At 63.5% G+C, this 56,265-nt stretch carries 56 protein-coding genes and 2 tRNA genes (2 of these 58 only partly in view); 38 read left to right on the plus strand and 20 right to left on the minus strand.

Going from position 1 to position 56,265, the window contains the following annotated elements; translation table 11 throughout:
• A protein-coding gene (locus J6497_RS00560; protein ID WP_225702279.1) for a Bug family tripartite tricarboxylate transporter substrate binding protein crosses the window boundary here: on the plus strand, window positions 1–773 show its 3' portion. 205 nt of this gene lie to the left of the window's left edge; the window shows 773 of its 978 coding nt (coding positions 206–978); its start codon lies beyond the left edge, outside the window; its stop codon occupies window positions 771–773.
• Between the two features lie 176 nt (window positions 774–949).
• Here J6497_RS00560 and J6497_RS00565 read toward each other — a convergent pair whose 3' ends face one another.
• Window positions 950–1,156 carry a hypothetical protein gene (locus tag J6497_RS00565; RefSeq protein ID WP_225702280.1) on the minus strand — a complete coding sequence of 69 codons (207 nt, stop codon included), beginning with the start codon at window positions 1,154–1,156 and terminating at the stop codon, window positions 950–952.
• Between the two features lie 151 nt (window positions 1,157–1,307).
• Here J6497_RS00565 and J6497_RS00570 point away from each other — a divergent pair, with 151 nt between their 5' ends.
• From J6497_RS00570 to J6497_RS00590, 5 genes are all read left to right on the plus strand, one after another.
• A complete protein-coding gene (locus J6497_RS00570) occupies window positions 1,308–1,817 on the plus strand; it encodes a copper chaperone PCu(A)C (RefSeq protein ID WP_225702281.1) in 510 nt (169 codons plus the stop codon).
• A gap of 108 nt (window positions 1,818–1,925) precedes the next feature.
• Window positions 1,926–3,713: a PQQ-dependent dehydrogenase, methanol/ethanol family gene (locus J6497_RS00575; RefSeq protein ID WP_225702282.1), complete on the plus strand. Its 1,788-nt coding sequence runs from the start codon at window positions 1,926–1,928 to the stop codon at window positions 3,711–3,713.
• Window positions 3,714–3,845: 132 nt separating this feature from the next.
• Complete coding sequence (locus J6497_RS00580) at window positions 3,846–4,346, plus strand: c-type cytochrome (protein ID WP_376708155.1); 501 nt, start codon at window positions 3,846–3,848, stop codon at window positions 4,344–4,346.
• A complete protein-coding gene (locus J6497_RS00585; protein WP_312010191.1) occupies window positions 4,343–4,990 on the plus strand; it encodes a hypothetical protein in 648 nt (215 codons plus the stop codon). Before J6497_RS00580 ends, J6497_RS00585 begins: the two co-directional genes overlap by 4 nt.
• Window positions 4,991–5,072: 82 nt before the next feature.
• Window positions 5,073–5,777: a hypothetical protein gene (locus J6497_RS00590; protein ID WP_225702284.1), complete on the plus strand. Its 705-nt coding sequence runs from the start codon at window positions 5,073–5,075 to the stop codon at window positions 5,775–5,777.
• A 65-nt stretch (window positions 5,778–5,842) separates the two neighbouring features.
• Here J6497_RS00590 and J6497_RS00595 read toward each other — a convergent pair whose 3' ends face one another.
• Window positions 5,843–6,160 (minus strand): hypothetical protein, encoded by a 318-nt coding sequence (locus J6497_RS00595; protein ID WP_225702285.1) that lies wholly within the window; start codon window positions 6,158–6,160, stop codon window positions 5,843–5,845.
• Window positions 6,161–6,671: 511 nt separating this feature from the next.
• Between J6497_RS00595 and J6497_RS00600 the strand changes: the two genes are divergently transcribed.
• Entirely contained in the window at window positions 6,672–8,282 is a 1,611-nt protein-coding gene (locus tag J6497_RS00600) for a calcium-binding protein (protein ID WP_225702286.1), read from the plus strand.
• Between the two features lie 788 nt (window positions 8,283–9,070).
• On the opposite strand, the gene J6497_RS00605 is transcribed toward J6497_RS00600, so the two are convergent.
• Entirely contained in the window at window positions 9,071–9,997 is a 927-nt protein-coding gene (locus J6497_RS00605) for a restriction endonuclease (protein ID WP_225702287.1), read from the minus strand.
• Between the two features lie 382 nt (window positions 9,998–10,379).
• Window positions 10,380–10,454: transfer RNA gene (locus J6497_RS00610), tRNA-Thr, on the minus strand.
• 555 nt (window positions 10,455–11,009) lie between these two features.
• On the opposite strand from J6497_RS00610, the gene J6497_RS00615 reads away from it, so the two are divergent.
• The 12 genes from J6497_RS00615 (at window position 11,010) to J6497_RS00670 (ending at window position 20,833) form a co-directional block, all read left to right on the plus strand.
• Complete coding sequence (locus J6497_RS00615) at window positions 11,010–12,710, plus strand: FAD-dependent oxidoreductase (protein WP_225702288.1); 1,701 nt, start codon at window positions 11,010–11,012, stop codon at window positions 12,708–12,710.
• A gap of 10 nt (window positions 12,711–12,720) precedes the next feature.
• A complete protein-coding gene (locus J6497_RS00620; protein ID WP_225702289.1) occupies window positions 12,721–13,029 on the plus strand; it encodes a UBP-type zinc finger domain-containing protein in 309 nt (102 codons plus the stop codon).
• Between the two features lie 199 nt (window positions 13,030–13,228).
• The gene (locus J6497_RS00625) at window positions 13,229–13,738 is read left to right on the plus strand and encodes a hypothetical protein (protein WP_225702290.1); all 510 of its coding nucleotides are present in this window, start codon (window positions 13,229–13,231) and stop codon (window positions 13,736–13,738) included.
• A 189-nt stretch (window positions 13,739–13,927) separates the two neighbouring features.
• The gene (locus J6497_RS00630) at window positions 13,928–14,752 is read left to right on the plus strand and encodes an alpha/beta fold hydrolase (protein WP_225702291.1); all 825 of its coding nucleotides are present in this window, start codon (window positions 13,928–13,930) and stop codon (window positions 14,750–14,752) included.
• A 175-nt stretch (window positions 14,753–14,927) separates the two neighbouring features.
• Window positions 14,928–16,217: a UDP-N-acetylglucosamine 1-carboxyvinyltransferase gene (gene murA / locus J6497_RS00635; RefSeq protein WP_225702292.1), complete on the plus strand. Its 1,290-nt coding sequence runs from the start codon at window positions 14,928–14,930 to the stop codon at window positions 16,215–16,217.
• Between the two features lie 194 nt (window positions 16,218–16,411).
• Window positions 16,412–16,852: a DUF2948 family protein gene (locus J6497_RS00640; RefSeq protein ID WP_225702293.1), complete on the plus strand. Its 441-nt coding sequence runs from the start codon at window positions 16,412–16,414 to the stop codon at window positions 16,850–16,852.
• A 140-nt stretch (window positions 16,853–16,992) separates the two neighbouring features.
• Complete coding sequence (gene hisD, locus J6497_RS00645) at window positions 16,993–18,288, plus strand: histidinol dehydrogenase (protein ID WP_225702294.1); 1,296 nt, start codon at window positions 16,993–16,995, stop codon at window positions 18,286–18,288.
• On the plus strand, window positions 18,285–18,788 hold the full coding sequence (locus J6497_RS00650) for a UPF0262 family protein (RefSeq protein WP_225702295.1): 504 nt from the start codon (window positions 18,285–18,287) through the stop codon (window positions 18,786–18,788). Before hisD ends, J6497_RS00650 begins: the two co-directional genes overlap by 4 nt.
• 35 nt (window positions 18,789–18,823) lie before the next feature.
• A complete protein-coding gene (locus J6497_RS00655; protein WP_225702296.1) occupies window positions 18,824–19,285 on the plus strand; it encodes an arsenate-mycothiol transferase ArsC in 462 nt (153 codons plus the stop codon).
• Between the two features lie 468 nt (window positions 19,286–19,753).
• Complete coding sequence (locus J6497_RS00660; protein ID WP_225702777.1) at window positions 19,754–20,386, plus strand: Maf-like protein; 633 nt, start codon at window positions 19,754–19,756, stop codon at window positions 20,384–20,386.
• 1 nt (window position 20,387) lies between these two features.
• The gene (gene yacG / locus J6497_RS00665) at window positions 20,388–20,594 is read left to right on the plus strand and encodes a DNA gyrase inhibitor YacG (protein WP_225702297.1); all 207 of its coding nucleotides are present in this window, start codon (window positions 20,388–20,390) and stop codon (window positions 20,592–20,594) included.
• Between the two features lie 163 nt (window positions 20,595–20,757).
• A tRNA-Phe gene (locus J6497_RS00670) sits at window positions 20,758–20,833 on the plus strand.
• A 76-nt stretch (window positions 20,834–20,909) separates the two neighbouring features.
• Here the strand turns inward: J6497_RS00670 and J6497_RS00675 are convergent.
• Window positions 20,910–21,332, minus strand: coding sequence for a CBS domain-containing protein (locus J6497_RS00675; RefSeq protein ID WP_225702298.1), 423 nt, complete (start codon window positions 21,330–21,332; stop codon window positions 20,910–20,912).
• A gap of 55 nt (window positions 21,333–21,387) precedes the next feature.
• Complete coding sequence (locus tag J6497_RS00680; RefSeq protein WP_225702299.1) at window positions 21,388–21,858, minus strand: aminoacyl-tRNA deacylase; 471 nt, start codon at window positions 21,856–21,858, stop codon at window positions 21,388–21,390.
• Between the two features lie 352 nt (window positions 21,859–22,210).
• Between J6497_RS00680 and J6497_RS00685 the strand changes: the two genes are divergently transcribed.
• Entirely contained in the window at window positions 22,211–22,765 is a 555-nt protein-coding gene (locus tag J6497_RS00685; protein WP_225702300.1) for an REP-associated tyrosine transposase, read from the plus strand.
• A gap of 156 nt (window positions 22,766–22,921) precedes the next feature.
• Here the strand turns inward: J6497_RS00685 and J6497_RS00690 are convergent, their stop codons facing one another.
• Window positions 22,922–23,953, minus strand: a complete 1,032-nt coding sequence (locus J6497_RS00690; RefSeq protein ID WP_225702301.1) for an alpha/beta fold hydrolase — start codon at window positions 23,951–23,953, stop codon at window positions 22,922–22,924.
• Window positions 23,954–25,097: 1,144 nt separating this feature from the next.
• Between J6497_RS00690 and J6497_RS00695 the strand changes: the two genes are divergently transcribed.
• Window positions 25,098–26,729, plus strand: coding sequence for a DUF1521 domain-containing protein (locus tag J6497_RS00695; protein WP_225702302.1), 1,632 nt, complete (start codon window positions 25,098–25,100; stop codon window positions 26,727–26,729).
• A gap of 76 nt (window positions 26,730–26,805) precedes the next feature.
• Window positions 26,806–27,390 (plus strand): hypothetical protein, encoded by a 585-nt coding sequence (locus J6497_RS00700; protein WP_225702303.1) that lies wholly within the window; start codon window positions 26,806–26,808, stop codon window positions 27,388–27,390.
• Between the two features lie 120 nt (window positions 27,391–27,510).
• Here J6497_RS00700 and J6497_RS00705 read toward each other — a convergent pair whose 3' ends face one another.
• Together J6497_RS00705 and J6497_RS00710 are read right to left on the minus strand one after the other, a co-directional pair.
• Entirely contained in the window at window positions 27,511–30,855 is a 3,345-nt protein-coding gene (locus J6497_RS00705; RefSeq protein WP_225702304.1) for a LysM peptidoglycan-binding domain-containing protein, read from the minus strand.
• A gap of 139 nt (window positions 30,856–30,994) precedes the next feature.
• Window positions 30,995–31,564 carry a hypothetical protein gene (locus tag J6497_RS00710; protein ID WP_225702305.1) on the minus strand — a complete coding sequence of 190 codons (570 nt, stop codon included), beginning with the start codon at window positions 31,562–31,564 and terminating at the stop codon, window positions 30,995–30,997.
• 74 nt (window positions 31,565–31,638) lie between these two features.
• On the opposite strand from J6497_RS00710, the gene J6497_RS00715 reads away from it, so the two are divergent.
• The 4 genes from J6497_RS00715 to J6497_RS00730 all read left to right on the plus strand — a co-directional run bounded on the left by J6497_RS00715 (window position 31,639) and on the right by J6497_RS00730 (window position 35,057).
• Complete coding sequence (locus tag J6497_RS00715; protein ID WP_225702306.1) at window positions 31,639–31,878, plus strand: hypothetical protein; 240 nt, start codon at window positions 31,639–31,641, stop codon at window positions 31,876–31,878.
• A 184-nt stretch (window positions 31,879–32,062) separates the two neighbouring features.
• A complete protein-coding gene (locus J6497_RS00720) occupies window positions 32,063–32,848 on the plus strand; it encodes a response regulator (RefSeq protein WP_225702307.1) in 786 nt (261 codons plus the stop codon).
• Between the two features lie 134 nt (window positions 32,849–32,982).
• Window positions 32,983–34,368 carry a type II and III secretion system protein family protein gene (locus tag J6497_RS00725; RefSeq protein ID WP_225702778.1) on the plus strand — a complete coding sequence of 462 codons (1,386 nt, stop codon included), beginning with the start codon at window positions 32,983–32,985 and terminating at the stop codon, window positions 34,366–34,368.
• Between the two features lie 14 nt (window positions 34,369–34,382).
• Window positions 34,383–35,057: a CpaD family pilus assembly lipoprotein gene (locus J6497_RS00730; protein ID WP_225702308.1), complete on the plus strand. Its 675-nt coding sequence runs from the start codon at window positions 34,383–34,385 to the stop codon at window positions 35,055–35,057.
• A gap of 2 nt (window positions 35,058–35,059) precedes the next feature.
• Here the strand turns inward: J6497_RS00730 and J6497_RS00735 are convergent, their stop codons facing one another.
• The 11 genes from J6497_RS00735 to J6497_RS00785 are packed head-to-tail and all read right to left on the minus strand — an operon-like array spanning window position 35,060 to window position 43,488.
• Window positions 35,060–36,106, minus strand: coding sequence for an EscU/YscU/HrcU family type III secretion system export apparatus switch protein (locus J6497_RS00735; RefSeq protein ID WP_225702309.1), 1,047 nt, complete (start codon window positions 36,104–36,106; stop codon window positions 35,060–35,062).
• Window positions 36,103–36,930, minus strand: coding sequence for a type III secretion system export apparatus subunit SctT (gene sctT / locus J6497_RS00740; RefSeq protein ID WP_225702310.1), 828 nt, complete (start codon window positions 36,928–36,930; stop codon window positions 36,103–36,105). Before sctT ends, J6497_RS00735 begins: the two co-directional genes overlap by 4 nt.
• A gap of 5 nt (window positions 36,931–36,935) precedes the next feature.
• Window positions 36,936–37,211: an EscS/YscS/HrcS family type III secretion system export apparatus protein gene (locus tag J6497_RS00745; protein WP_225702311.1), complete on the minus strand. Its 276-nt coding sequence runs from the start codon at window positions 37,209–37,211 to the stop codon at window positions 36,936–36,938.
• A gap of 16 nt (window positions 37,212–37,227) precedes the next feature.
• Window positions 37,228–37,887: a type III secretion system export apparatus subunit SctR gene (gene sctR, locus J6497_RS00750; RefSeq protein WP_225702312.1), complete on the minus strand. Its 660-nt coding sequence runs from the start codon at window positions 37,885–37,887 to the stop codon at window positions 37,228–37,230.
• On the minus strand, window positions 37,880–38,953 hold the full coding sequence (gene sctQ / locus J6497_RS00755; protein ID WP_225702313.1) for a type III secretion system cytoplasmic ring protein SctQ: 1,074 nt from the start codon (window positions 38,951–38,953) through the stop codon (window positions 37,880–37,882). The genes sctR and sctQ overlap by 8 nt, the downstream gene beginning before the upstream one ends.
• A complete protein-coding gene (locus J6497_RS00760; protein ID WP_225702314.1) occupies window positions 38,950–39,420 on the minus strand; it encodes a hypothetical protein in 471 nt (156 codons plus the stop codon). Before J6497_RS00760 ends, sctQ begins: the two co-directional genes overlap by 4 nt.
• 11 nt (window positions 39,421–39,431) lie before the next feature.
• Window positions 39,432–40,787, minus strand: coding sequence for a type III secretion system ATPase SctN (gene sctN / locus J6497_RS00765; RefSeq protein WP_225702315.1), 1,356 nt, complete (start codon window positions 40,785–40,787; stop codon window positions 39,432–39,434).
• A gap of 8 nt (window positions 40,788–40,795) precedes the next feature.
• The gene (gene sctL / locus J6497_RS00770) at window positions 40,796–41,437 is read right to left on the minus strand and encodes a type III secretion system stator protein SctL (RefSeq protein ID WP_225702316.1); all 642 of its coding nucleotides are present in this window, start codon (window positions 41,435–41,437) and stop codon (window positions 40,796–40,798) included.
• Window positions 41,437–42,042: a nodulation protein NolU gene (locus tag J6497_RS00775; RefSeq protein WP_225702317.1), complete on the minus strand. Its 606-nt coding sequence runs from the start codon at window positions 42,040–42,042 to the stop codon at window positions 41,437–41,439. Before J6497_RS00775 ends, sctL begins: the two co-directional genes overlap by 1 nt.
• An 18-nt stretch (window positions 42,043–42,060) precedes the next feature.
• A complete protein-coding gene (gene sctJ / locus J6497_RS00780) occupies window positions 42,061–42,945 on the minus strand; it encodes a type III secretion system inner membrane ring lipoprotein SctJ (protein ID WP_283844371.1) in 885 nt (294 codons plus the stop codon).
• 15 nt (window positions 42,946–42,960) lie between these two features.
• Window positions 42,961–43,488: a nodulation protein NolB gene (locus J6497_RS00785; RefSeq protein WP_225702318.1), complete on the minus strand. Its 528-nt coding sequence runs from the start codon at window positions 43,486–43,488 to the stop codon at window positions 42,961–42,963.
• Window positions 43,489–43,711: 223 nt separating this feature from the next.
• Here J6497_RS00785 and J6497_RS00790 point away from each other — a divergent pair, with 223 nt between their 5' ends.
• The 12 genes from J6497_RS00790 to J6497_RS00845 all read left to right on the plus strand — a co-directional run.
• Window positions 43,712–44,413, plus strand: a complete 702-nt coding sequence (locus tag J6497_RS00790; RefSeq protein ID WP_283844372.1) for a nodulation protein NolW — start codon at window positions 43,712–43,714, stop codon at window positions 44,411–44,413.
• A 152-nt stretch (window positions 44,414–44,565) separates the two neighbouring features.
• Window positions 44,566–44,784 carry a hypothetical protein gene (locus J6497_RS00795; RefSeq protein WP_225702319.1) on the plus strand — a complete coding sequence of 73 codons (219 nt, stop codon included), beginning with the start codon at window positions 44,566–44,568 and terminating at the stop codon, window positions 44,782–44,784.
• A gap of 126 nt (window positions 44,785–44,910) precedes the next feature.
• Window positions 44,911–45,123: a hypothetical protein gene (locus J6497_RS00800; RefSeq protein ID WP_225702320.1), complete on the plus strand. Its 213-nt coding sequence runs from the start codon at window positions 44,911–44,913 to the stop codon at window positions 45,121–45,123.
• Window positions 45,124–45,201: 78 nt separating this feature from the next.
• Window positions 45,202–46,137 carry a SctD/MshK family protein gene (locus J6497_RS00805; protein WP_225702321.1) on the plus strand — a complete coding sequence of 312 codons (936 nt, stop codon included), beginning with the start codon at window positions 45,202–45,204 and terminating at the stop codon, window positions 46,135–46,137.
• Window positions 46,138–46,148: 11 nt separating this feature from the next.
• The gene (locus tag J6497_RS00810; RefSeq protein WP_225702322.1) at window positions 46,149–46,682 is read left to right on the plus strand and encodes a hypothetical protein; all 534 of its coding nucleotides are present in this window, start codon (window positions 46,149–46,151) and stop codon (window positions 46,680–46,682) included.
• A 3-nt stretch (window positions 46,683–46,685) separates the two neighbouring features.
• Window positions 46,686–47,108, plus strand: coding sequence for a type III secretion apparatus assembly chaperone SctY (gene sctY / locus J6497_RS00815; RefSeq protein WP_225702323.1), 423 nt, complete (start codon window positions 46,686–46,688; stop codon window positions 47,106–47,108).
• On the plus strand, window positions 47,105–49,231 hold the full coding sequence (gene sctV, locus J6497_RS00820; RefSeq protein ID WP_225702324.1) for a type III secretion system export apparatus subunit SctV: 2,127 nt from the start codon (window positions 47,105–47,107) through the stop codon (window positions 49,229–49,231). Before sctY ends, sctV begins: the two co-directional genes overlap by 4 nt.
• Window positions 49,221–49,973, plus strand: a complete 753-nt coding sequence (locus J6497_RS00825) for a tetratricopeptide repeat protein (protein WP_225702325.1) — start codon at window positions 49,221–49,223, stop codon at window positions 49,971–49,973. Before sctV ends, J6497_RS00825 begins: the two co-directional genes overlap by 11 nt.
• Window positions 49,974–50,081: 108 nt before the next feature.
• Window positions 50,082–53,327 (plus strand): DUF4781 domain-containing protein, encoded by a 3,246-nt coding sequence (locus J6497_RS00830; RefSeq protein ID WP_225702326.1) that lies wholly within the window; start codon window positions 50,082–50,084, stop codon window positions 53,325–53,327.
• Window positions 53,328–53,329: 2 nt separating this feature from the next.
• The gene (locus tag J6497_RS00835; RefSeq protein WP_225702327.1) at window positions 53,330–53,722 is read left to right on the plus strand and encodes a hypothetical protein; all 393 of its coding nucleotides are present in this window, start codon (window positions 53,330–53,332) and stop codon (window positions 53,720–53,722) included.
• 366 nt (window positions 53,723–54,088) lie between these two features.
• Window positions 54,089–55,465: an HlyD family secretion protein gene (locus tag J6497_RS00840; RefSeq protein WP_225702328.1), complete on the plus strand. Its 1,377-nt coding sequence runs from the start codon at window positions 54,089–54,091 to the stop codon at window positions 55,463–55,465.
• A protein-coding gene (locus tag J6497_RS00845; RefSeq protein WP_225702329.1) for a glycosyltransferase crosses the window boundary here: on the plus strand, window positions 55,462–56,265 show its start. 1,143 nt of this gene lie beyond the right edge of the window; only the first 804 of its 1,947 coding nucleotides appear in the window; the start codon lies at window positions 55,462–55,464; its stop codon lies off the right edge, out of view. Before J6497_RS00840 ends, J6497_RS00845 begins: the two co-directional genes overlap by 4 nt.

Below are 56,265 nucleotides of genomic sequence, written 5' to 3' on the forward strand. Positions count from 1 at the left end.
AGAACAGGCCGGGCGCGGGCACACGGCTTGCCAACGAGGCGGTCGCGCGCGCCGCGCCGGATGGCTACACCTTCCTTTACGCCGCGGCGCCCTATGCGACGGCCGAGGCCCTGTTCGGGAAACTCGGTTATGAACGCAAAGACCTGCAGCCCGTGGCGATGGCGGTGATTGCGCCGATCTTCCTGATCATCAGCGCGGAGGCGCCGTTCAAGAACCTGCAGGAGCTGATCGCCTACGGCAAGTCGCAAGCGAACGGGCTGACCTTCGCCTCTCCAGGCGCCGGCTCCCAACCCCATCTGGCGGCCGAGCTGTTGTTTCGGGACGCGGGCGTGAAGGGCCTTAACGTTCCCTTCCGCGGCGATGCGATGTCCTACACGGAATTGCTGGCAGGCCGCGTCGATGCCACGTTGACCGCGATCAGCACCGCCTTGCCCTATATCCAAAGCGGCAAGTTCCGCGTGCTAGGCGTGGCTTCAGCCGACCGCAGTCAGATCTATCCGGAAGCTGCCACCTTGCGCGAGCAAGGCCTGCCCAACGTGATCGCCGCCGGCTGGTACGGCTTCATGGCGCCGGCTGCAACGCCGCGCTCGATCGTCGATCGTCTGCAGGACAAGATCGTCCGCATCCTCGCCGATCCCGTCGTGAGGCAAAAGCTGTTTGCCCAGGGGCTGGAAGTTCGCGGCAGCACGGCCGCGGAGTTCGGCGCGTTCATCGACGAGGAGACGCGCAAGTGGGGCCTGTTGATCCGCGATGCCGGTCTCAAAGGGGAATGAGGCTAGCTGCGTCGTTGCGCTAGTTGCGCACACGCTTCGCGTTTATCGCGAGCATCAACGCGTGCACACTTTTTCGGATCATAACGCTGTTGTCAGTCACGCCTGTTGCGCCGCAACCAAGTCTTCGAGTGATTGAAGCGAAGATTGATCGGCACGCGTGGCGCGCGTCGAGGCCATCACTGCCCGCTGGAATCTAATGTACCAGCGCGTCTGCATTTGGCTGGTTGATCACTCACGAACATCTGGCTCTCGCGCAGGCGCGACCACGCCTTGTCGCTGCGCGCATCGTTGGAATGAAATGCATTAGCCGCATCATTCATTGGAATCCTTTTCCAGGCATCGGTCCTCTCGTCGCCATATTTTGGGATGATTTGTTTTTGCAACGAGCGTAACGTCGCACGTTAAGAAAACAAAAATGATCTTGGGAGGAACGCGCCGATGAATCGGACGGAGCAGTTCGTTTGGGCGTCCATCACCTGTCAGGCGCGGCCGACGGGGCACTCGCAGGGTCACGCTCGCGCCGGGACATAGCCGATGATCGCCATAGCGACATCGGGAGGCGATGGCGCGGGTCTCGATCGCGGCAGCCGGATTGCGTCGTCCCGCAGCGCGGGACTGCTTGCGATTGGGCTGGTTGTCGTCGGAACCTGGCTGGCGCCTGAAGCCGCCGCAGCGGATGTTGCGCTGCAGGTGACCAACGCCCGCGTGCCCGCATCAGATGAGACCGGCATCAATCTCCCGCTTCTGATGACGATCAGGAACGATGCGACCGAAGCCGACGCGATCCTGCGCGTCCGCTGTCCGTTCGCGAACTTCTCCGAGAAGCATACGGTGGATCGCGGCGAAGGCGCGCCGGCGATGCGCGAGATCAAGTCGATCCCGATTCCGCAGAACAAGACCACCGAGCTCAAGCGCGATGGATACCACGTGATGCTGCTGCAGACGCGGCAGAAGCTTGTCGACGGCGAGAAATTCACTTGCGCCGTCGTTTTCCAAAAGGCCGGAACCAGAGAAACGGAGGTGGAGGTTTCCCGAACGCCCTGATCGCGACAGCGGGCAAGGTGAGCCCGCTGAATGAGGCTTCTCGACTGAGCGGTCCGGATGTGCCGGACGCCCGATCCAACATGAACTTGCCAAAGGAGGGCATTACTCATGGAGCGATTATCAGGTCACGCAACAATCACCAGGCGAGCGCGTCTGCTCGCCATAGCGGCCGCCACTGGCGGGATGCTGGCTGCACTGCCGGCCTTTGCCGCGGACGAGGTCAACCAGGAACGGCTGCTCAACGTCGACAAGGAGCCGGGCAACTGGCTTCATCATCACCAGAACTACTCCGCGCACCGGTTCTCCAGCCTCAAGGAGATCAACCGCGATACCGTGAAGAACCTGAAGGTCGCCTGGACCATGCATCTCGGCGGCATCGAGCCCGGCGGCATCTGGAGCCATGGCGGCCTGGAAGGCACGCCGATCGCCGAGAACGGCTTCCTCTACGTCACCGATGGATGGGGCTCAGTCTACAAGATCGACGCGCATGGCGGCCGCGGCCAGCTGGTTTGGAAGATGGATCCCAAGACTGACCGTGACTGGGCTGGTGCTGTCGCCTGCTGCGGCGTCGACAACCGCGGCGTCGCGTTGTGGGGCAATCTCGTCATCTCCCACACGCTTGATGGCCGGCTGATCGCGACCAACAAGGAGACCGGCCAGGTCGCCTGGCAGCGCACCGTCGCCGATCCCGACAAGGGCGAGGTCATCACCGGCGCGCCGCTGATCGTCAAAAACATGGCGATCACCGGGGTGGCCGGCGCGGAATACGGCATCCGCGGCTGGATCGCCGCGACCGATCTCACGACCCAGAAGGAACTCTGGCGCACACACACGATTCCAGGCAAGGGTGAAGCGGGCAGCGACACCTGGAAGGATAGCAACAACGCGGCTGCCTCCGGCGGCGGCTCGACCTGGGTGACCGGCAGCTACGATCCGGCAACCGACACCATCATCTGGGGCGTCGGCAATCCGGGACCGGATTGGGACAACGAGTATCGGCCGGGCGACAACCTCTATACCGACAGCTCGCTCGCCCTCGATGCCACGACCGGCAAGATCAAGTGGCACTATCAGCACACGCCGAACGACCCTTACGATTATGACAGCGTGGCGGAGAACGTGCTGGTCGATATCCCCGGACCCAGTGGACCGCGCAAGCTCGCCCTCGAGGCCGATCGCAACGGCTTCGCCTATGCGATCGATCGCACCACCGGCAAGTTCATCTGGGGCCTTCCGTTCGTCAAGAAGGTCACATGGACCAAGGGGCTCGACCCGGAGAGCGGCAAGCCGATCGAGTATGACGCGAACAAGCCTGTGCAGACTTACATTGCCTCGGTGACGCCAAGCCGCACCAACCTGGAAACCGACATCTGCCCCGGCAACATGGGCGGCAAGAACTGGCCGCCGACCGCCTACAATCCGGACCTGAAGCTCTGGTACATCCCGGTCATCGAGAGCTGCAACCGGATCAAGGTCGAGGTGATGACTCCCGACAAGCTGAAGCCGCGTGAGTTCTGGACCGGCGGCGGCCCAAGCCAGCCGTTCAAGATCACCGGCAGCGTCACCGCGATCGACGTCACCACCGGCAAGATCGCCGGCAAGATGGAAACGCCGTTCCCGAATCTGGGCGGCATTCTGGCGACTCCCGATCTCGTCTTCAGCGGCCAGCCCTCCGGCGAAGTGATGGCGCTTGATGCCAAGTCGCTGCAGAAGCTCTGGGAGTTCAACACCGGCGGCGGCGTCAACGCGCCACCGATGACCTTCACGGTCGATGGCAAGCAGTACCTCGCCATCCTCGTCGGCCTCGGCGGCGCCTGGGACAAGTGGTTCATCGATTCGACGCCCGAGCTGAAGAAGATCCAGCCGGGATCGATGCTCTACGTGTTCGCGCTCTGACCTCTAACCACGGAGGGCCCGGCAATGCCGGGCCCTCCCACTTCTTCAACAAGAGACGTCATGATGATCTTCAACGCATCCTCGGCGATCGCACGCATACTGCTGATGAGCGTCGTCGCCCTGATTCTTTCGATGCCAGCCGTTGCGTTCGGTCAGTCGGCGCAAGCGACAGCCTCAGATCCGACCAATGCCGGCAAGGCGGTGTTCAGCAAGGCCAATTGCATGGGGTGCCACAAGTGGCACGGCAATGGCGGCGGCGGCTACGGCGGCGATGCGCTGTCGCTGCGCAAGACTCAGCTGACTCGCGAGCAAATCATTGAGACCGTCAGTTGCGGGCGGCCCACCACAGGCATGCCGTTCTTCGTGCGCGGTGCTTATGATGAGGTGAAGTGCTACGGCATGAATCGCGCGGAGGCGGGGAGTCACATGCCGCCCGAGGCCGGAACGTTGCTGCGGCAGAAGGATATCGAGGCGGTCGCCGACTATGTGCTTGCGCATATCAAGGGCGCGGGCGAGCCGACTTATGCGGAATGCGTCGCCTTCTTCTCGAGCACGTCGCGCGTTTGCGACATCTACAAGACCCAGGCGCAGAAGCCGGACGATGCGACGACGAGCACGGGGAAGAGCCAGTGACGATCAGGCTGAGACTTTGTGGAATCCTTGCCGGCCTGCTCGCCTGGCAGGCCGTCGCCCTCGCCAACTCTCCGGTGAGGGCGGAGGAATTCGCCGGCAACGACCTGCGCGACATCCGCCTTGGCATGGCCGTGAACGAATTGGCAGAATCAGGCTATGTCGATTTCTACTGTGCGACGGACCCGCGGCACACCTTGACCGGCTGGAAGGAATGGCGCGATTGCCCCGCCGGCGCGAGCGGGGCGCGGGCGATCCGGTTTGGATATGATCCCATGACCAGCCGGGACGGCACGATGGTGGCGGGCCATCCGGCACTCCTGACCCTCTTGATCGACGATGGCGGGCATGTGGCGGGCCTCCTGATCGAGACCGATCCGAAGGCACGTCTCTACATCCGCAAGAAGGCGTTCCTGCTCGGGCTGCAGGCCAAGTCGCGCTATGGCGCCGACGGCTGGGCCTGCACCGAGGGCCAGCCTGATCAGGGAGACCAGCCAGTGGGCGGCGTCTACCTCAAGGAGCGCTGCACCAAGACCATCAGCGGCCGTTCACTCGTCGTCGAGCGCAATCTGTTCCGCCGGCCCGACCAGGACACCAAGAGCTTCGTCGACGAAACGCGGATCAGCATCCTGCGCGCCAAGAACTAGAGCCTGGAAAGCAAGATCGAGTTGCACGCGCGAGAGCCGAAGTTGACCAAGGCCGGTCTCGCCGATATCCAGACGACGTACCGTGGATTCGTTTCCTGGTGTCCGGCGGCTGGTGGTGGATGACGGGCAGGCCGTTCAACGGCGGTCTCGTCACGAAATGAGGTGTCGTGCAATTCCAATGGATGGCCACAATGACCTGCATCAGAGCCATGAGATCTTCGTCCACATCCGCATCATCGTCGGAATGATTCTGGGCATCAGCATTGCCCGGCTCGTCAGCGGCGTGACTCGATTTCTTCAACACCCCGGCAAGGAAAGGATCAACCTCCACCATGTTGGGTGGGCCATCTTCCTGTTCGTCGCCATCATCCACTTCTGGTGGTTCGAATTCGCGCTGTCCAGGATCGAGCGGTGGACGTTCGAGAGCTATTTTCTCATCATCTGCTACGCCGTGGTGTTCGTCATGCTGGCCGCAATGGTCTTTCCGGACAACATGGGCGAACATGACGGGCTGAAGGAGTATTTCTGGAATCGCCGGAAGGTATTCTACGTTCTCCTTTTGATCATGTTTTCAGTTGATATTCTCGACACGCTCCTGAAGGGAGCGAACTACTACAAGCAAATCTATGGCTGGTATTATCCGGTAAGGCAGAGCCTCCTGATTGGCGGGACAATAGGGGCGCTGCTTTCGGCTTCCCAGCGATACCACGTTGCGTTCGTCGCCTTTGCATTGGCATTCCAGATTATCTGGGTCGTCAGTCTGTTCGGCGTGCTAGGTCCGGCCTGAAGCAGCCGAAAGCGCGCGGCATGACGCATGCCGCTAGCCCCAATGGCGACATCCGGCGATTGAAATCAGGCGGATGCCGAATACGGCGTCCGCGCGATCCGGCCCTCCGCGGCAACGGTGAGTGACGTGCCGTCCGCGAAGGCGAGGGTTGCGGGGCTGTACGGTCCGAGCTGCAGCGTGATGCTATCGTCGCTACCCTCGAAGCTGATCGTCGCCACGGAGCCGGATATGCTCACACGGGTGTTGTCCGCGCTGAGGCTAGTTCCTGCAATCGCAGCAGGAAGGCCCTGTACCACAGGCGAAGTGCCGATGCTGGTCGAGGTGTTGGCCGGCGCGCTCCGCAGCGGGCACGGCTCGCCGGTAACGCTCCATGTTGCACGCAAGCGGGGAACCAAGTCCTCTGCAGGTAAGGAGATAAGCAGGAATCGCCCGCTCCGGTCGTGATCGTTCCGGATCCACTGCCATCCGGTTGCCCTCGCGTCATGCATTTAAATGTGATTAGACTTCATGCAACTTTTGATTTAATTTATTTATTGCCAGCTAATTTAAATCGGTCCGTTGTTTTTCATTCTGCAAGAGAGATTTCGGATGCTCAACTCAGAAGAGCCAGATCCAATGGTCGAAGCGAAAGCGGATTCTGATTGGCAGAATTTCCCGTTCGCCTGCGGAAAATTCGCGGTGATTGCACTTCGTCGGCGACGAAATCCGCAATGGCAAGCGCGACGCAGGCCGGCAATCGAGAGGCCGATGGCGCGCTGAAGACGCTGCCCCAATCCGCGCGCGGGCAGGGCGTAATACCACAATTTAATTCTTGTTTATTTCGCGCTTTGCGAAATCGGATTTTCGTCGCTCGGCCTTGATCGACATCGTTATCGGCGTACCAAGGAGGAAAACATGGCGAATACCAATCAGGTTAAAACCCTAACCGCACAGCAATTGATGGGAACTGACGGGTCTCTCGCAGATCCCCGGGCGTTGGATTGGCTCTCCCTCATAGATCCCATCAACAATTTAATCATTGGCACCAGACACGACGATGTCCTCAGCGCACAGGCTGACGGCGACATTGTCCTCGGCCTTGCCGGCGATGATCGCTTGAGTAGCGCATTCAACCGGACAGCATTGATCGGCGATCGCGGCGACGACGCTTTGACAACCGAGGTTGTTGTCCCGCAGGGCGATGGGCCTTCGCACGGACTTGCCATTCAGTTCGGCGGAGCAGGCAACGACCATCTTGATGCGACCGTGACTCTTCAGGGTGAGAGCGCGCCTCAGAGTACTGAGAAGACCGTAGATGTGCTCCTCGATGGCGGCAGCGGAAACGACACTATCAACGCCACGGCGAATGTGGCGTCTGCGGTCTTCGGGACCGTAACCGTCAGAACAGATGTGATCGGCGGGAGCGGCGACGATACCATTCATGCCGTTGCAGATGGCCGTAACGCTATCGGAAACAGCATCGCCATGAACACCGTCGACGGCGGATGCGGCGATGACCACATCACGGCTCACGCCGAAACGGAATTCCATGCGATCGGCGGCACAGCCAGCAACGTGCTTTTCGGTGGTAGCGGCAACGATGTCTTGGATGCGTCAGCTGAGGGGCGATCCAATTCCACCGATTTGGTGACAAATGAGCTTCACGGCGGCCGGGGCAACGACGTATTGCACGCCTTCAACCTGACGGACTCCAATACCAGCACGCCGGTTGGCATCAACCAGCTATGGGGCGATGACGGCAACGACACCCTCGAGGCGACGCATTCCACCGATGGCGAGAACGCCGTTACGGATGTCACGAACTACCTGGATGGCGGGAAAGGCAGTGATACCCTGATTGCGAACTCCACCGCGCTTGGCGGATTTGTTCGCGCACTCAACCAACTCGAGGGGGGCAGTGGAAGCGATAGCCTCACGGCACATCTCGACGCGGTGGCGCACGGTGGAATTGGTCCTGGGGGAGACCTCTACAATGTGGCGAATGTCCTGAATGGTGGGGCCGGAGATGACCAGCTCACCGCGTTTCTTTCGGCAACTCCCAATCCTGCGGTGACGGACAACTCCATTGCCGAGAACCGTCTGGATGGCGGCGCTGGAAACGATGTCCTGACGGCAACCGTTGCGCCAGGTTCGCTCGGATCGAGCTTCCTCAGTGGCGGTGCAGGCAATGATCAACTCACGGTCATTGGTGGGTCAGGCAATGTCCTTGATGGGGGCGATGGCAACGACACGCTCACGGGCGGCATCGGGAACGATAATATGCTCGGCGGCCGCGGCGCGGATACCTTCGTCTTTGCCGCCCAGAGCGGGCACGACACGGCCGATTTCCAGGCGGGGCGAGACAAGATCGACCTCACGGCCTTGGCCGCGAACAACATCCACGACTTTGACGATTTGAGTATCGACGTCAGCGGTGGAAATACCATGATTCACTTTGATGCCAGCAATGACCTTACCATCACGGGCGCTCAGAACCTCAGCGCAAGTGATTTTTGGTTCGCGTAGCTGACTGCCGCGGTTCGTTTTCGGAAACGGGCTGCGGCCATCGCGACACCTGCCTTTACCTCGATGAGCCGGCATCGTCGGCTCAATCGCGGCTGTTTTCGCCTGCTTTGCTACCGCTTGGAGGCGCGGCCCCAGGCTTGGGCGGTGCTGGGCTGCCCACGCTACCGGATGAACCGGTCCGGGCTCCAGGTTTGAGTGGCGGTGCGCTCCCGCCCACGGCACCTGTAGCAGCAGCCGGGTCTCCAGGTTTAGGCGGCGGTGGACTGCCCACACCCTGGGCAAAAACCTGAATTGGTGTGAGTGTGAGAGCTACGGCGATCAGGATGGAGAGCTTACTTTCTGACATTCGTTTCTCCCGATGGTGTCTCACGACAACCTTCGGGTCTGGTGCGAAGTTCCTTGTCGGCCCCGGCCAGCAAGGCCACGATTTCTTGTTCACAGTGTGAATTGCAGCACACCGCGCAAGCGCGAATCGCCGTAAACTTTACGCGCGTCCTTAGGCGCGTTTTTCTCCCTGACCTTGAGCCCGTCGCAAATGGCGGGCTTCCTTCGGTAGGGCGCGCAGATCACTGGCGCTCTCGCGCAGCTATGATCTCGAACGGCGCGTCTCGCTTTCTCGGACGGCTGGCATCTCGAACGACGCAGGTCGAATTTTGTGGTCCATCCGATAGCTGGCCCGTGCGAACTGGTTGATGCTGTGGGCCATCGCATCGATCGAGACACGGCCGCCTTCGATAGCATGGCTGATGGTCTCATCACGCTGATCCTTGGGACGCCCATCGGTAGATCTATGCCTCCTCGAAGAAATCTTCGTCCAAACGTCTGAACTCGATGGTTCGGCTTGTTCGGACGCCTATGCCGTGCTCGATCATCAAGTCGGCCAAGCTAGGGCCGTCAAGAAGCACGACCCGCTGCGAAAGATGCTTCACGAAGTCGCGCGCCTGAGCACTGAAGTTGGAAGTGGTAACAAAAACACCCTTGCTTGCGCCGAGCCCGACAAGGCTGCCAACAAAAGCTTGCACATCCGGCCGACCGACGGCATTTCCGGCCGCGTAGCGCTTTGCCTGAACGTAAACGCGATCGAGGCCTAGCCGATCTTCATTGATCACGCCGTCAACACCACCGTCTCCACTCCGGCCAAGCTGGGCGGCAGCGTTCTTGTGTGATCCGCCGTATCCCATGGCGACCAGGAGTTCGACGATTAATTGCTCGAAGAAGGCCGGACTGTTTTTCGCAACGCGATCCAGGAGATCGGCGCGAAGGGTGCTTTCAAGGGTCTGGTAGGCCGCCTCAACCTGCTCTTCAGGTGTTGTCCCAGAATCGAGCGAACCTCTTGCAGAAGTGCCCTCGGTTGTACTGGAGGCCGCACCACCCTCGTTTCGATAAAACTCTCGAAACTCTGGCTGCCTCATTAATACCGAAACGTCGATGCGAGGCAGATTTTCCGCGAGCAACTCGCGGCCGGCTTGAGTGATAGAAAACAGTCCTCTTCCGGGCGAGGCGAGGAAGCTGGCCTTGGTCAAATAGAACTTTGCCCAGTGGATACGGTTATGCAAAACCCGCTGCCGTCCGCTTGGCAGGAGCTTCTGCCGCTCCTCCTCTGTCAGGCCGAGCCTGTCCGCGATAAGATCAACGACATCAGCAACCCGCTGCTCCCCCTCGCTGGCAAGTTGAAGCACTGGCAACATTAGCGTCTGATAATCCGGGATTGCCATGGTAGCTGAATCTCAGTTTGGACGACATGTTGTAGGCTACCACGGGCTCAATTCAAAGTTCGCAACGTGCCCTCGCGGGAGGGCTGGGGGGACCTACAATGGGTCCAGCGGCTGAGGGTCCCAAAAGAGGAAGGCCCCGTTTCCGGGGCCCGACGTGTCAAATGGTTTCGCCGCGAGCCCTCATGCCGGCAAGCATCGGCTACTGTGCATGGGGTTGTTTTCGGTTTTTTTTCGTCGTGTGCCCGGATCACCTCGACCTTGCTCGACGGTGCACAAACGCTCCCGTGCGGAGCCGCTCACTGCCCCGCGCAACGCGCAAAAACAGTCGCAAGCCGCCAACTGCGCGGTGTGAGTCTCAACTTGGTTGATTCTGTTGGGCTGCTGGTGCTGCCGGACAGGATTGAACTGTCGACCTCTCCCTTACCAAGGGAGTGCTCTACCACTGAGCTACGGCAGCATGCCCGGGAATGAAGAATCGGCCCAATTGGCCCCAGCGGGCGCGGCGGTTCTTGCCACAAGCCCCCCTCCGGCGCAAGCGCGGGGACGGCGGGGGCTCCTAAAAACGCTTCGTCCGGTCGAAATTCGGCCAATTCGGGGCGCTTCGGTTCCATGGGCGTTCGGGAGTGCGACTTTGGCCGACTTGCCCCCGCCAACGCACCCAAGGCCGGGAGTCCACCTCCCCGATCGACCGGTGCATGGCCGCCCGCGCGTGGTCTATTGTCATTTGCCTATGGCAGGTTCGGAAGACGGGTCCAGCATGCAGGACGAGAAGGACAAGCAGGAGCGGCAGACCGCGGTCGCGTCGAATGAGTCAAGACAGCATCGCCTCAAGCTCGCGCTGCGCGAAAACCTCAAGCGGCGGAAATCACAGATGCGCGGGCGCAGCGGTCTTGCATCTTCCGAACCGGCTGAGGGCCGACTAGATGACGCAGGCGATGGCGAGCCGGATCGCTAGCAGGTCCAGTATGCTTCACATGTGGCTGCCGTGTCTGGTTGAGGGGGAGTAGCTGAGATGGCTGCAGAGACGATAGCGAATCCAGCGAGTCCGATCAGCGCGAGATCCCTCGCGTTTCCGCGGCATGAACAGACCTTTCCAACCCTGACCGAGCACGAGATCGAGCGCATGCGCCGGTTCGGCGAGGTCAGGCACTATAGCGACGGCGAAGCACTGTTCGAGACCGGCAAGCCGGGGCCGGGCATGTTCGTGGTGCTTTCGGGCACCGTCGCGATCACCCAGCGCGATGGCCTCGGCCATGTCACGCCGGTGATCGATCAGGGGCCGGGACAATTCCTGGCCGAGATTGCCCAGCTGTCCGGCCGGCCCGCGCTGGTCGATGGTCATGCGGAAGGCGACGTCGAGACGCTCTTGATCCCGCCGGACAGATTGCGGGCGCTGTTGGTGGCCGAGGCCGATCTCGGCGAGCGCATCATGCGCGCGCTGATCCTGCGCCGCGTCAACCTGATCCAAGGCGGCGTCGGCGGCCCCGTGCTGATCGGTCCCCCGTCGCTCGGCAAGATAGCGCAGCTACAGAATTTCCTGGCGCGCAACGGCCAGCCCTATCATGTCGTCGATCCTGACACTGACAAGGATGCGGCCGATCTGGTGGCGCGCTATTCGCCGACCCGCGCCGAACTGCCGCTGGTGGTCTGCCCCAGCGGCAACGTGCTGCGCAACCCGTCCGAGACCGCGCTTGCGATGGCGATGGGCATGATCGGCGACCACACCCATGACAAGCTCTATGATGTTGCCGTCGTCGGCAGCGGGCCGGCCGGGCTCGCCACCGCCGTCTATGCGGCGTCCGAAGGCCTGTCGGTCGCGGTGCTCGATTCGCGCGCCTTCGGCGGCCAGGCCGGCGCCAGCGCCCGCATCGAAAACTATCTGGGCTTTCCGACCGGCATTTCCGGCCAGGCACTCGCCGGACGCGCCTTCAACCAGGCGCAGAAATTCGGCGCGGAAATCCTGATCCCGGTCTCCATCAGATCGCTCGATTGCTCCAAGCAGGACGGCCTGTTCTCGCTCGCGACCGACTGCGGGCATACCTTGCGCGCAAGGTCGATCGTGGTGGCGAGCGGGGCGCGCTATCGCCGGCCGGGAATCGAAAATCTCGAGGCCTTCGAGGGCCGCGGCGTCTGGTACTGGGCCTCGCCGATCGAGGCCAAGCTGTGTGCCGGTCAGGACGTGGTGCTGGTCGGCGGCGGCAATTCCGCCGGCCAGGCCGCGGTGTTCCTGTCGGGCCATGTACGCAAGGTCTACATGATGATCCGCGGCGGCGGCCTGGGGGCCAGCATGTCGCGCTACCTGATCGAGCGCATCGAGGCGACGCCGAACATCGAATTGATGTTCAACACCGAGATCACAGCCCTCGAAGGCGGCGAGGATTCCACGCTGCAGCACGTGCGCTGGAAGAGCCGCCTGGCGCCGGAGGAGCACACGCTCGACGTCAACAATGTCTTCCTGTTCGTCGGCGCCGATCCCGCGACGAGGTGGCTTGAGGGCTGCGGCGTCAACGTCGACCGCGCAGGCTTCGTGCTGACCGGTCAGAACGGCGGGCGACAGGGACAATTACTCGAGACCACGGTGCCCGGCGTGTTCGCCGTCGGCGACGTCCGCTCCGGATCGGTCAAGCGCGTCGGCGGCGCGATCGGCGAGGGCGCCCAGGTCGTGGCGGCGTTGCACGGTTTCCTCGCCGACAACGCCAATTCCACGGCGTAGGAAACAGCGGATGTCCAAAGGCTGCAGCCATATCGCCGGCATTCAGACCGTCACGCCGAGCGCGCTCGGCTGCGAGGAATGCTTGAAGGGCGGCAGCCGGTGGCTGCATTTGCGCATCTGCCGCACCTGCGGACATGTCGGCTGCTGCGATGATTCCCCGAACAAGCATGCGACCGCGCATTTTCACGCGACCGGCCATCCGATCATCGAAGGCTATGATCCGCCGGAAGGCTGGGGCTGGTGCTACGTCGATCGCGTGCTGTTTGATCTCTCGCAGCGCAAGACGCCGCACAACGGCCCGATCCCGCGCTACTACTAGTTCGAATGCTTTGGCGACTGCTGTCATTTATGACAGGCATGCAAACAGTTTCAGCAGATCCGATACATTAGTTTACTCCCGTCATATCCAATCATCTTATCTGCATCATATAAATCCGACCTCCAGTCCGCGAAGTGTGTAGCAATCCCGTTTGTTGCATCGTATTGTTCCCCGCGGTTCTCAATGGGGAGTGCTTCACATGGTCCTGGGTATGAGCTTGGCCACGTTTACGCTTGTTCACGTGGTGATCAGTCTGATTGCAATCGTCGCGGGCTTTGTGGTGATGTTCGGGCTGCTCAGCTCGAAGCAGATGCCGGGGCTCACCGCGATCTTCCTGTTGTTCACGATCCTCACCAGCGTCACCGGCTTCCTGTTTCCGTTCAAGGAGCTTTTGCCCTCGCACATCTTCGGCGTCATCTCGCTGATCCTGCTCGCGGCCGCCTGCATCGCGCTCTATAGCATGAAGCTCTCGGGTGCCTGGCGCCCGGTCTACATCGTGACGGCGATGACGTCGCTTTATCTCAACGTCTTCGTGCTGGTGGTTCAGTCCTTCCTCAAGATTCCCGCGCTGCAGGCGCTGGCGCCGAGCGTGCCGCCGGCTCCGCCGTCCGGCCCGGTGTTCGCCGTCGTGCAGGGCATCGTGCTGGTGTTGTTCGTGGTGGCGATCATCGGCGTCTGGCGGCGCTTCAGGCCGATGGCCTTCGCCTAAAGACCCGGAGGGCCGTGTTAGCGCAAAGTGGAAGCGGGTTTTCCTTCGCTACAAACGCGAAGCGTTTGCGCGGAGATCATGCTCTTGATCTGATTGACATCGTGGTTTGATACCGCAGGGCGATTTTGAAATCCGGAGCATGCCAGGATCGGTATGTTCCACACTTTAACTCATACGAAAGGCTGCACGATGCCCACGATCACCACCAAAGACGGCACCATGATCTTTTACAAGGACTGGGGAAGTGGTCAGCCGATCGTCTTCAGTCACGGTTGGCCGCTGTCATCGGATGACTGGGACACCCAGATGCTGTTCTTCCTCAATCAGGGCTTTCGCGTCATCGCCCATGACCGCCGCGGCCATGGCCGGTCCAGCCAGGTGAGCGACGGCCACGATATGGATCACTATGCCGACGACCTCGCGGCGGTGACCGAGCATCTCGATCTGAAGGATGCCGTTCACGTCGGTCATTCCACTGGCGGCGGCGAGGTGGTCCACTATATCGCGCGGCACGGCGAGAGCCGGGTGGCGAAGGCGGCAATCATCAGCGCGGTGCCGCCCTTGATGGTGCAGACCCCGGCCAACCCGGGCGGCCTGCCCAAAGAGGTATTCGACGGGCTGCAGGCGCAACTCGCCGCCAATCGCTCGCAATTCTACCGCGATCTCGCGGCGGGCCCGTTCTACGGCTACAACCGGCCGGGCGCCAAGCCGTCAGAAGCCGTCATCGAGAATTGGTGGCGCCAGGGCATGATGGGCGGCGCCAAGGCGCATTACGACGGCATCGTCGCGTTCTCGCAGACCGACTTCACGGAAGATCTGAAGAAGATCAACGTGCCCGTTCTCGTCATGCATGGCGACGACGACCAGATCGTTCCCTATGCCGACTCCGGGCCGCTGTCGGCCAAGCTGCTGAACAACGGCACGCTGAAGACCTATAAGGGTTTTCCGCATGGCATGCCCACCACGGAAGCGCCCACCATCAACGCCGACCTGCTCGCGTTCATCAAGAGCTGAGTTCGCTGTGTTCCCTCTCCCGCCTGCGCGGCTTGCGGGGGAGGAGCCCCTCACCCGGCTACAATGCTGTCGCATTGCCCCGGAATAACGCCCACGGAATTGCCCTAAATTTCAACACTTTTGCGCTAGCCTCGCCGCTTCGGTAAGTTCCTCGCGGACCAGGGGACGAAGCAGCATGGACAGCATCCGTATCGTCGGCGGCAACAAGCTCAACGGCACCATTTCGATATCGGGCGCGAAGAACGCCGCGCTGCCGCTGATGATCGCAGCGCTCCTCACCGAGGAGACGCTGATCCTCGACAATGTGCCGCGGCTTGCCGACGTCGCGCAGCTCCAGCGCATCCTCGGCAACCACGGCGTCGACATCATGTCGGCGGGCAAGCGGCCCGGTGGCTGCGAATACCAGGGCCAGACGCTGCACATCGCAGCCGCCGATATCATCGACACCACCGCGCCGTACGAATTGGTGTCGCGGATGCGCGCCAGCTTCTGGGTGATCGCGCCGCTGATCGCGCGCATGCATGAGGCGCGGGTGTCGCTGCCCGGCGGCTGCGCCATCGGCACCCGGCCGGTCGATCTCCTGATCATGGCGCTGGAGAAGCTCGGCGCGGACATATCGATCGACGGCGGCTATGTGGTGGCAAAAGCGCCGGGCGGCCTGCGCGGCGCCGACATCGCCTTCCCCAAGGTGACCGTGAGCGGCACCCATGTCGCGCTGATGGCGGCCACGCTCGCGAGAGGGACCAGCGTCATCACCAACGCCGCTTGCGAGCCGGAGGTTGCCGATGTCGCCGCCTGCCTGAACAAGATGGGCGCCCGCATCACCGGGGCTGGCACGCCCCGCATCATCGTCGAGGGCGTCGCCGGGCTCCACGGCGCGCGCCACACCGTGCTGCCAGATCGCATCGAGGCCGGCACCTATGCGATGGCGGTCGCGATGACCGGCGGCGAGGTGCAGCTGTCCGGCGCGCGTCCTGAACTCATGCAATCGGCGCTCGACGTGCTCTGCGAAGCCGGCGCCACCGTCAGCGTCAACAATGACGGCATCCGCGTCGGCCGCAACGGCGCCGGCCTTCGCCCGGTGAAGGTCGCGACCGCGCCGTTCCCCGGCTTCCCCACCGACCTGCAGGCACAGCTCATGGCGCTGATGACCTGCGCCGGCGGCGCGTCCGTCATCACCGAGACGATCTTCGAGAACCGCTTCATGCATGTGCAGGAGCTGGCGCGGTTCGGCGCCAGGATCTCGCTCGACGGCGAGACCGCCACCATCCGCGGCACCGACAGATTGCGCGGCGCGCCTGTGATGGCGACGGACCTGCGCGCGTCCGTCTCGCTCGTCATCGCGGGCCTTGCCGCCGAGGGCGAGACCATGCTCAACCGCGTCTATCATCTCGATCGCGGCTTCGAGCGGCTGGAGGAGAAGCTGTCGGCCTGCGGGGCGTCGATCCAGCGTATCAGGGATTAGAGCATGATCCGGAAAAGTGGAAACCGGTTTTCCCTCGCGACAAACGCGAAGCGTTTGCGCGGAGATCATGCTCTGATAAAGAGATGAGATCATGATCCGATTTCGTCCAATCGGATCATGATCTAGCGGGACTTTCGCGAAAGGCAGTGCGGGCACATATGGGAACCGGTTTCCGTCCAGGAGCTTCTTTCCACATGACGCCGCTCACGCCGCTCAAGCTGATCGCCCTCGACCCCGACGATCTCGCCGTGATCTCGGCGCATGTGCAGGATGCCCGCGTGCAGGCCTCCGACATTGTCTGGCGGCAGCACGAGAAGCGGCTTGTGGTCGGCATGTCCCGCCTGGACTGGGAGCAGACGCTGTCGGGCGAAACCGCCTCGCGCCGCCTGATCGCGGCGCTGCGCTTCGACCGGGTGCTCGCCTGCAAGTCGCGCAAGATCGACCTGGAGGGGCCGGACACCACCCTGGAACTGCTCTGCATCGAGTTTCAGCAGGGCGATCCGCCCGCTGGCAGCGCGCTGCTCCGGTTCAGCCAGGGCGCCGCGCTCCGGCTCGACGTCGAGTGCCTGGAATGCGAATTGACCGATCTCGGCCCCGACGACCTCGGCACCGCGCCGACGGCCCCGGATGGGTAATTCCGAGTGCCGTAGGGGTGGGCACGCTGCGCTTTGCCCGGCCTGCGGCTCTCGCCCCTTTGTCCGCCATCAAGGGTTGACGGCCCCCTATCCGCCGCGCCATTGAGCAGGGACCCTGAATCCAAATTCAAGAACGCCCCATGCCCCTCCGCCTGGACCGAAGCAGCGCCGATTTCGAGCAGAGCTTTGCCGCTTTCCTTGCCGCCAAGCGCGAGGTTTCGGCCGATGTGGAGCGCGCGACGCGGGCGATCATTGACGACGTGGTGGCGCGGGGCGATGCCGCGCTGATCGAAGCGACGCGCAAGTTCGACCGGCTGGATGTGGATGCATCCACCCTGCGCATCACCGCGGCCGAGATCGACGCCGCGGCGAAGGCCTGCGATGCCGCCACGCTCAATGCGCTCAAGCTGGCTCGCGACCGCATCGAAAGCTTCCATCAGCGCCAGATGCCGAAGGACGAGCGATTCATCGACCTGCTCGGCGTCGAGCTTGGCTGGCGCTGGACCGCGGTCGAGGCGGTCGGCCTCTATGTCCCAGGCGGCACCGCGGCCTACCCGTCCTCGGTGCTGATGAATGCGGTGCCGGCGAAGGTCGCCGGCGTGCCGCGTGTGGTGATGGTGGTGCCGGCGCCGGGCGGCAAGCTCAACCCGCTGGTGCTGGCGGCCGCCCATCTTTCCGGCGTCTCCGAGATCTATCGCGTCGGCGGCGCGCAGGCGGTGGCGGCACTCGCCTATGGCACGGCCACGATCGCGCCGGTCGCCAAGATCGTCGGCCCCGGCAATGCCTATGTCGCCGCCGCCAAGCGGCTGGTGTTCGGCAAGGTCGGCATCGACATGATCGCGGGCCCTTCGGAAGTGCTGGTGATCGCCGATGCGACCTCCAATGCCGACTGGATCGCCGCGGATCTGTTGGCGCAGGCCGAGCATGACACGAGCGCGCAATCGATCCTGATCACCGACTCTGCGCGGCTCGCCGCCGATGTCGAGCGTGCGGTGGAAGCGCAGCTTTCCACACTGCCGCGCGCGGACATCGCGCGCACCTCCTGGAATGATTTCGGTGCGATCATCCAGGTCGAAAAGCTCAACGATGCGGTGGCGCTCGCGAACGCGATCGCGGCCGAGCATCTGGAGATCATGACAGAGGATGCCGAAGTGTTCGCGGCGAAGGTCCGCAACGCCGGCGCGATCTTCCTAGGGCCGCATACGCCGGAGGCGATCGGCGACTATGTCGGCGGCTCCAATCATGTGCTGCCGACCGCGCGCTCGGCGCGGTTCTCGTCCGGCCTCGGGGTGCTCGACTTCATGAAGCGGACGTCGATCCTGAAATGCGGCCCCGACCAGTTGCGCGCGCTGGGCCCGGCCGCGATGACGCTGGGCCAGGCCGAGGGGCTGGACGCCCATTCCCGTTCAGTCGGATTGCGCCTCAATCTCTCATGAACAAACCGCCCGCTGACGAGGACCCCAACAATCGCATCGTCGCGGTGACGCTCGATGAGGAATCGATCGGGCGTTCCGGGCCTGATATCGAGCATGAGCGCGCGATCGCGATCTACGACCTCATCGAGCAGAACCTGTTCGCGCCACAAGGCGCGGAGGGCGGGCCGTTCACGCTGCACCTCGCGATCACCGGCAACCGGCTGATGTTCGATATCAGGCGGGAGGACGGCACGCCCGTGGTGGCGCATCTGTTGTCGCTGACGCCGTTCCGGCGGATCGTGAAGGACTATTTCATGATCTGCGACAGCTACTATCAGGCGATCCGGACCGCGACGCCGGATAAGATCGAGGCCATCGACATGGGCCGCCGCGGCATCCATGACGAGGGCTCGCGCACGCTGCAGGAGCGGCTGAAGGGCAAGGTGCGGGTCGATTTCGAAACCGCGCGGCGTCTGTTCACGCTGATCTGCGTCCTCCACTGGAAGGGGCAGGACGCATGAGGCGTGCGCGGCCGCAATCAGACAAAGCATAAGGCATGGAGGCGCCGCCCGCGCGCAACCCGCAGGCCGTGCTGTTCGCATGCGGCCAGAACAGCGTGCGCTCGCCGATGGCGGCGAGCCTGTTGCAGCAGATGTTCCCGCAAGGCCTCTATGTGCGCTCGGCCGGCGTGAAGAAGGGCGAGCTCGACCCGTTCGCGGTCGCCGTGATGGCCGAGCTCGGCCAGGATATCTCCGCCCACAAGCCGATCACCTTCGACGAGCTCGAGGATTGGGAGGGGCTGAATTTCGACCTGATCGTCACGCTGTCGCCGGAAGCCCACCACAAGGCGCTCGAATTGACCCGCACGCTCGCCGCCGACGTCGAATACTGGCCGACCCAGGATCCCACGGGCACCGAAGGCAGCCGCGAGCAGAAACTGCAGGCCTATCGCGAAGTCTGCGACAGCCTGTTGATGCGCATCCGTCGCCGTTTTGCAAAAGCCTTCGCGAGCGATTAGCCAATTACTCCGCCGCTCCCGCGTGCTCCTTGCCTCTCCCTGCAAGGGGGAGAGGGCCGGATTGCATGCAGCGAAGCGAAATGCAATCCGGGTGAGGGTCTCCGGTCCCTCGAGGGACTACCACTCGCGGAGGCAACCCCTCACCCAACAGAGTTCGCGTCGACCACCTGAGCAGCCCTCTCCCACAAGGGGCGAGGGCACATCAATCGGCAGCGCGAATAGACCCTTCGCCCCTTGCGGGAGAAGGTGGCGCGAAGCGCCGGATGAGGGGTTCTCTCCGCGCGCACAGACAGACGCGGCCTCGCACCCCTCACCCCCTTGTCGCTTCCCTGACAAAGAGCTGTGCTTATGGGCCTTACGTCCTCTCGGCGGAAATGATTCGCACCCGGTTCCACGGTTGTGAAAGAAAGCCCCATCCGATAGGTTCCGCGCGCCTTTACCCCTTATCCCGCTTCTTCCATGAACCTGATGCTTGGCCGTCCCAAACTCGTTCTTGCTTCCGGCTCGCCGCGGCGGCTGGCATTGCTCAACCAGGCCGGGATCGAGCCCGATGCGCTGCGTCCGGCTGATGTTGACGAGACCCCGCGGCGGGGCGAGTTGCCACGCGCCTGCGCCAATCGCCTGGCGCGGGCCAAGGCGGAGGCGGCGCTGAAATCGGTGCAGCTCGACGACGACATCCGCGGCTCCTTCATCCTGGCCGCCGACACCGTGGTCGCGGTCGGCCGCCGCATCCTGCCGAAGGCCGAGCTGGTCGACGAGGCCGCGCAGTGCCTGCGGCTGCTCTCGGGCCGCAATCACCGCGTCTATACCGCGATCTGCCTGGTGACGCCGCGCGAGGCGTTCCGCCAGCGCCTGGTCGAAACCCGCGTGCGTTTCAAGCGTTTGAGCGAGGATGACATCGAGGCCTATATCGGTTCGGGCGAATGGCGCAGCAAAGCCGGCGGCTATGCCGTGCAGGGCATTGCCGGCTCGTTCGTGGTCAAGATGGTCGGGTCCTACAGCAACGTCGTGGGCCTGCCGCTCTATGAAACCGTCACGCTGCTCGGCGGCGAAGGTTTTCCGATCCGATATGGCTGGCTGAACACTGCTACGGTTGGCTAAAATGCCGGAACAGCGACGACAGGCGGGCGCCGCGGAGGCGCCTGCGAAGGCGGAGAAAACCTCCAAGCCGTGCCCGATCTGCGGCAAGCCGGCCGAGCACGCCTTCCGTCCCTTCTGTTCCTCCCGCTGCCGCGACGTCGACCTCAACCGCTGGCTCTCTGGCCGCTACATCGTCCCCGGCCGCGACGACGTAGCCGAGGAGGAATAGCGAGCCTTTCCAATAAGTTGGGGAAAATTCCACTTCACCCTCGATCAGGCCGCGAAGCCGGGCCAGCCGCGCCGTAGCCGAAGGCGAAGGCGGGTGGACAGCAGCCCTCCACCCCACTATAACCCGCCCGCTCGCTTGGCCTTTTCCGGCCGTCCCGCGACCTGCCCAGGTAGCTCAGTTGGTAGAGCATGCGACTGAAAATCGCAGTGTCGGTGGTTCGATTCCGCCCCTGGGCACCATTTCTCCGGCAAAGCAACACGCTCCCCCACCTCCAGCCTTTGGCGGCGGCTTGGCCGTTGTCACGCCGGTCGCGCGTCAGTGATGGCCCGAAACGCTCCTGACGCACTCGGACAGGAGATTGTCACCAGACGCAGAATGGCTGACATCACCCAGACTGAGGATGCCGACCATCCGCTTGCTCTTGTTGATCACCGGCAGTCTGCGGATCTGCAGCGTCTCCATGTGACGTATCGCCTTTGCGAGGTCATCGTCCTCCCGGCAGCAATGGATGCCTTCGGTCATGACATCGCGCGCCGTCGCGCGACGAGCATCGAAGTTGTTGCTCGCAAGCCCTTTGCAGACGATATCGCGATCGGTCACCATCCCGATCAGCCGATCGTTCTCTCCGATCGGAATGCAGCCGACGTCATGCTCCCGCATCAATTTCGCGAGTTCGTTGACAGGGGTGTCGGGGCTGACCCAGTCGACGCCCTTGTGCATCACTTCTTTGACTTTCATGGCAGACCTCCGTTACTGGATTTCAGGTGCACTTGATGCAACGCAGCGCCAATCCTCAGTCGTGTGCGCTAAAGCGTCCATGCGGTGCGTTTGCCGTCAGGCGCGCAAACTGCTCATGCGTGAGATGAAGCAGGGTCTCATGATCGCCGGCTTCCATATAGATTTCCGGCTGTGTCTCGATGCTATCGTCGACGATGATATCGAGCCCATAGCACTTGCCAACGGCAGGGACGGCGCCGCGTGCGCAGTCGCGAAACAGTCGATTGATCTCGGTTTCATCCGCCATATCGACGGTATCACCGAGCGTTGTCCGCAGTTCCGCCAGACGGAGGTGGTGTGATGCGGGCACGACGGCGAGAATATATTCGCCGTCGCGTCGCAACACGACGCCCTTGGCAAGACGGTCGCCCGAGATATTGCATGCTTCAGCCGTGCGAGCGGACGACATGCTCGGCTCGTGCCGGATCTCATCGTATTGGATGTTTTCAGCGGCCAGGTATTTTTGCAGTGTGGGAGCGATGGACATGACGTGACCTCCGGTGCGGGTAGGCAAACCATCCGCCGTAAGGTCTTCCTGCAGAGCCTCGCCTTACGATGGGCGGCTGCGTCGTTATAAGGCCAACATATTCCTTCCATCCGCCGGCTGCAATTCTTCGTCAGCGAGTGGGGGTGCGATGCAACACCTCCACCTTGGCGTTGGTATGCCGCGTACGGATCACCGATTAGGCAGAGTCCTTGGCCCAATTCTCGAGCGCTCTGGCCAGGTGCCCCCTCAAAGAAAAATCGGAAGGCCGAATTGTGTGACGTTCCTAGCCCGTCGCCCGTAGGATGGGTGGAGCGCAGCGATACCCATCAAACCACTATGCTAACGTGTGGGCATGACCGACTATCGCCGCAACTTCATCGCCGGAGGCAGCTTCTTCTTCACCGTCAATCTGGCGGAGCGACGTCTGCGGTTGCTGACCGAGCACATCGACGAATTGCGAGATGCGTTTCGACAGATACGTCGAGTCCATCCCTTCACAATCGAAGCGATGGTCGTCCTGCCCGATCACCTCCACACCATCTGGACAATGCCTCCGGGCGATGCGGATTTTGCCACGCGCTGGCGCTTGATCAAAACGGGCTTCTCGCGCCGCCTGCCTGCCGGCGAACGAGTTTCCGAAAGTCGTGCCGCCAAGGGCGAACGTGGCATCTGGCAACGGCGCTACTGGGAACATACCATTCGAGACGAGAGCGACTTCGCCCGTCACGTCGACTACATCCACATCAATCCGGTTAAGCATGGGCTGGTGACGCAGGTCCGGGATTGGCCGCATTCATCTTTTCATCGTATGGTGAGGCTCGGAGTTTATCCCGAAGACTGGGCCGGCGATTTCTCGGATATCGACGATACGTTCGGCGAGCGGACACGGGAATGGACGGCGGGATGATGGGTATCGCTTTCGCTCCACCCATCCTACGGCTAGCTGGTGCCGCACCAAGGATGGTGGGTTACGCCTTGCGGCGTTGCGTGTTGAAGCCGCGGAATGTACGTTCGGCTAACCGATCCTTACCGGCTTACACGCGCTGCTACTCCCACTACTTCGTCACCATCCCCCGGTCTCCGGATGCTGCAGCCATCCCAGCACGGCGTCGTGGAAGCGGGCTGGCGCCTGGACTTGTGGCGAGTGGCCTAAATCAGGAAATTCGATCAGTTGCGCGTGCGGGAAGCGCTTGGCGGCTTCCTTGCCGAGCACGGGATAATTGCCGAGCTTGGGACGAATGGCCGGTGGCGCGAGGTCCTTGCCGATTGCGGTGGTGTCCTTGTCGCCGATCAGGAGCAGCACTGGCGTTTTGATGCGCTCGAATTCGTAGAACACCGGCTGGGTCGCGATCATGTCGTAGATCCGCGCCGAGCTCGATGCCACGGCCTCGCGTCCGGAGCCGCGATACATGCCGGCCAGCATCTGCACCCAGGGTTCGTACGCCGCGTCCCAGGTGCCGGCATAATAGGTCGCGCGCTCGTAGGCGCGAATGGTGTCGGCGGTCACGCGCTTCTCGCGCTCGTTCCAGCCGTCGAGGCTGAGCCACGGCACACCCTTGGCTGCCCAGTCCTCGAGCCCGATCGGATCGACCAGCACGAGCTGATCGACGGCCGCCGGATACATCAGCGCATAGCGCATCGCCAGCATGCCGCCGGTCGAATGACCCATGATCACCGAATGCTCGATGCCGAGTGAGGCCAGCAATGCGCGGGTGTTGCCCGCGAGCTGCTGGAAGGTGAATTGATAGCGCTCGGGCTTGCTGGATTTGCAGAACCCGATCTGGTCGGGCGCGATCACCCGATAGCCGGCCGCCGTCAGCGCCTTGATCGAGCCTTCCCAGGTGGCGGCGCAGAAATTCTTCCCATGCAGCAGCACGACGGTGTGGCCGTTCGGCGTCGACGGCTTCACGTCGAGATAGGCCATCTCCAGTTCCTGGCCTTGCGAAGCGAACCGATAGCGCGCCACCGGGAAGGGATATTCGAAGCCCTGCAGCTCCGGCCCATAGGCCGGCCCGTCGTCTGCGGCGGAGGCCGGTGAACTCAGGCTCACGGCGGCGGTCAATGCGAGAGCGAACAAGGCGGCAAGACGGATCATCGGGCAATCCTGCAGATTGGAACATCAGGCGGCCTCGGACTAACGCAGCAGTGCAACGCTATCCAGAAGGCTCGCGATGATTTGTTTGTGATTAGCGTTGAGATCGACCACCTACCGGCTGGCCCTACGCCGTCATTCCGGGGCGCGCGAAGCGCGAGCCCGGAATCCATTCATCCACGGGCGCAAGCGGCGAAATGGATTCCAGGCTCGTCCTTCGGACGCCCCGGAATGACAGCGTGTGTTGAAGCGCGAGCTGCGACAAATCAACCCGACGGGCAAATCACCCGAAAGTCTGTCCAGACCATCGCGCAAAAATAAATCGCTTAACCCGACGGGCAAATCACCGCTATGACTCCGCGCGTCTCACGGCGGATGAGGGGCGGCTCGCGATCGTCACGAACGTTGCGGTGGGATGCGGTGGACGCGGGTGTTGCGACTGACGAGCGTGACTATCCGTGGACGGCGAAGTCGTGTGGTTCTGGCGCCCCGACGCTGGCGCTAAGTTCGCGAGCAGCAAGAGCTGCCGCGGGCGACGGTGGCAAGAAAGCCCGGTCACCGGGAAGAGCACGAAGTAAGCCGTAAACCACTGCGCAGGGAAAGCCGGTGTTGCTCCGGTTGACCTGTGGTCCTACCCCCGTGCTTTTTGTTGCACGGGGCCCACGGGTGCAACCGGCACCCGGCTTTCCCTGCGCCCTCTACTCAATGAGAGGGCGAAACGAGATGCAAAGCTCGGACGCAAAGCGCCGCGAGAACGCGAGCTCACACCCGGCGTCTAAATCAGACGTAGGATGGGTAGAGCGCAGCGAAACCCATCATTCGCACCGCCTGCTCCGAAGCTGATGGGTTTCGCTGCGCTCTACCCATCCTACGGAATTGCTGTTTGAAATTTGAATCAGAACGCGAACGTGCCACACAACAACGGAGTGCGTAGGTACCGGCGATAAGGATCCGCGCTCGCCGTGACAACACGCAACGAACAGCTCGCGCCGTCAGCTTTTCGAAAGCTGCGCTCGATAGGTTTTCTGCGGTGAGCAAGTTGGTTTTGAAGGGCCTCGGCGCGCGAGCAGCATGCCAGGGCTCGTGTAGATCATGCGGGCTGGCCTCGCCGGTCTCGCCGTCTTCAAGACAACAGGAGTGAATAAATATGACGTCTCTTTCCCTGGTGGGCGGATTCAATTTGTCGCTGAATGGCCTGTCGCCGCAAGGCGCGGTTGATGGTGCTCTCTTCAACACGCTGTTCGGACAGATCGGCGGCGGCGGTTCCTTTGTCGGCGAGGTGCAGGCGGCGCAGACGTCGGCGGAAAAATGCGCGCTGATCAACGCCTATGCGCAGGGCTTTGCCGCAGCGAGCGGGCAGGGCAGCGGCTCATCCTCGCCGGTTCCGGCGCAGCTTTACCAGGCCAACCAGGCCCCTGTGCTTTCGGCGAACCTTTCGGCGGGCCTTTATCCGTCGCAGAGTGCAGCGTTGCCCGAGGTGATGCAGGGTTTCGCCTCGCTCGCCAATCTTGTCGACCAGTCGCAGTTGCCCGAGCCTGTGCAGCGTCAGTCGCTCGACGGCATCGCGAGCCTGATGTCGCAGCTTCAGGGATTGTCGCAATCCTATCCGCCCGCGCCGCCGAGCTGGAGCAATCCTCCCTCGATCCTCCCGGCTCCGGTCAACCAGAGCCCGGCGCCATCGGCGGATCCGGTGTGGACGCATGAGACCGGTGACGGCAAGGCCACGATTCGTCTCGGCGACAAGTACACGATCACCGCCAACGAGAAGGATGCGAGCTGGACCGTCCGTAACAACGAGACCGGTCATGTCACCAAGGTTCACGGCGATCCTCACGTCGATGACGACAATGACGGCAAGAACGATTTCGACTTCAAGAAGGACATGACGTTCCAGCTCGAGGATGGCACCAAGATCACCGTGAACACGGTGCCCTACGGTAACGGCGAGACCATGTCGTCGAAGCTGACGATCACCAACGGCAACAACGCCATCACCGTCGAAGGCCTCGGCGACAAGAAGGATGGCGCTGACAATCTGAAGGTGACACAGTCCAACTCCGGCGTGGCGCTCGATCAGCTGACCGCGGATGGCGCGCAGACCATCTACGAGCGGGGCCAGGATTGGGTCAACGCGTCAGGCCAAAAGGTCAGCCAGGAGTCGATCAACGCCGGCGAGGCCGGTCAACAGAGCAGCGGCGCGCCCGGTGCCAGTCAGAATCCCGGCGCCTCGTTCAACATCCCGACCTACATCCTGCCGCCGGCGCCCGTCACGGCCGATGCCTGGTCGCACGAACAGCAGAACGGCAAGGCCACGCTCCGTCTCGGCGACAAATACACGATCACGCTCGACGAGAACGATGCGAGCTGGACCGTCCGCAACAACCAGACCGGCCATACCACTAAGATCAGCGGCGATCCCCATGTCGATGACGACAATGACGGCAAGAATGACTTCGACTTCAAGAAGGACATGACCTTCCAGCTCGAGGACGGCACCAAGATCTCCGTCAGCACGGTTCCCTATGGTAACGGCCAGACCATGTCGTCGAAGCTGACGATCACCAACGGCAGCAACGCCATCACCGTCGAAGGCCTCGGCGATAGCAAGGATGGCGCCAATAATTTGAGGGTGACGCAATCCAACGCCGGCGTGACGCTCGACCAGCTGGCGCAGGACGGTGCGCAGACGATCTATGAACGGGGCCAGGATTGGGTCAATCGCTCCGGCCAGGTCGTCACTCAGGCGACGATCAACGCCGCCGAGCAGGCTGCGGCCTGAGTCGAGTCCGAACTCGGAACCTCGAAAGCGGGCGCCATGCGCCCGCTTTCTTGCGCTGTCGGGAAGGCGGCAAGTGATGAAGCCAATGCCGATGCGCGTGCTGGCGACGACCGTCTTGATGCTCGCCGCAGTCCCTGCGCACAGCGCCGAGACAGTCCGGGACGAGGCGACCGGACTCACCGTGACGCCGCCGGATGGCTATGTCGTGCAGCGCGAGACGCCGCCGGTCGTGATCCATGAAGGCGTACGCTTCGCGCTCAGAAAGCCGCTCGATCCGCCATCGACCGGCTGCACGGTCGAGGCGCAGTTCCTGCCCTCGATCGATGAAACGAGTGCAGCGCTGGGACGCGCGCTCTCAGCGCGGTCGCAGCAGGCAAAGACCTCCTGGCGCGACCAGGCGCTGCTGCAGATCATGTCTGAGGTCGCGGTGCAGTCGAGCCGGCCCTATTCGCGGGACGGGATTGAAGGGTTGGATGTCGAAGCATGGCCGCACCGGGACGGAGCGGGATCCGAGATCAATCGAACGACACGGATGCGCATCGTCGTGCTGAAACTGGGTAACGGCTACACCAACGTGACCTGCCGTGCCGCGACTGCTGACTTCGCCACCAGGCGCGCCGAATTCGACGCAGTGGTCCGCGGCGTGAGGCTGTCGCGCTGACCGGACGAGGTGAGCATCGATCGATCAATCCGCATGGCTGCGCGGCTGAAGAAAAGCCCTGATCTGTCCTTCCGGATCAGATCAGGGCTTGGCAGACAAGCCGCTGACGTCGCCGAGGCGCTATCCGAGCACGGGCTGCTCGAACAGCGCGCGTGCATAGTCGCGCAGGGCGGTCAGGCTGTGGGCGTTCGGATCCTCGTTCCGATAGACGCCGCCGCTATTGACGCCATAGCCGCCGCGGTAGCGCGTATCCTGCGGATCGTAGAGATAGTGCCCGCCATATTGCGGATCCTTGCCGCCCGGCGCCCAGACGTTGCGATCGTTGGACGCGGTGAGAGGATAGTTGCCGTTCTTGTCGGGCTCGACGGTCCAGACCTCCTTGATGAGGTCGTGGATTTTGTCCGGATCCTGCCTGTTGAGGCGCTGCATCAGCTCGTCGCCACTGATGCCGAACTGGCGGGCCGCGGCGGCGAGCGTGGGACCGGAGCTGTTGCCGTCATTGTCGTCATAGTCGGCGAGCTGCTCTGCGATCTCCGGCTTGTAGCCGGCCGCTTCGAGGAATTCGCGGCTCGGCTCCTCGAAGCGAGCCTTGTCCTTGGCGTCGTTGTAGAGATAGAGGCCGACGGCGGAAGCCAGTACCACGCCCGCGCCGACCGGGCCGCCGAACGTGGCGAGCCAGCTCTCGCTTGCCGCAACCGATCCGGCTGCCGCCAGAAAGCCGCCGCCTGCGCTGGTGCCGTAGAGCAGCGCCGCCGGCACGTCGCCTTTGGAGGCCGCATCCACCGCATAGGCCGCGTCGATCAGGCCGCCGCCGATCTTGAAGTAGGTGCTGAACTTGACCCAGCCCGGCTCGGTCGACAGGCCGGTGCGGTTGGCCTTTTCGAGCAGCGTGCCGGACAATTGCTGCGCGTTGGGAATGCGGTCCAGTCCGAGCCAGCCGCGCTGCGCCATCACGGACAGTCCCTCGGCCGTCTCCTTCAGCGTACCGACGGCGTAGTAGACCGCTTTGGTCTTGTCCAACATCGTGGTGCCGCCGTTGGCGAGCTTCTCGTAGGACAAGTAGGTCTGGTAGCCGCTGAAGGCCGCGCCAAGGCCGTTCATGCTGCCGCCGAACAGCGATACCTTCTTCGGATCGATCGTGACCGTCTGACGGGTGAAGAGATCGACGACCTGACGCGGCGATCCGGCGTTACCGGCGCCCAGCGCGCCGAGCGCCGAAGGCTGGCTCTGCATCGCGGCGTTGCCGAGCTCCTTGACGAAGTTGCGCGAACCGCCAATCGAGGAGTTCGGATTGGCCCTGGGGCCGCTCGCAACCTCATTGGCCAGCACCTGCCGCAGCACCTCGTCGCTCGCTTTGTCGCTGATGCCGGCGGCGAATTGCGCTTCCTTGCTTTCGCCCAGCTCCTTCTTGGCCTTGCCGAGTTGGTCGGTCTGGCTCAGCCCCTGAAGTTGCGGCAGCGCTGCATTGATCGCGAGATTGGTGCGGACGATGGCGTAGCCGTCGCCATCGAGCGCGTTGTAGCTCTGATCGAATTTCGGCAGGATATCCGGATTGCGGTTGAGATAGTCGATGGTCGCGGCATCGAGCTTTTCCTTCGACATGATGCCGGACCAGTCGGCCCGCAGGCGCGTGATGTCGCCGGATGCCTCGCTGAACGTCTTGACGTCGCTCTCCACGCGGCCTTGCAAGCCTTGGGTTCCGACTGAGATGGCGCTGACCAGGCTATCCGCTTCCGATGTCCGGCCCGACGCCTTGAGCTGGGTTGCGGTGGCGAGCTGAAGGGAAGCGCCCTTTCCGTCGAGCACGCTCTGCATCACCGCCTGCTGGTAGGGCTGCAGCGGATAGGAGGGGCTGTCCTTGACATGCGGCTGGAATTTCTCGCTCGGCAGGTGCTTGATCATCGCAGCCGCGACATCATCGACCACCTTTTGGCCGTCGGTTGCCCGGGCCGCCATGTCGGTGGCCGCCGCGAGATTGCCGTAGACCGCGTTGTAGTCCTTGTACGAGATCGGCCCGTCGCCGTTGCGCATGCTCTTGTCGAGGTCCGACGCAATCGCGTCGATGGTCGGCATGCTGGCCGCTACGATCTGCTTGGCCGTCTCCGGCGAGACGGTGGCCGTCTGCGCATTCAGCGCGTCCGCCGCCGCCTTCGCACCACCCTTCTGGTAGGCGGCTCGAACGGCATCGACGCCCGGCTTCACGGTCTTGTTGTAGGCCGCCTGATCAACGAGCGAGGAGAAGCCCGCTTCCTGAGGGCCGTTGTTCTGAATCAACGCCGCGCGCGCCGCGATCGCGAGCTCGCGCTTTTCCTTCGGAACCTTGCCGGCGACATCGTCGAGCTGACGTTCGATCTCCTGCCGCACACCGTTCTGCGCGTTGGTCAGGTTCTGCTGCAGCTGCGGAAGGTTGGCGGCGCCGGTCTTCTTTGCCTCGTCAACGGCAGATTGGGCCTTGCGGACATCGTCGTATTTGCTGACGGCGACGCCAAGCGTGTCGCGGGTCCATCCCTGATCGTGCCATTCGCTGGTCACCGTCTTGTAGGCGCCATCCACTTCCGAGGCGACCTTCGGATCCTTGGCGAAGTGCTGCTTGATCTCGTCGAGCTGCGGCTTCACGCGTTCCTCAGGGTAGGCCTGACCGTTGCCGAGGTCGCGCAGACGATTCTCGATCGCGCCGCGCACATCCTTCCAGGCCGCATCGGCTTCCGAGTCGGTCGCCTTGTTGGCCTTGTCCACCAGGCCCTGGAAGTGGGACAGGCCGACACCGTCCTTGTCCCATTCAGCGTTGACGGTGGCCCGTGCACGGTCAACGGCGCCCTGATAGGCCTTATCCTTCGGCAGGCGGCTGCGTATTTCGCCAAGTGCTTGATTGGCACCGTCGTCGGGGAAGAACGAGGTCTTCCCCGCATTGCGAAGATCGCCCTCGATGGTTTTTTGTACGTCGTTCCAGCGGCGGTCCACCTCGGCACGCGCGCCGGAGAGCTGCGAAGCCGCTACCGAGCGTGACTGGTCGGTGCCCTTCGGATCATGGGCGAGGCGCTCCAGCGATGCGACGGAATCTTCGGCCCGGTGGGCGGCACCGACCTGGTGCTTCGCGGTGACGACGCGCTGATCGGCATTCGGCACCGTCACGTGCTCGCCGGGATGGATGAGGTTCGGGTTCTTGAGGTCCTTGTTGGCGTTGAGAACGTCTCCGTAGGATGTCCTGTAGTCCTTCGCGATCCTCGCCAGCGATTCGTCCTGCTCGACTTTGTGGTCGACGGTTGTACGAGGAACGTTGTCGGTTGCTTTCGGGTCCGATGTCGGCGCGGCAGGGTTCGGTTGCTTGTCGTGTTCGGTCTTGGCCGCCGCCAGCGACGCATCGAAATCCTTCTTCTCGGGCGTTTTCGGCTTCGCGACCGGCGCATCGGTCGGTTGAATGCGGTTCTTGCGGGGCGCGGCATCTGCGACGGCGGCAACGGCCATGATTGTTCCTCTCTTCATGGTCGGCGCGGCACACCATACGGACGCTAGGTCCGAGGCGCGTTATCCTGCCCAGCCCGAATGGTCCGCACCTTCGGGCACAGGCTAGAAGTGCAAGCTGATTGTAACCTGACGATGCAGCTTAGAGCGTCGGCGGCTCCACCCCATGCACGACGTCGAGGAATGCGGCGCGCCGGCTTTCGAACTGCTCTTTCTCGGCGGTGCAGACGACGGTCGTACGGCCCTTTGGAGTCTCCAGAATGGCCATGAAATTGCGCAAAGCCTTGGCCCGATCCGGAGCGGCGAATGTCGGCTTCATCTCCGCAATCAGCGATACGCCGACGATGCCGGACTGCAGATAAGGCTGCTCTTCACTGACGTCGGAAAAGGTGGCGATCGACCAGCGCGCGCGCTCGCGCCAATTCGGCTCGCTCGCGATTCGATTGATCTCTGCTTGGCTGAGACGCGCATTCTGCGGCAGCGGCTCGAATGCCACCTGGCAGCCGGTGTCGCGGTCACCGGACTGCTTGACCGCGACACGCACCGTGAACGGTGCGGCCAGACTCATCGGCTGCACCGCGTAGCCCGGCGGTGGCTTGATGCGCAATCCCGAGTCCGCATCCGACCATGGTTCCGCTGCAGTGGCCTCGAACGATGTGACGTGCGCGCTGACGAGCATAAGGGCGGCCAGTTGTAAGCGAGATGAGATCATTCGATGGCATCCTTGATTGCAGTTCGGATCGAATGCGCGTGTCATGAAGCGCGCGGCGTATGGAAGTCAGTTCCATGATCGCGAACATTCCGCGAATGAACCGACCCGCGTGCATGCCTGCTTTGCTGCCGAAGCTGATGTTGCGCGAACGCCGCAAGCGGAACACGCAAGCGGGCGAGCGCTGCGCGAGAATCGAATCTTGTCTCGACTTCGTAGCGTCGCGCGGTGCGTTCATGAAAATAGATCATGCAAAACATAGGTTTTTGACGTTGATGTGCTGCGGATATAGCGAGACGATCGAACAGTGGCTCTGAACGATGATCGCGATCGCCATGAATGACGTGTGACAGAAGCAAGGAATATGTAAGGAAAGCGTCCGCTCGAGAATTCTCGCTGTAAGAAAACTTTCGCGTGATTTCTTTCTTAACCGTCCCTAACGTTCGTCGATACAACGGATAACCAACAGGAAGGCAGGCGCCATTACGAGGATGGAGCCCTATGCGAATTTTGCTCATTGAAGATATGAAAGTACTTGCCTCAATGATGGAGGAGGCCCTGATCAATGATGGATTTGTAGTGGATGTTGCAGGATCGCTCGAAGAGGCGGCCGCCGCGACGGGCTGCGCGCCCTATGACATTGTGCTGCTCGACCGCAAGCTTCCGGATGGAGATGGATTAAGTTGGTTGAGAGCGCGCCGCCGCTCCGGCTTTTCATGCCCTGCGATCATCATGACGGCAGTGGCGGGCGTGAATGATCGTATCGAAGGTTTGAATGCGGGAGCGGATGATTATGTCGCAAAGCCGTTCAGTGTCGAGGAACTGATCGCGCGGATCCGCGCGATTCTGCGGAGGCCGCCCTCGATACAGGATGCCAATCTTCGCGCCGGCAATCTCGAGTTCGACACCGTGAGCCGACAGGTGTGGGTCGACGGATGCGAGATCCGCATTCCGCGCCGTGACCTCTGCCTGCTGGAGGTGTTGATCAGGCGGTTCGAACGCGTGGTCACGCGAAGCGCGCTTGAGGAGAGCCTCTACAGCTTCAATGACGAAGTCTCCTCCAATGCTATCGAAGTGGGTGTCTACCGTTTGCGTGCGCATCTGTCGGAGGCGAGTGCGAATGTCCGTGTCCGCACTGTCCGCGGCGTCGGCTACCTCTTGGAGCCGATGCTTCGCGAGGCGGGCGGGAGTGCTGCGAGCGGCGGGCTGGTTGCCCGGCAGATGGCAAAGGGCTCGTCGAACGGCCGCGAGACGTCGCGACGTCTGCTCGATACCGGAGCCGGCTAGGCGGACCCGGATCGTCGGTTGGGGATGGCCGATCGCCGCCGGGCGATCGGCGGGAGGAGAAAGAACCTTTGATCGCGAGTGGAGCGCGTCAAACTGCTGCGGCCATTCTCAGTATTTTCGTGGTACTTGCATCGATGGGGTCGCTCGATGCGCAAACAGTTCAGAGCGGGCGGGGGCTGCCGGGGCAACAGGCCGGTGCAGTTGTCGCGGCGCGTCCGCGTGCGCCGGCAACTGCGCCACGCAATGCGCCGGCCAAAATGTCGGGACGACTGGACATCACCATCTCGCGCGGGGAGACCATCCATCTGCCGGGTCCGGCCACCAACATGTTCGTCGCCGATCCGACGATTGCCGATATCCAGACGCCTTCGAACGAAACCATCTTCGTGTTCGGCAAGAGGGCGGGCAGGACCAGCCTGTTTGCGCTGGATGCCCGCGGCGAGGCGCTCGCCGAATTCCAGGTGGTGGTGACCCAACCGATCGAGGATTTGCGCGCTCTGCTGCGCAGCGAGGTCGGCGACTATCCGATTTCCGTCAGCTATACGCCAAACGGCGCCGTGCTGAGCGGGCTGGTGCCGAATGCGGCGGTGGCGGAGAGCGCCAAGGCGGTCGCGTTGCAGTTTCTCGGCAACGGCGCGATCGTCAGTAACCGCCTCAAGGTGGCCGGCGCGACGCAGGTCAATCTCAATGTGCGCGTGGCGGAAGTCTCGCGCAGTGCGATGAAGGCGCTTGGCATCAATCTCAACGCCTTTGTCAGGGCCGGCAACTTCACCTTCGGTCTCGTGAACCCGAGCCCGCCGTCGGGAGGCGGGCAATTCGGCGTCGGCTATGTGACCAACGATGTCGGAATCGGCGCGGTGCTCGATGCGCTTGCCCAGGAGAAGCTGGTTACCATCCTCGCCGAACCAAACCTGACCACTGTCTCCGGCGAGCCTGCCAGTTTTCTGGCAGGAGGTGAGTTTCCGATTCCCGTCTCCCAGGGGCTCAACCAGATCTCGGTCGAATTCCGCAAATTCGGCGCAAGCCTGGAATTCGTCCCGACGGTGCTGTCAGGCAATTTGATCAACATCCGCGTCAAGCCGGAGGTCAGCGAGCTGTCCTCGCAGGGCGCCATCGTCATCAACAATTTTTCGGTCCCCGCATTGTCGACGCGCCGCGCCGAGACGGTGGTCGAACTCGCGAGTGGCCAGAGCTTCGCCATCGGCGGCTTGATCCGGCGTAACTTCAACACCAACATCCAGACCTTTCCCTGGCTTGGCGATGTGCCGATCATCGGCGCGCTGTTCCGATCGAGCCAATTCCAGAAGGAAGAGACGGAGCTTGTCATCATCGTCACGCCCTATCTGGTGCGACCATCCCCGGCAGCGAGCGCGATGCAGGCGCCGACCGATCGGGTCGGCCCGCCCACCGACGCGGGACGAATCCTGTTCAACACGCTGACGAAGCCACCCAGGGGACGCGTCGCGCCCGCGACCAGCGTGCCGGGTATAACCGGCGAAGCTGGTTTCCTGATCGAATAATGGGGCTGTTCATCATGATCGTTCTGTCTCGTCGCCTTGCTCCGCTCGTGATTGCGGGTCTCGCATTGTCCGGCTGCTACTCGGCACCGATCTTCGTCGAGCCGACCGCGCAGGCGATCATGGTGCAGCCAGAGGTGAATGTGCTGGTCCTGCAAGGCGGGTCCGCCGGCAGACTCGCTTCCTCCGAACGCAACCGCCTCGTCGACTTCCTCCGCCTTGCCGGCAACGGCCGGATCGACGCCTTGCATCTGAAAGTGATCGGCCTCAATCCATATTTGCGCCGCTCGGTGGCGGTCTCCGCCACCTCAATCGGAGTGCAGCCCTGGAACATCGTCGAAGTTGCCGAGCCAGCCGATGACCGCGGGCGATACGCCGTGCGGGTGCTGGCTGACCACGCCGCTGCGCTCCCTCCGGTCTGCCCCTCGCTGTCCATCGTCGGACCGTCCGGCAATAACAATGATTTCGATCAGACGCTCGGCTGTTCGAACCGCGCCAATCTGGCGCTGATGGTCAATGATGGCCACGATCTGCTCGGCAATCCCGCCGTCGCCGCAACCGATGGCGAGCGCGCTGCCGTGCCGATCGAACGCTACCGCGGCTTCAATACCCAGGGGACCGCGGGACGTACGCCACCGCCGAGCGGCGGACCGGCGCTCACGCGCTCCGTGCTCGGGGGCGCTCCTCAATAGATTTAGCCCGCCAGGCCCGCGGCAAAGATCACCTTGGCGACGCGATTGAAGAGCCGGGAAGGAATGGCGGCGCCAAGCCTGGCGCGACGCATCAACAGCCTGGCAAGCTCACCATCCTCGACAATGGGTTTGGCAAAATCCCTTGCCTCGGCAAGGATGCGGTCAGCCGCTGCACCGGATCCGCGACAGACGACGACCGGCACGCCGGCCTCGCCGGCGATGTAGCGCAGGCCGACCACCGCGCTTCGGCCGCGAATGATGAGTGTCGCCTGCCTCACGCCAAGCCGCGGCTCGCTGGCGCTTTCGCGGCGCAGGCGTTGATGGGCGCTGCGGATGTGTGGATTACCCTCCAGCTCCTGCATCTCCCGCTTTGCCTCCGACGGCGTCATGCGCATTTCGCGCAGGAACAGCCAACGCTGGATGAACAGATCGGCGATCGCCGCGGCAAGGAAGCAGCCTCCGGCGATCGCGAGCACGAGCTTTGTCTCCAACCCCACCACGAAGGCGAAGCAGCCCATGCCGCAAGCCGGCAATAACACCAGCGTCTTCCAGGTGCCGAGCATGACCAGCAGGAACACAGCGGTCAGCGCGGACGTCTTGACCAGGGTCTTGGCAAGCTCGATCCAGCCCCTCAATCCGAACATTCGCGCAAGGCCGCTGAACGGGTCGATGTTTTGCAGCTTCGGCTTGATCGGCTCGAGCGAAAACAGCACGCCACGATTGACTGCCACATTGGCCACCAGGCTCGCCCCCAGCACGAGGCCGAGCAGCGGGGCGATCGTGCGGAAGCTTGCCATCAGCAGCACGGATACAAGTTGGCGCAGGCCGGTATAGAAATCGCCGGTCTCGATCTGGCTGGCGAAGGTCAGCGCCTGGCGCCAGTCCTCGACAATTGTTTCCGACCAGATCCAGAGATAGAGGATGGCGGCGACGCCGCCGGCCGCGCTGACCAGATCGGAGCTGTGCGCGATCTGCCCCTTCTTGCGCGCATCCTCGAGCTTCTTGGAGGAAGGCGGAAGGGTCTTCTCCTCGCTGGTTTCGCCGCTCATTTCACGAAGCCCTCGAACAATTGGATGACGCTCGGGACCGTTGCGACCTCTGCCCGCATATAGTCGAACAAGAAGGTCGCGTAGATCGCGATGAATATGGCGAAGCCGACATTCTTGATCGTCGGTGCAAGATCGAACGGCTTGAACTGCGGTGCAAAGCGCCCGACCAAGAGGACGCAGATATCGATCAGGAGCAGAAAGATGATCGCGGGCCCTCCGACCAACATGCCGAATCGCATCAGGCGATCGAGCAAGGCCAATGACGCAAGCGCGCTGTTGGTGTCGATCTGCGGCATGAAATTGCGCAATGGCCAGATTGCGTAGCTGCGATAGAGCATGTCCACGACGGTTTGCAGGCCGTCTGCGGCGACGAACAAGGCGATCCCGCAAAGGCTGAGGAAAAGCCCCATCGCGGACGCCGGCGAGCGGCTCGACGGATCCACAGGCGCCACCTCGCTGGAAACGCCGCGCTGCACGTCGATGATCTCGCCAACGATCTGGATCGCCCAGAACGGGATGCTCATCATGAAGCCGATCGTTACTCCGACAAAGAGTTCCTTCAGCGCGATCAGGCAGAGCTGGATGGTCCGCATCGGGCGCTGCAGATCTGCGAGGCTGTCAGTGGCGTAGCCGACGATCGGGACCGCGAGCGCTAGCGTCAGCGCGGCACGGAGCAGGCCGCCGAAACTGATCCGGCTGAACACCGGCAGGATGATAACGATGCCGACGGCGCGCGTCGTTGCCAGCGCCAGGTCCGGCAGGATGCCAATGAGATCGACGATCAGCCGGTGCAACTCCGGCAGAAGGAGGAGCCCTGGATCCATATCGGCTAGCCGGACGCTGTGAGCGCCGGGAAATCCGTGAAGAGCTGCTTGGCGTGCTCGATCAATGGCCCCGCCAGGACCGGCGACAGCAGGCCAAGCACCGCGACGATGACCAGAAGCTTGACCATCAGCGGCAGGGTTTGATCCTGGATCTGGGTTGCAGCCTGGATGATGCCGATCACGACACCCACCACCAGCGCTGCGCCGAGCGGCGGCACCACCAGCGTGAGGAACAGCACGAGCGATGTGCTCATGTGGGTCAGGATGCTTGCCTCCCCCAAGACCGCCTCCTTTCGCTCAACTCTGCCCGTAGCTGAGCACCAGCCCGTGCATCAGGCGGGACCAGCCATCGATGGCAATGAACAGGAACAGCTTGAAGGGAATCGAGATCACCGTCGGCGACACCATCGACATGCCCATCGCCATGAGAATGGTGGTGACGACAAGATCGATGGTGATGAATGGCAGATAGAGCAGGAAGCCGATCTCGAATGCCCGCTTCAATTCGGAGATCAGAAACGCGGGCACGAGGATGCTAAGATCACCGATATTGGTGCGCTGGCGCATGTGCTCCGGCCAGACCCGCTCAGTTGCGGACAAGAAGAACTGCCGCTCCTGCACGCTAGTGAAGCGGTTGAGATGGTCGCGCAACGGCTCCTGGCCGCGGATGAAGGCGGTCTTGAAGTCGTCGAAGCTTCGGTATTGCAATTGCGGATCGTTCAGCCGTTGCGATATCTGCTCGATCACGGGTGCGCTGATGAACACGGTGAGGATCAACGCCGCACCGTAAATGACGATGGTCGGTGGCACCTGCTGCGCGCCGAGCGCGTTGCGCACCAGGAACAGGACCACCGAAATCTTCATGAAGGCGGTGGTCGTAACCACAACGAAGGCCAACAGGCCGAGCCCGACCGAGACCGCGATGAGAGCGAGGATACCGGGCTGAAGGTCAGTCATGAAGGAAGAGCCGCGTCGCGCGCACTCCGATCGTATCGCCGATCCGCACGATCTCGCCGCCGCCGATCGTCTTGCCGTTGGCCAGGATGTCGACGGGGCCCTCGGGATCGCGGCCGAGATCGAAAACATATCCGGGCGCCATCGCGCGCAGGGTGCGCAGATCGACCGTGCGTCGGCCAAGCTCGAAGGTCAACGTCACCTCGATCTGGTCGAGCGTCGTGTCGGCATCCGCCGACGAAGCTTTGCCGTCATCGGCCTTGTTCATGCTCATCTCCATTGCAAGCGCAGGGTGGGGGCCGAATCGGCCACGCAGGGTGGCGGCGCGGCCTGCCAGGGCAGCGTCGGCCGCGGTGCAGCCCAGTGCGACGAGAATTGTCCCGTTGGCGGGATAGTAGCTTTGCAGCAGGACAACGTCGCCCGGACGCCAGTTCGAGAGCAGCGCGACGGTAAGGCGGCTTGCGCCGATCTCGAACGCCAAAGAGAGCGGAAGCTCGTTCATCGCGGCTGGCGCCTCAGGCAGCCGGTCGAGCAGACTGGCAACGGCGGCGAGCGACGCGCCGTCGTCCGAGCGCGTCAGGTGCAGACAGGCGCGGCCGTGCCAGTCGCCCCATTGGATACCGAGCATCACGCGGTTGAAATCCCAGCCTGGTGGATCGGCCGGCTCAATCCGGGTCGGCATGGTGACCTCTGCGTCGAGCGCATCGAGCAGGCCGGCAAGCGCAAGCTCGACCAGCAGGCTGCGCAACGGTTCGTCGAGCAGGCCGAGACCATCCTGGATGCTGCTGATGAGGCGTTCGACGAGCGATTGCGGCAGCGACAGGACGGCGCGCGTCTTTGCCGATCCCAGGCCGAAGTGGCATGACGGCTCGGATTCCGGAATCGTCTGCTCCAGGCCGATCGCCGCGATCGCAAGCGGCTTTCCGGCAAGTTCCGTGACGAAAGGAAGCCGCCGCGTCGCCACCCTGTTCAGCGCAGCGAGTTGCGCGCGCGTCAGCCATATCAGCGGTTCGTAGCCGATCACAAGATTCACTGGGCGCGCCGGCACGTCGTGGGTGCGGACATTCATCGCAACCGTCCGTATCGGAGTTCGACGTCATCTTCGCTCTCGCGCTGCTGCACCATCTGCAAGCGCGCGATTTCGGCGGTTTGCGTGCGGGTTTCGATCTGTTCCCATTTGCGCCTGTCGCGCGTTTGCACGGTCAGGCGCGCTCGTCCTGCCTCGACGGCCTTGCTGGCCTCGAGGAGAGAATGGGACGCAGCGTCCCGGCGATGAGCAGCCTCGCCGACCCGCACGCCCAACCTGCGGATCGTTTCGCGGTGGCGCTCGAGGCTGGCGCGCGGCAGCGGCCCCGCCTCCGGCAACGAGCGATAGATGTGATCCTCACTGGCGCGCTGTGCGTGCTTTTCAGCCTCAAGGTTTCGGTTGGCCGCGTCGCGAACAAGCGCCGCCTCGGCTTCGCGTTGATGAAGCGCAGCCAATTCCTGCAGCGCGCGTCGCTCGCGTTCACGCCGCAGCCGCGCGAGAGCCGCCACCTGCAAGAGGTTCACCCCGCCAGCCGCGTCAGCCATGCCAACGTCTCCTGGAAGTCGATGCGCTCGGTGCCCGTTTGGCGCAGGAAACTTCGTATTTCATTGATCTTCGCCACTGCCTCGTCCGCGACCGGATCGGCGCCGCTCTTGTATTCGCCGACCTGGAGCAGGAACTCGATCTCCGCGTAGCGGGACAGCAATTCGCGCAGGCGAGCGGCTGCGCGCTGGTGCGCGAGATCGGTGACCGCGTTCATGACGCGGCTGCGGCTCGCCAGGATGTCGATCGCCGGATAATGGCCGGCGCTCGCCAACTGGCGCGACAGGATCACGTGGCCGTCGAGGACGCCGCGGGTCTCTTCCGCGATCGGATCGCCGCTGCCATCGCCTTCGACCAGGACCGTGTAGAACGCGGTGATCGAGCCGGTGACGCCGGGACCGGCCCGTTCCATCAGGCTTGGCAATTGCGCGAAGACGGACGGCGGAAAGCCCCGCCGGGTCGGCGGCTCGCCGGCGGCAAGCCCGATCTCGCGCAGCCCACGCGCAAACCGCGTAATGCTATCCATCACCAGCAGCACGCGCCTGCCGTTATCGCGGAAATGCTCGGCGATCGCGGTCGCCACATAGGCCGCCTTCACCCGCTCCATCGCCGATCGATCGGACGTCGACACGACGAGCACGGCACGGCGCATGCCGTCCTCGCCGAGTTGAACCTCGACGAATTCGCGCACCTCGCGACCTCGCTCGCCGATCAGGGCGATGACCGCGACGTCGGCGTCCGCGCCGCGCACGATCTGCGCGAGCAGGCTCGACTTGCCGCCGCCCGGCTCGCCATAGATGCCCATCCGCTGCCCTTCGCCGCAGGTCAGGACTCCGTCGATGGCGCGCAAGCCGAGCACCAGCGGGCGATGGACCAGCGACCGGGTGAGAGGGCTCGGCGCAGATCCGTGCAACGGACGAGCGGCGTCTGCATGAATCGACCCTTTGCCGTCGAGCGGATGGCCACCGCTGTCGATCACGCGCCCAAGCAGGGCTTCGCCCACCGGCGCCTCCATCACGCGCCCGGTGGGGATCACTTCCGCCCGCGCCGACAGGCCAGCAAGATCGCCAATCGGCGTCAACAGGGCATGGCCGCCGTCGAGGCCGACCACTTCCGCATCGCGCATCCATCCGGTGTGAGGATTGTGGAGGCGGCACAATTCGCCGATCCGCACGTCGGGCACGACGGCGTGAATCATGGTGCCGACCGCGCGCGTCACGCGTCCGCGCAACGGGCGGGTTTCCGTCTCCCTGATGCGCTCGCGGATGTGCGACAGCGCCTGATCCAGGCGTCGCCCCGGCGTCTCCACATCGGACGATGCGACAGGTGCCATGACGTCCATCATTGTGACGCCTCATTGCCGGCGTCACCATGGTCATGGTGCGCAAGCAGGCCCCTGCGCAGGGCCGACAGTTGCGCTTCGAGGCCAAGCTCGATATTGCCAAACTCGCTCCACAGCACGCATTGACCGGACGCGAGCGTCGGATCGACCTCGATCTCGATCATGGCCGAGCCGCCGTGGTCGCCGAGCTCGGCCAGCGCCTCGCGCAGGCGCATGGACTGTTCAGGTGCCACGCGCAGACGCATCTCGCCGCCGGCCTGCAGCTTCGTCAGCGCATGGCGCACGGCGTGTGCGAGGAGATCGCCGGGATCGAAGCGGCCGAGCAGATTTTCGATCACATCGAGAACAAGGGTCGGAACATCCTGCTCGAGGCGACGCAGATAGGCATTGGTGCGCGCCGACGTCGCCGCGATGAGTCTGCTGGCCTCCTCGCGTCCGATCGCAAGTCCCTCGTCCCTGCCGCGCTGGCGCTCGCGCCGGTAGATCGCGCGTGTCCAGTCGCGCATGTGCGCGTGGTGGCGCTCGGCGGCGTCAAGGGCAGACTGTGCTTCGCCCCAGATATTGAATTCTTCCTGCCGCACCAGCGGACCGAGCGGCCGCAATCGCGGAGGAGTGGGAGCCTCGGTCTGTTCGAGGGGCATCAGCTGGTCTCTCTCTCCGCTATCACAATCGTCATCACCGATTGGCAGGCGGTCATGTGCTCGGGGCTGAATTGGCGTGCTCGCTCAGCCTCCTCCGGCGGCAACCTGAGCAGCACGGCGTCACGGCGCGGCTTGGGTTCGCCCGCAAGCCATGCGCCAAGACAGGCCACGCCGTCGCGATCGATCGCATGGGCAAGTTCGGAAACACCGATCGCCTGCGCCGGCACAACCGACGCGGCGGCGTGACGAAGACCAAAGGCAAACGCCTTCTCGCCGATCGTCGCGACCAGCTCTGCGGCCGCTTTTCCTGTTACCACGAGCCGCAGCGAAGCCGCATGCCAGATCGCGCCGGCAAGTCTTGCTGCGTCTTGGGGATGCGCGGGGCCAGCGAGAAATTCAGCGGGCGCGGGAATCGGCCACAGCTCTTGGTCCGCAAGACCGGGTCTCATCTGCATGGCGAGCCGTTGCTCAAGCCGCCGGCAATTCTGCAGCTTGCGAATGGTCTCCGCTGTGAGGCGCTGATCGAGGACCGCGGCGATCCGCGAAGGATGCAGGAACGACAGCGGATTTGCCGTCATGGTCCGTGGGCTGGCACCAATTCTCATTGGGCCCGCATCCAATAATCAGGCCGCCTGACGCGGCGTGCCCCGCGACAGCTTTGGCTGAGCGGCGCCGGTCTGGAAAGTCCCCGGCGGAAGGCGATCTACCATTGCGTGCACGGGCTGCACTTGTGCCGGGCCTTGCTGAGCCGCGGCTGTCCGGCGGCGGCTGAACCAGTAGACGCCGCCTGCGCCGATGAGGAGGCCGCCGAACATCGCTATCGGCCATTGCACCGTCTCAGTCATCGGTGCGGTACCGGTTGCCGCGGTTGTGATTACCGGCTGCACCTCATTGCGTTCGACGGGAACGAGCACGACAGAGACCTTCTCATAGGAAAGCCCTTCGATGCTGTTGGCCACCAGCATCTTGATCTGTTGCAACAGAGCCTTCACCGGCGCGCGTGCATCGTAGCGGATGAAGACGGAGGCCGAGGATGGCGTCGCATCCTGCCGCAACAGATCGTTCTTCGGCAACACGACATGGATGCGCGCCGACAGCACGCCGTCGATGTCGGAAATCGTCTTCGACAGTTCCTCGCTCAAGGCGTAGACATAGCGTGCGCGCTCTTCGGTCGGCGAAGCGATCAGGCCCCCGCCTTTGAACACTTCGCCCATGTTGGTGAAGGTCTGGTGCGGATAGCCATTGGCCTTGAGCAGTTCGACGGCCTGGGCGAACTGCTTCTGCTCGACGACGACGGTGCTGGTGCCGTCCTTGGATTGCGTGCGCCCGGCATCAAAGCCGTTGCCGAGCAGCAGCGCGACCATCTCATTGGCTTCGCGCTCCTGCAATTTCGTGTAGAGATCGGCCTTGCAGCCGCCGAGCGCCGCAGCTAGCAGACAGGCGATGAGCGCGGCACGCCTTCGGCATGCTGCGCCAGCTACATTCCGAAGATTGGATTGAGAGGCCATCTCTGTTGTGACCCTTCAGCTCGATGACATCAGCCGGTTCATCGACGACGTGAAGCTGCCGCTGCTCTTGGACACGACAGACACCTGAATCACCTGCCCATAGGTTTTCTGCAGTTGCTCCAGCATGTGGCTGAACTGGCCGGTGCGAGTCTCCTTGGCCGCCAGTTCCGGCGCGCCGCTCGGCACTTCGCGCAGGGCGCTCGCGGCCGGTCCCGGCTCGGCGGAGGCGACCTTGAGCAGAGGAGCGGAGGGCGCCTTCTTTACGTCGCCACTACTGAGCTTGTCGTTGCGATGAATCGCCTCTAGGCGGTCTAGAATACGCTCGCCAAGCGAATCGTTGCGCGTCGTGGGGCGGCTGATCTCGCGCGATGGTTCCGCAGGAGGAACGGGCGCAGCCGTTTCTCGCGCCGCGGCAAAGGATCGAGCGAACTCCTGACCTTGGGCCGCGGTTTGCGTCGTGGCTTGCGCTGGGCCGCCATCCATGACGCCGCTTGTTCCGATGCCGTTGATCGCGACACCAGAAGAGATCGCTCCGACTGTCATCTCGCCTCCGCTCCCGCCCGATCGATCGCCGCAGGGCGGGCGGAGCATAGGAACGCCACCTTACGGCAAGGTGACGAGATCGGTGCATGGCGCTGACCGAAGGCTGTCGCAATGTCGGACTAAGATCGCCGGATTGGAAATATTTCGAGAAATCAGTTCGATGATCACTGAGCCCAACACCGCTTCCAAACGAGGAATGTCAGCGCCCACTGGGATAGCTTTGTTGGTTCTCGCTTTCCTGTTTGCTTCGACCGCGTGTGCCGCGCCACTGACGCTGCCGGACACTTCTTATAACTATACTGTGGTGGATCAGGATCTGCCGGCGGCCTTGCAGGAATTCGGCACCAATCTCGGTATCAAGGTCAACGTCAGTCCGGACGTGCGCGGCCGCATCCAGGGGCGCTTGCCGGAGTTGCGCCCGCGGGCCTTTCTCGATCGTCTTGCTGCGATGTTCAATTTCGAATGGTACTACGACGGTCAGGTCCTTTATATCAGCGCGGTCAAGGAATCTCAGAGCCGGCTGTTGGTGCTTGCCCCAATCGGATTCGATCAGTTCAAGATCGCGCTCGATGCCTTGAAGGTCGCCGACGACCGCTTTGCGGTTGTGCCCGCGCCCGGCAACGGGCTCGTGCTGGTCTCGGGGCCGCCGCGCTTTGTTGCGCTCACCGAGCAGACGCTTGCGGGATTGATTGCCGAGGAACAGGCAAAGCCGAAGCCCGGCGTTCCAGCGCCGCCGGCTCAGAAGGAAACCGTGTTGAATGTTTTCCGCGGCACGCAGGTGAGCATCTGGCGCAACGGCCGGTTGGAGCAGGTGATCGGTCCCGATCCGCGTGTCGAGGGCCAAGCCGCGCGTCAGCCGCGCGGCGATGATGAGCCGGGCCGCCTCTCGCATTCACCGGTGCCCGCTTCCCTGCATCCGTACTGACCGAGACCCGGCCCGTTCTCGTTAGCCGTCAGGTTTTCGAAAGCTAGGCCGCTTACATATCGATCCGCGATGGGCGGAATGTCCGATTGCCGCCTTCTTGCAATTGTCGCGACGCGGGGTTCCGCGGCGTGCAGCGAATGGAGCGACACCAGATGTTCGGAGCGATCGGCAACATCGCCGGCGCCATGCTCGGAGGACCAGTTGGCGCCGCTGTCGGCGGTGCCGTTGGCAATGCGATCGATGGCGGCGGCAATCAGCAGCAGGCGCAGGCCTTTCAGGCGGCACTGCAGAGTTTCGCGATGCAGATCGCGAACGATTCGATGGGTGAGTTCGACGAAGCCATGGCGGATACCGAGGAGGATTTCGCCTGACCTCGGGAGTTGGGCCCTGCTCAATCCCGACCAGGGGCCACAAGCGGCCCTTCAACATCCGGCTCGCGGCGGAGGCCCGCGATTTGGATCAATCCAACCGATATCGAAACAACGAAGGAGAGCGACATGGGCGATACTGTTGGCGGTATCAACAATGCCTTGGGCGGAGCGACCGGCGCTGGCGCGACCGGCGGCGCCGGCGACAGCGGCAATTTCCAGTCACAGCTTGCCGAACTGAAGCGCGTGAGCGAAGAGGCGCAGGCGAAGAGCATCGAGATGCGCAAGCTCTCGACGGTGCTGAGCTCCGACAAGAAGGTTGCTGACGAGCGCGTGCAGTAATCCAGCAGGAAGGCGCGCGTTTCGACGCGCGCCTTTCCGCTTGTGGCGGAAGATTTTCAGTCGGGAAGGACCGCGGCATTGGCTCAGTCGAACGATTACGTTCTCGCGATCGGGGCCGGGCTCTATGCCGGGACCTCGCAGGACCTGCCGGCCGGCACCTATGTGATCGGCGGCGCCGTCGAGGCCGATGTCGTGCTGATCGGGGAGAATCTGGCCGCGCGCCACGCCGTCGTGGTCATCGACGACGACAAAGCGCGCGTCGAAGCGCTGGCGGATGGCGTCTCGCTTGCAGGCTACGGGGCCTTGAACGCCGGACATCCCGTGGCGGTGACGCTGCCTTTCGAGCTTTCGATTGCGGGTGTCGTGATGTCCTGGAGCAGGGCTATCAGCAAATCCAATACGGCGCACGACCTGCATCTTCTTTCTGGCAGACGGCTGCGTTCGGCAGCCGCGCTCAGCGTAGCCGCCGTGATCATTGCCGCGATCGCATCCAATCTCGCAGCGGTCGGAACCGGATCGGCCGGCAGCTTCATCGACAGCTTGCGCCCGCCGCTGGCCGCCCCTGCCGCACCCAGCGGATCGGCAAGGCCGGAGCGCGCGCAACTGAGCACGCAGCCGGCCGGCGCCATCAAGGATGCGGCGGAAGAGTTGACGCGCGAGGTCGAGAACGCGGGACTGCTCAACGTGACGGTCGAGGCCAGCGGCGGAGCCGTGATGGCGCGCGGCTCAGTCGAGCCGGGCGTCGCCGCACAGTGGCAGAACGTCCAGCAATGGTTCGACCAGCGCTTCAAGGGAGAAGTGCTGTTGGTGAACGGCGTCGCGGTCAAGGCGGAGAAGCTGCCGTCATCGCTTGCGATCGAGGCGGTATGGCGAGGGCCGCAATCGCATCTGGTGATCCGTGGCCAGAAGTACCTGGAAGGCGCGATGCTGGACGATGGCTGGACGATCCAGCACATCGAGGCTGAGCGGGTAGTGTTGAAGCGCGATGGCCGGCTGGTGGCGGTTCGGTACTGACGGGTGGTGCGATGGTCAAGGTGCCGCAACGGCTGTTGAACCGCCAGGTCGCCCCGCCCCAGGGCAGGGACGTTGCGCCGTCCTCGACCGAGATACGCCGCGATATCGCAACCGAGCTCAGCGTCACCGGCGTCAATGCCGATCGGCGCGGGGTCAGCGGGCATGCCGCGGCCGCGGCCGATGAGGGCATAGAACTCGATGCTGCGATCGATGCCACACTCGCCGCATCCGATGTCGATCCGGTCACGCGTGCCCATCTCGGCGAGGCGCGCGGCGCGATCGGCGCGGTGGAGCATCGCCGTGGGCTCGAGGGCTTTCAGGGACAGAATCTGGCAGAGGCCCTGTTTCGTTTCGTCATGCCGCGTCTGCGCCATCCGGATGTCCTGCACGCGGAGCGGCATCGCGCCATCCTGGAGCACCTGTCCTTCGAATTGGATCGCCTGCCGGCGGACAGGACGTTGCAAGAAGGCGCGGTCGCCATCCATCGCGAGCTGCGCGGCCTGGCGTTGCTGCGTCAGGGGCGCAATAGCCTCATCGAGGGATGATTGGTGTCATCGTTATTGCAGGAGCTCCCATCGCCGGCTCGGCCTGCCAGTTCTGCCGCAGAGGTCACAGTTCCGCTCATCGGCGGCCCGCAACGCGATCTGCTCTGCACGGTTTCTTATATCTATCTCGCCTGTGGCCAGCCTGAGCGTGCGCTTGCTCTGCTCCGCCTCGTCGAACGAGACGTCGAAAACGATATTGGCTTCTTGCGCGTGCTAGCCTACGCGCTGATCGCGGCCGAAGATGGCACTGAAGCAATGCGTATCATCGAGCGGCTTCAGGAACTTGACAGTAGTGTCGGTGCGCGTGCGCCACTCCTCCTGATGCGCAGTCATGCGCTGCGCCTGACCGGTCGCCTGGGCGAGGCGCGGGAATGTTTTCGGGCCTTTACCGCTGCGCGCAAGCAAGCAGAAGGAGACGCTTCGTGACCGCTCAATTGCGCGCGCTGCTGCTTCGCCTCCCGAATAATCCCGATCTGATGGTCGCTGCGGTCCTGCTCCTAGCCGTCGCGATGATGATCCTGCCGATGCCGTTGTGGCTGGTCGATCTCTTCATCGGCTTCAATCTCGGCTTTGCGGTGCTGATGCTGATGGTGGCGCTCTATATCCTGACGCCGCTCGATTTCTCGTCGCTGCCCGGCATCATCCTGATCTCGACCGTGTTCCGCTTGGCGCTTGCCATCACCACGACGCGGTTGATCCTGTCGCAGGCGGAAGCCGGGGACATCATTCGCACTTTCGGCGAGTTCGTGATCGGCGGAAATGTGGTCGTTGGCCTAGTGGTCTTTCTGATCGTCACGCTGGTCCAGTTCATCGTCATCGCCAAGGGCGCCGAGCGCGTGGCGGAGGTCGCGGCCCGCTTCACCCTCGACGCGCTGCCGGGCAAGCAGATGGCGATCGATGCCGAAATGCGCAACGGCGACATCGACCAGGCCGAAGCGCGGCGTCGGCGTGGCGCCCTGGAGAGCGAAAGTCAGCTCTACGGCGCCATGGACGGCGCCATGAAGTTTGTGAAGGGCGACGCCATCGCCGGGCTCGTCGTGATCGTGGTCAATCTGCTCGGCGGCATCTCGATCGGCACGCTCTCGCGCGGGCTGTCTTTCAGTGCGGCCGTCCACGAATATTCACTGCTGACGATCGGCGATGCGTTGATCTCGCAGATTCCGGCGCTGCTGCTGTCGCTGACCGCCGGCACGGTGGTGACGCGGGTGACGGGAGACAAGCAGGTCAATCTGGGGCGCGATATCGTCGGGCAGCTCGGCGCGAGTTCGCGGGCGCTGAGGTTGTCGGCCGTCGTCCTGCTCGGGCTCGGCCTGATTCCAGGCTTTCCCACCATGGTCTTCGTCGTGCTCGCGCTGATCTTCGGTGTGGCGAGCCTGGTGAGGCGGGATACGTCGCGCGAGAGCCAACGGGCATCGCCGGCCGCAGCCGCTTCGGCGTCACCGCCGGTGTCCGGCATCCGCCGCGCCGCCGTGCCGTCGGAGGTATCAGCGATCGCGCTGAAACTGGCGCCGATGCTTGCCGACAGGCTGGATGAAAACCAGCTTGCCGGTCACATCGATCGCCTGCGCACGCAATTATGCGCGCAGCTCGGCATTCTCATCCCCGAGGCGGTGGTCGCGCGCAACGAATCGCTCACCGAGACGCGGTATCGTATCGACATCGAGGGTGTTCCGGTCGAAGAGTGCGAGGCGCGCGTGGACCAGCTTCTTGTGGTCGACGATCTCGCCAACCTGGAGCTTCTGAACCTGCCGTTCGAGCGCGAGCAGGATAGCCGGCGCATGGCCTGGGTCGGCGTGGCGCATGCGCAGGCCTTGCGCGATGCGGGGATCGGATGCCGGGCGGTCGAAGAGGTGATGGCCGTCAAGCTGCGTGACATCGTCGCCCGCTACGCCTCCCGCTTCGTGGGCATCCAGGAAACGCGCGCACTGCTGGCGCGCATCGAATCTGGATATGCCGATCTGGTGAAGGAGACCCTCAGGACCGTTCCGGTGCCGCGCATCGCCGACGTGCTGCGCCGTCTCGTCGACGAGGGCGTGTGCGTCAACAATGCGCGCCTGGTGCTCGAAGCGCTCGCCGAATGGGGCGAGAAGGAGAGCAACGTCGTCCTGCTCACCGAATATGTCCGCGCGGCGCTGAAGCGGCAGATCTGCTACAGCCATGCCAATGCGCATCGGGTGGTTATGGCCTATGTGCTCGAGCGCGAGGCGGAAGATGTGGTGCGTGGCGCGATCCGGGACACCGCCGTCGGTCCCTATCTCGTGCTCGATGAGCGAAGCGGCGAGCAATTGTTGTCGCAGTTCCGGAAAGTGGCCGCCGACGCAGCCGCAAGCGAAGTCAAGCCTGTCATTCTCTCGTCGATGGATGTGCGCCGCTATGTCCGTGGCTACATCGTGCGCAATGGCCTCGATCTCGCGGTTCTCTCCTACCAGGACCTCGCCGGCGATTTCATGGTGCAACCGGTCGGCTCCATCAGTCTGAACAGCCAGCGGCAGGACCTGCCGGCGCGCAAGCCGGCAAAACCTGGACAGGACGTGCTCAGTGCAGCGTGACGGAACGAAACAGCAGAGCGGTCGCCATGCGCTAGAGCGCTGCCGGTTCCTATGGCCGGTGGCGGCGATATTCATCCTGGCGCTGCCAGCATCGGGCTGCATGCTGACCGATCAGGCCGCGCTCTCGTTGCGGCCGGAGGTCCGGCCGCCGCTCGCCGACGTTGGCGATCTCGATTCCGCTGCACTCACCCGCCTTGCCAGGGCGACCGCGCAAAATGGCGGCGATGCGGTCGACCCGGTCATTCTCTATCGCCAGCTGGCAGCGCGGGCACCGTCGGATCCGTCGCCACGGATCGAACTCGGCCGTCTGCTGATCAAGCGCAATGATATTGACGGTGCGGATGCCGCATTCCGCGAGGCGCTGGCGCTCGCGCCGAACAATGTGGACGCGCATGTTGGTGCGGCGCAGATCCTGCTCGCGCGGCGCCAGTCGAACGATGCACTGGCAGCATTCGAGGCGGAGCTCACTGATGCGCCGGACAATGTCCGCGCCTTGAATGGTCGCGGCCTTGCGCTGGATCAGCTTGGGCGCCGCGACGAAGCGCAGGCAAGTTACCGCCGCGCGTTGACCATCGATCCCGACAACGCCGTTGCGCGCAACAATCTTGGCGTTTCCCTGACATTGGCCGGCCATCGCAAGGAAGCCCGCGCGGTCCTCGAGCCGCGCGGAAGCGAGCGCACCACTCCGCCGCAGGTTCAAGGCAGCCGGTCTCCACGCGCGGAAGCAGATGACGTCAATTGATCGAGGCGCGAGCCCGCTGTCAGGTTGATATCAGGCAGCAGCCTTAGAGTGTGATGATCACGAGGAGCGGGTGTCCCTTGCGGGATTGTTGCCGATAAGGAGTTGTTCATGGCTGCGCCGACGCCTGCCACGCCGTCATCTCGCGCTGCGCCGGATGCCGGCGCCACTTGGCGCGCCGAAGATGGCAACCGTTCGCAGCGTGTCTTCGACAATGCGATGGCAGCCCAGCTTGCGCTGCAGGCGGAACGGGCCGCGTCCGCGCGCGAGCCTGCACAGCCCGATCAGGATCGCCGCGCAGGGATTAGCGATTGGGTTGATCAAAAATCAGATCGCAGCGGAGACTTTTTCGGAATCGGCGGCACGTCGGGCGTCGACAAGGTCAAGGACGCGCTGCGCGGTCAGAGCGAGCTTGGGCCGCTGAATGCACGGGAGCAGCGGTTTTTGCTGGACCGCGTCCTCGATCGCTGGACCGCCGGTCGCGGCGAGGGGATTTGCGGCACTGTGCAACTGAGCCGTTCGCTCGATGACGTGCCAGAGCTCCGCGGCGTGGTGGGCGAGCGGCTGGCGCTCAGGGCGGCCGAGCTGTGGCGGGCTGCGCGAGTGGCCGACGGCGTCGACGAGACCTGGCAGCAGGGCGCTGCGGCTTCATCCTACGCGATTGCGGCCGTGACCGCCTTGTCCGAACCGCCCGGTGGCGGTCAGGACGTCTTGCGATCGGTGATATCAGCGCTTGATCCTCGCGATGCCGGCAGCTTTGCCCGGGCGCTCGCTGGCGACCGGCAAAATCCGATCCTTGGCTATGGCGGCAGCGCCATGAGCCAGGTCCTGGAGGCCCTCGGCAGTGCGCCGATGAGCGATACGACCAGCGCGTTTGCGCAGAATGCGTTCGCCGGCACCTCCTCCTTCGACTACGCCTCCCGCCCGGCGCTGCGCCAGATGATGGCGGGAGCGCTGGCGCGGGAATGGTATCCCGATGACAGCAATCGCCAGGCACAGGAGCGAGACCGTCTCGCCGGCATTCTCGACACGCGGCAGGGACGCGAACTGCTCGGCATCACGGACCGGAATATGCCGCTTGAGGCGCGTGTCGGCGCGCTCGCGGCGATCAGAATCGATAGCGCGATCACCGGACGAAGCCTCGGCGAGGTGGACGATCCCTGGACAGCTCCCGCAATCGTTGCGCCGTTCGCGGAAGCGAGCGCCGGTCGCTATCTCGCGACGCGCGGCGATGCGCCCTTGAGCTTACGCGGCAGCGATCTCGACAACACCGTCGGCTATGCGATGGGCCTGCGCCCGAGCGTGGCTCCGGGAGCGGATTTCACGCAACTGCAAGCGGCCGCCGCTCGCGGCGAGCATTCGTTCTATGCAAGCGGCGAGGATGGCGAAACGGTGCGAGCGGTGGCCGATCAGATCCGCGCGGTCGCGGCCGACGGCAATGCGCAAGCAACGGTGCTGCCGATCACCTATTCAAGCAACGAGACCGGACCGGTGCAACTTCCGCTGTTTCGCGTGCTCGATCCCGCGGGTCGCGAACGCTTCGTGGACAATATCGGTCGCCGCTACGACAGTTTCGAGGATTGGCGCACGAGCAACCAGTTGCCGGGTGGAAGCGTGACTTATCCGGCGGACGGCCATCTGCGGACCGGCGCCGATGGCGGGGTCGCGCTTGGCCACGGCAATACGCCGCGAACCGTCGATACGCTTGGCGAGCACATCACAGAGTTCGTCGATAAGGCAGCCCTGGTCGGCGGCATCGTCGCGGGTGGCGTGTTGATTGTGGGATCGGGAGGGCTTGCGACACCGATCGTGGCCGGCGCCGCCGGCGTGGCGGTCGGAGCGGGCGCCTGGGGCGCCTATCGCAGCGGTGATGCGCTGTTGGATCGCGCCCGGCATGGCCAGTCGCTCGATCCGATCCATGATGAAGAGGCGCGAGGCCTCTGGCTTAATCTCGGCGCGAGCGCCGCGTCGGTGGGCGCATTCGGCAGCGCGGCGCGGCTTGCCCAGCTCGGGCGGGCCGGCCGCGCCATCGCGCCGCTGGAAGCCTCTGCGCATGGTTACGTGCAGGCCGGCGCGGCGGTCCTCGACAGCGCCGCCATCGCCAATCAGGGCGTCGATCTTTCGCGCAACTGGTCACGCATGTCCGCGGGCGATCGCGTCGAGGCGCTGCTCTCGATGGGCTTCTGGGCGACGGCGGCTGCCGTCGGCGCCCGTGGCGGAACGCGACCGGGCGACATCTATAACCCCGTTCGCATCCGCGACAATCTGTTGCGCGACCTTGCCCCGCCGGTCGCGCCGGATCCGGCTTTGCCTGGCAACGCCGTGAGTATTGACTACGATCCGGCCACGGGCGCGGCGACGCGCGTCCGGCATGGACTAGAGGCCAGCGCCGAGGATATCGACCTTCACGTACGGACGGCTCAAAACATCCAGCGCAGCCTGATCCTTGAAGGCCAGCTGCGATCCCTGTTCACCGAGCATGGCGAGCCGCCTCCCGGCACGGTTGGCTGGGCCGCGCGTCTCGACATCGCCAAGCTCCGCGAGCGGATGCAATTGCGGGCCAGCGAACGCGCCGGTCCACAATTGACGGCGGCGCGATTGACGGCGGCGCGGCGTGCCGAGTTGGCGCAGGCGGACGCAATCGATGCGCGGCACATTGACGAGTTGTCCGAAGAGGTCGCCTCTTTCGTGCGCGATCCGGCGCGGGCAACGATCGATGCCCGCAGCACGCCGCGCGTCGAGCGTGACACCGCTGCCGAGCGGCAGGCCCTTCATGTCGGCGAGACCACGCGCAGCCTCGGCCGCAATGAAGCCACCTGGAGGGTGAACGAGCGGCACGAAACCGTCAGGGTCCGTTTCCATCTTCGCGAGATCCCGCCCAAGAAGGAACGGCCGGCCGAAGAGAACGAACTGACGTCGAACGTCGGCAAGGAAGGCGGCCGCGTCGGCGAATTCCCCGAGCGGGATGACGGCGGCCACATGATCGGCTTCCAGTTCATGCACGATCAGGGGCTGATCAACCTGTTCCCACAGAACTCGGAGTTCAATCAACAGGTCTACAACCAGTTCGAAACCGAGATGCGCCAATGGATCGAGGCCGGCGCCGAAGTTCGCGGCTCGGTCGAGGTCGGCAGCGCAGGCGCACATGGCGCCCTGGAATGGGGCGGGGCGCGTCCTTCGGAGGTTGCCATCCGCTATGAAGTGGTCAATCCTCGGACCGGCCGCGTGACCTACCGGAACCAGGCACTGTTCGACAACGAGCAGGATCAGAATTTCCGGGGATTCGAGAGCGAGGCCGGTGCGGGCGGGCGCCAACTTGCCGCGGCGATGCGCGCGCGCCTTCGGGACGGGAGATGAGGTTGGCCATGATGGATCAAAGGCAGGCAGACGCGCTGTTGCACGAGATCGCCGGCATGGTCGCGCAAAGCGAAACCATGGAGTCCCGTGATTGGGCCGGCATCTCGGTGGTAGCGATCGTCGACGAGGCTTCCGTTCAGGTCAGCAGCTACCGCTATGACGTCGGCGGCCGGGCCGAGCCCGGCGACCCCGGAGACCTCTCCATCAACCGGAAGTTTCGCGAACTCCACACCCTCATGCGCCAGCCGACCGGCCGGCACTGGAAATCGGCGCTGATGCAGATCCGCCGCGACACCGGCGAGGTGACGACCGACTTCGAATATGACGATGCCTCGCGCTGGAAAGTGACCCCTCTCAACCTCCACACCATGCCGGAGCAGTTGCGACCGCGCTAGCACCGGCACGGTCCGCGCCGGCGTCAGTTTGCGCGCCGCAAGCATCCTCTCCCCAACTCCACCGTCATGCCCCGCCACCAGGTCTCAGGCTCCGGCGGGGCATCCAGTATCCGACGGCCTCTCGGCTCAGGTACTGCCGTCTCTGGAATACTGGATCGTCCGGTCAAGCCGGACGATGACAGCGGAGAAGCTGTTTCACAATTGAACCGCTGCCCCAAAAACTCCCGTTCTTCTCAAATTTGATGAAAGGTGTTTCGCGGAATTTGGTGATTTGGCAACGGCATCGGTTTCTATTTTCAGCGCACTACCTCAGGATGCAGGTCTCGTGAGTTAACTCGTTGGCCAACAGCATTCGGTTCAGTTCCCATGGACCCAGCGCGGAAGTCTCCCTTTGCTGAGGCGCAAGCTCCGGCACCGCCTCAGGACCACGGCACCCAACGTTCGGATGCGCAGGGCAGCGCCAAGGACCTGCAGCGCGATCTCGACGAGCGGCTCAGGCACAATTTCAGCGAGCCGCCGGGCGACGTATCGTCCAATCACCAGGCGTCAGCCCGCACATTTCTAAATGTGCGACGGCTTCTGAAGATAGCGATCGGCCTCGCCATCATTGCTGTGTTCGGCTGGCTGCCGCTGCGGGCCATCTGGCAGACATCCAGCGTCGAAGCCGTCGTCAACGCCAGGCTCGTGACACTGAGAACTCCAATCGACGGCCAGGTAACGACGAAATCCGATCGTCCCACGCCTCTTAGTTCGATCGCCGAGGGCGACACCATCCTGCGCGTGGTCAATCCGCGCGGCGAGAGAACCCGATTGGATGACCTGCGTCGCCAGGTGTCACGACTGGACAATGAGCGGCCGAGTCTCGCGGCCAAGCTCGCCACCGCGCAGGCGGCGCAGCAGGATCTCGCGCGCCAGGCCGCGCAGTTCAGGGAAGGGCGGATCCTCCAGTTGGAGGCGCGTATCGCCGAAATCCAATCGGCGATCGAGGCCGCCGGCGCGCGACGGGAGGAGGCGGTTGCCGCCGTGGAGCGGGCCACATCGCTTGCAAGAACGGGGAATGTTTCCAGTGTCGAGCTGAACCGCTTGACCCGCGAGCAGGCCGTCGCGCAGCAGACCGAGACCGGCGCGCGCCGCCGGCTGGATGCCGCGAAAGTCGAGCTCACCGCGGCCCGGCAAGGCACCTATCTCGGAGACAGCTACAACGATCGGCCAAGTTCGGTTCAGCGCGAGGAGGAGATGCGGCAGCGTGCGGAGGATCTAAAGGCGGATCTGGCGCATGCCGACGCCGAGACCAATTGGCTCAACGGAGAGATCGCGTCCGAACAATTCCGCTATATCGGCCGGGCAGAGGCCGACATCAAGGCTCCCGTTGCCGGACGAATCTGGGAGATGATGACCTCGCCGGGCGAGGACGTGCGGGCCGGCCAGCCACTATTGAAGCTGCTCGATTGCAGCGGCGCCGTGGTCACCGCCAATGTCACCGAGAGCGTCTATAACCTGCTCCAACTTGGCGAGCCGGCGACCTTTGAACCCAACGATGGCGGACCGTCTGTCGAAGGTACCGTCGCGAATCTTACCGGCGCCTCCGGCGCACCCGCGAACCTCGCCATCAATCCGGATGCTCTCAGCAAGGAGCCATATCGTGTGACGGTCTCGCTGCCGAGCTCCGACAGCGTGGTCAAGGACTGCAACGTAGGGCGCACCGGCCGCGTCGTATTTCGACACGACGCATCAAAGTCATGATCTCGGCGCTTGCGCCAGGCCTGGTTGCGTTCGGCGCGTGTCTGGCGATCTTGCCGCTCTTGAAGCGTGAAAATACGTTTGCGCGATCGCTGATGGCCGGGATCTCCTTCATCCTGTTGTGCCAGTACTTCATTTGGCGCGTGACGCGAACGCTGCCGCCGGCGGGTTGGAATGCGGATTTCCTTGTGGGTTATCCGTTCATGCTGGCGGAAGCCGCGTCGATGCTGTCCGTCACTCTCTCGCTATTGTTTCTCAGCCGAACCATCGACCGCAGCGACGATGTGCAGGCGATCTTGAGGGGCTCCGCAGCGACGCTGGCCGTGCCGCTCGTCGATGTCTTCATCTGCACCTATAACGAGGAAAAGGCGATCCTCGAACGCACCATCATCGGCGCCACCGGCCTCAACTACGGCAATTATCGCGTCTGGGTGCTGGACGATGGACGACGTCCCTGGCTCAAGCACCTGGCCGAAGAACTCGGTTGCCTCTATCTGACCCGTCCGGACAACCGGCACGCCAAGGCCGGCAACATCAACCACGCATTGCGTTATGTCGCGACTTTGCGTGACAAGCCCGAGTTCATCTCCATCCTGGACGCCGACTTCGTTCCGATGCCGGACTTCCTGGTGCGCGCGACCAGCCTGATGAAGGACGATAGCGTCGGCGTGGTGCAGACGCCGCAGCATTTCATCAATCCGGATCCGATCCAGTCGAACCTTGCCGCGACCGAGGTGTGGCCCGACGAGCAGCGCTTCTTCTTCGACATACTGATGCCGGCAAAGGATGCCTGGGGCGTCGCC

The organism is Bradyrhizobium cenepequi (assembly GCF_020329485.1).
Lineage (GTDB): Bacteria > Pseudomonadota > Alphaproteobacteria > Rhizobiales > Xanthobacteraceae > Bradyrhizobium > Bradyrhizobium cenepequi.

What these genes read in the sequence shown, in the direction of transcription:
- J6497_RS00570 (WP_225702281.1), top strand. Translation starts at nt 1,308, where the DNA reads ATGATCGCCATAGCGACATCGGGAGGCGATGGCGCGGGTCTCGATCGC.
- J6497_RS00575 (WP_225702282.1), top strand. Translation starts at nt 1,926, where the DNA reads ATGGAGCGATTATCAGGTCACGCAACAATCACCAGGCGAGCGCGTCTG.
- J6497_RS00580 (WP_376708155.1), top strand. Translation starts at nt 3,846, where the DNA reads ATGCCAGCCGTTGCGTTCGGTCAGTCGGCGCAAGCGACAGCCTCAGAT.
- J6497_RS00600 (WP_225702286.1), top strand. Translation starts at nt 6,672, where the DNA reads ATGGCGAATACCAATCAGGTTAAAACCCTAACCGCACAGCAATTGATG.
- J6497_RS00605 (WP_225702287.1), bottom strand. Translation starts at nt 9,997, where the DNA reads ATGGCAATCCCGGATTATCAGACGCTAATGTTGCCAGTGCTTCAACTT.
- J6497_RS00615 (WP_225702288.1), top strand. Translation starts at nt 11,010, where the DNA reads ATGGCTGCAGAGACGATAGCGAATCCAGCGAGTCCGATCAGCGCGAGA.
- J6497_RS00620 (WP_225702289.1), top strand. Translation starts at nt 12,721, where the DNA reads ATGTCCAAAGGCTGCAGCCATATCGCCGGCATTCAGACCGTCACGCCG.
- J6497_RS00625 (WP_225702290.1), top strand. Translation starts at nt 13,229, where the DNA reads ATGGTCCTGGGTATGAGCTTGGCCACGTTTACGCTTGTTCACGTGGTG.
- J6497_RS00630 (WP_225702291.1), top strand. Translation starts at nt 13,928, where the DNA reads ATGCCCACGATCACCACCAAAGACGGCACCATGATCTTTTACAAGGAC.
- murA (WP_225702292.1), top strand. Translation starts at nt 14,928, where the DNA reads ATGGACAGCATCCGTATCGTCGGCGGCAACAAGCTCAACGGCACCATT.
- J6497_RS00640 (WP_225702293.1), top strand. Translation starts at nt 16,412, where the DNA reads ATGACGCCGCTCACGCCGCTCAAGCTGATCGCCCTCGACCCCGACGAT.
- hisD (WP_225702294.1), top strand. Translation starts at nt 16,993, where the DNA reads ATGCCCCTCCGCCTGGACCGAAGCAGCGCCGATTTCGAGCAGAGCTTT.
- J6497_RS00650 (WP_225702295.1), top strand. Translation starts at nt 18,285, where the DNA reads ATGAACAAACCGCCCGCTGACGAGGACCCCAACAATCGCATCGTCGCG.
- J6497_RS00655 (WP_225702296.1), top strand. Translation starts at nt 18,824, where the DNA reads ATGGAGGCGCCGCCCGCGCGCAACCCGCAGGCCGTGCTGTTCGCATGC.
- J6497_RS00660 (WP_225702777.1), top strand. Translation starts at nt 19,754, where the DNA reads ATGCTTGGCCGTCCCAAACTCGTTCTTGCTTCCGGCTCGCCGCGGCGG.
- yacG (WP_225702297.1), top strand. Translation starts at nt 20,388, where the DNA reads ATGCCGGAACAGCGACGACAGGCGGGCGCCGCGGAGGCGCCTGCGAAG.
- J6497_RS00675 (WP_225702298.1), bottom strand. Translation starts at nt 21,332, where the DNA reads ATGAAAGTCAAAGAAGTGATGCACAAGGGCGTCGACTGGGTCAGCCCC.
- J6497_RS00680 (WP_225702299.1), bottom strand. Translation starts at nt 21,858, where the DNA reads ATGTCCATCGCTCCCACACTGCAAAAATACCTGGCCGCTGAAAACATC.
- J6497_RS00685 (WP_225702300.1), top strand. Translation starts at nt 22,211, where the DNA reads ATGACCGACTATCGCCGCAACTTCATCGCCGGAGGCAGCTTCTTCTTC.
- J6497_RS00690 (WP_225702301.1), bottom strand. Translation starts at nt 23,953, where the DNA reads ATGATCCGTCTTGCCGCCTTGTTCGCTCTCGCATTGACCGCCGCCGTG.
- J6497_RS00695 (WP_225702302.1), top strand. Translation starts at nt 25,098, where the DNA reads ATGACGTCTCTTTCCCTGGTGGGCGGATTCAATTTGTCGCTGAATGGC.
- J6497_RS00700 (WP_225702303.1), top strand. Translation starts at nt 26,806, where the DNA reads ATGAAGCCAATGCCGATGCGCGTGCTGGCGACGACCGTCTTGATGCTC.
- J6497_RS00705 (WP_225702304.1), bottom strand. Translation starts at nt 30,855, where the DNA reads ATGGCCGTTGCCGCCGTCGCAGATGCCGCGCCCCGCAAGAACCGCATT.
- J6497_RS00710 (WP_225702305.1), bottom strand. Translation starts at nt 31,564, where the DNA reads ATGATCTCATCTCGCTTACAACTGGCCGCCCTTATGCTCGTCAGCGCG.
- J6497_RS00715 (WP_225702306.1), top strand. Translation starts at nt 31,639, where the DNA reads ATGATCGCGAACATTCCGCGAATGAACCGACCCGCGTGCATGCCTGCT.
- J6497_RS00720 (WP_225702307.1), top strand. Translation starts at nt 32,063, where the DNA reads ATGCGAATTTTGCTCATTGAAGATATGAAAGTACTTGCCTCAATGATG.
- J6497_RS00725 (WP_225702778.1), top strand. Translation starts at nt 32,983, where the DNA reads ATGGGGTCGCTCGATGCGCAAACAGTTCAGAGCGGGCGGGGGCTGCCG.
- J6497_RS00730 (WP_225702308.1), top strand. Translation starts at nt 34,383, where the DNA reads ATGATCGTTCTGTCTCGTCGCCTTGCTCCGCTCGTGATTGCGGGTCTC.
- J6497_RS00735 (WP_225702309.1), bottom strand. Translation starts at nt 36,106, where the DNA reads ATGAGCGGCGAAACCAGCGAGGAGAAGACCCTTCCGCCTTCCTCCAAG.
- sctT (WP_225702310.1), bottom strand. Translation starts at nt 36,930, where the DNA reads ATGGATCCAGGGCTCCTCCTTCTGCCGGAGTTGCACCGGCTGATCGTC.
- sctR (WP_225702312.1), bottom strand. Translation starts at nt 37,887, where the DNA reads ATGACTGACCTTCAGCCCGGTATCCTCGCTCTCATCGCGGTCTCGGTC.
- sctQ (WP_225702313.1), bottom strand. Translation starts at nt 38,953, where the DNA reads ATGAATGTCCGCACCCACGACGTGCCGGCGCGCCCAGTGAATCTTGTG.
- sctN (WP_225702315.1), bottom strand. Translation starts at nt 40,787, where the DNA reads ATGGCACCTGTCGCATCGTCCGATGTGGAGACGCCGGGGCGACGCCTG.
- sctL (WP_225702316.1), bottom strand. Translation starts at nt 41,437, where the DNA reads ATGCCCCTCGAACAGACCGAGGCTCCCACTCCTCCGCGATTGCGGCCG.
- J6497_RS00775 (WP_225702317.1), bottom strand. Translation starts at nt 42,042, where the DNA reads ATGAGAATTGGTGCCAGCCCACGGACCATGACGGCAAATCCGCTGTCG.
- sctJ (WP_283844371.1), bottom strand. Translation starts at nt 42,945, where the DNA reads ATGGCCTCTCAATCCAATCTTCGGAATGTAGCTGGCGCAGCATGCCGA.
- J6497_RS00785 (WP_225702318.1), bottom strand. Translation starts at nt 43,488, where the DNA reads ATGACAGTCGGAGCGATCTCTTCTGGTGTCGCGATCAACGGCATCGGA.
- J6497_RS00795 (WP_225702319.1), top strand. Translation starts at nt 44,566, where the DNA reads ATGTTCGGAGCGATCGGCAACATCGCCGGCGCCATGCTCGGAGGACCA.
- J6497_RS00800 (WP_225702320.1), top strand. Translation starts at nt 44,911, where the DNA reads ATGGGCGATACTGTTGGCGGTATCAACAATGCCTTGGGCGGAGCGACC.
- J6497_RS00810 (WP_225702322.1), top strand. Translation starts at nt 46,149, where the DNA reads ATGGTCAAGGTGCCGCAACGGCTGTTGAACCGCCAGGTCGCCCCGCCC.
- J6497_RS00830 (WP_225702326.1), top strand. Translation starts at nt 50,082, where the DNA reads ATGGCTGCGCCGACGCCTGCCACGCCGTCATCTCGCGCTGCGCCGGAT.
- J6497_RS00840 (WP_225702328.1), top strand. Translation starts at nt 54,089, where the DNA reads ATGGACCCAGCGCGGAAGTCTCCCTTTGCTGAGGCGCAAGCTCCGGCA.